The 57,671-nt window shown below is 54.0% G+C and carries 50 protein-coding genes (1 of these 50 running past the window's edge); 16 read left to right on the forward strand and 34 right to left on the reverse strand.

Annotation, left to right across the window (positions count from 1 at the left end; all coding sequences use genetic code 11):
* Nucleotides 1-317: 317 nt before the first annotated feature.
* Nucleotides 318-884: a D-glycero-beta-D-manno-heptose 1,7-bisphosphate 7-phosphatase gene (gmhB, locus tag ACI2I2_RS20870; RefSeq protein ID WP_404659726.1), complete on the reverse strand. Its 567-nt coding sequence runs from the start codon at nucleotides 882-884 to the stop codon at nucleotides 318-320.
* Nucleotides 885-1,074: 190 nt separating this feature from the next.
* On the opposite strand from gmhB, the gene metN reads away from it, so the two are divergent.
* The 6 genes from metN (at nucleotide 1,075) to proS (ending at nucleotide 6,660) form a co-directional block, all read left to right on the forward strand.
* Complete coding sequence (gene metN, locus ACI2I2_RS20875; RefSeq protein ID WP_404659727.1) at nucleotides 1,075-2,106, forward strand: methionine ABC transporter ATP-binding protein MetN; 1,032 nt, start codon at nucleotides 1,075-1,077, stop codon at nucleotides 2,104-2,106.
* Nucleotides 2,099-2,752, forward strand: a complete 654-nt coding sequence (locus ACI2I2_RS20880) for a methionine ABC transporter permease MetI (protein WP_330984882.1) — start codon at nucleotides 2,099-2,101, stop codon at nucleotides 2,750-2,752. Before metN ends, ACI2I2_RS20880 begins: the two co-directional genes overlap by 8 nt.
* A 42-nt stretch (nucleotides 2,753-2,794) precedes the next feature.
* Nucleotides 2,795-3,610, forward strand: coding sequence for a methionine ABC transporter substrate-binding lipoprotein MetQ (metQ, locus tag ACI2I2_RS20885; protein WP_404659729.1), 816 nt, complete (start codon nucleotides 2,795-2,797; stop codon nucleotides 3,608-3,610).
* Between the two features lie 110 nt (nucleotides 3,611-3,720).
* Complete coding sequence (gene rcsF / locus ACI2I2_RS20890) at nucleotides 3,721-4,125, forward strand: Rcs stress response system protein RcsF (RefSeq protein WP_404659730.1); 405 nt, start codon at nucleotides 3,721-3,723, stop codon at nucleotides 4,123-4,125.
* Nucleotides 4,122-4,829 (forward strand): tRNA (N6-threonylcarbamoyladenosine(37)-N6)-methyltransferase TrmO, encoded by a 708-nt coding sequence (tsaA, locus tag ACI2I2_RS20895; RefSeq protein ID WP_330984879.1) that lies wholly within the window; start codon nucleotides 4,122-4,124, stop codon nucleotides 4,827-4,829. The genes rcsF and tsaA overlap by 4 nt, the downstream gene beginning before the upstream one ends.
* 112 nt (nucleotides 4,830-4,941) lie before the next feature.
* Nucleotides 4,942-6,660: a proline--tRNA ligase gene (gene proS / locus ACI2I2_RS20900; protein ID WP_404659731.1), complete on the forward strand. Its 1,719-nt coding sequence runs from the start codon at nucleotides 4,942-4,944 to the stop codon at nucleotides 6,658-6,660.
* Nucleotides 6,661-6,714: 54 nt separating this feature from the next.
* On the opposite strand, the gene nlpE is transcribed toward proS, so the two are convergent.
* Genes nlpE through ACI2I2_RS20915 form a run of 3 tightly spaced genes read right to left on the reverse strand, consistent with a single transcriptional unit; the run spans nucleotide 6,715 to nucleotide 8,409 of the window.
* Nucleotides 6,715-7,413: an envelope stress response activation lipoprotein NlpE gene (gene nlpE / locus ACI2I2_RS20905; RefSeq protein WP_404659732.1), complete on the reverse strand. Its 699-nt coding sequence runs from the start codon at nucleotides 7,411-7,413 to the stop codon at nucleotides 6,715-6,717.
* 31 nt (nucleotides 7,414-7,444) lie between these two features.
* A complete protein-coding gene (arfB, locus tag ACI2I2_RS20910) occupies nucleotides 7,445-7,867 on the reverse strand; it encodes an alternative ribosome rescue aminoacyl-tRNA hydrolase ArfB (RefSeq protein WP_404659733.1) in 423 nt (140 codons plus the stop codon).
* Complete coding sequence (locus ACI2I2_RS20915) at nucleotides 7,864-8,409, reverse strand: YaeQ family protein (RefSeq protein ID WP_404659734.1); 546 nt, start codon at nucleotides 8,407-8,409, stop codon at nucleotides 7,864-7,866. The genes arfB and ACI2I2_RS20915 overlap by 4 nt, the downstream gene beginning before the upstream one ends.
* A 195-nt stretch (nucleotides 8,410-8,604) precedes the next feature.
* On the opposite strand from ACI2I2_RS20915, the gene ACI2I2_RS20920 reads away from it, so the two are divergent.
* Nucleotides 8,605-8,805 carry a YaeP family protein gene (locus ACI2I2_RS20920; RefSeq protein ID WP_329699855.1) on the forward strand — a complete coding sequence of 67 codons (201 nt, stop codon included), beginning with the start codon at nucleotides 8,605-8,607 and terminating at the stop codon, nucleotides 8,803-8,805.
* The gene (gene rof, locus ACI2I2_RS20925; protein ID WP_330984874.1) at nucleotides 8,792-9,052 is read left to right on the forward strand and encodes a Rho-binding antiterminator; all 261 of its coding nucleotides are present in this window, start codon (nucleotides 8,792-8,794) and stop codon (nucleotides 9,050-9,052) included. Before ACI2I2_RS20920 ends, rof begins: the two co-directional genes overlap by 14 nt.
* Before the next feature lie 15 nt (nucleotides 9,053-9,067).
* On the opposite strand, the gene tilS is transcribed toward rof, so the two are convergent.
* The 20 genes from tilS to rpsB form a co-directional block, all read right to left on the reverse strand.
* Entirely contained in the window at nucleotides 9,068-10,360 is a 1,293-nt protein-coding gene (tilS, locus tag ACI2I2_RS20930) for a tRNA lysidine(34) synthetase TilS (protein WP_404659735.1), read from the reverse strand.
* Between the two features lies 1 nt (nucleotide 10,361).
* A complete protein-coding gene (locus ACI2I2_RS20935; RefSeq protein WP_404659736.1) occupies nucleotides 10,362-10,751 on the reverse strand; it encodes a VOC family protein in 390 nt (129 codons plus the stop codon).
* 61 nt (nucleotides 10,752-10,812) lie between these two features.
* The gene (locus ACI2I2_RS20940) at nucleotides 10,813-12,951 is read right to left on the reverse strand and encodes a lysine decarboxylase LdcC (RefSeq protein ID WP_404659737.1); all 2,139 of its coding nucleotides are present in this window, start codon (nucleotides 12,949-12,951) and stop codon (nucleotides 10,813-10,815) included.
* A 103-nt stretch (nucleotides 12,952-13,054) separates the two neighbouring features.
* The gene (gene accA, locus ACI2I2_RS20945) at nucleotides 13,055-14,014 is read right to left on the reverse strand and encodes an acetyl-CoA carboxylase carboxyl transferase subunit alpha (RefSeq protein ID WP_330984870.1); all 960 of its coding nucleotides are present in this window, start codon (nucleotides 14,012-14,014) and stop codon (nucleotides 13,055-13,057) included.
* Between the two features lie 12 nt (nucleotides 14,015-14,026).
* Entirely contained in the window at nucleotides 14,027-17,509 is a 3,483-nt protein-coding gene (gene dnaE, locus ACI2I2_RS20950) for a DNA polymerase III subunit alpha (protein ID WP_330984869.1), read from the reverse strand.
* Nucleotides 17,510-17,531: 22 nt separating this feature from the next.
* The gene (rnhB, locus tag ACI2I2_RS20955) at nucleotides 17,532-18,131 is read right to left on the reverse strand and encodes a ribonuclease HII (RefSeq protein WP_404659738.1); all 600 of its coding nucleotides are present in this window, start codon (nucleotides 18,129-18,131) and stop codon (nucleotides 17,532-17,534) included.
* Nucleotides 18,128-19,273 (reverse strand): lipid-A-disaccharide synthase, encoded by a 1,146-nt coding sequence (gene lpxB / locus ACI2I2_RS20960; RefSeq protein WP_404659739.1) that lies wholly within the window; start codon nucleotides 19,271-19,273, stop codon nucleotides 18,128-18,130. Before lpxB ends, rnhB begins: the two co-directional genes overlap by 4 nt.
* Nucleotides 19,273-20,061, reverse strand: coding sequence for an acyl-ACP--UDP-N-acetylglucosamine O-acyltransferase (gene lpxA, locus ACI2I2_RS20965; protein WP_404659740.1), 789 nt, complete (start codon nucleotides 20,059-20,061; stop codon nucleotides 19,273-19,275). The genes lpxB and lpxA overlap by 1 nt, the downstream gene beginning before the upstream one ends.
* A gap of 3 nt (nucleotides 20,062-20,064) precedes the next feature.
* Nucleotides 20,065-20,520, reverse strand: coding sequence for a 3-hydroxyacyl-ACP dehydratase FabZ (fabZ, locus tag ACI2I2_RS20970; protein ID WP_007373234.1), 456 nt, complete (start codon nucleotides 20,518-20,520; stop codon nucleotides 20,065-20,067).
* 102 nt (nucleotides 20,521-20,622) lie between these two features.
* A complete protein-coding gene (gene lpxD, locus ACI2I2_RS20975; RefSeq protein ID WP_404659741.1) occupies nucleotides 20,623-21,648 on the reverse strand; it encodes a UDP-3-O-(3-hydroxymyristoyl)glucosamine N-acyltransferase in 1,026 nt (341 codons plus the stop codon).
* Between the two features lie 3 nt (nucleotides 21,649-21,651).
* Complete coding sequence (gene skp, locus ACI2I2_RS20980; protein WP_404659742.1) at nucleotides 21,652-22,146, reverse strand: molecular chaperone Skp; 495 nt, start codon at nucleotides 22,144-22,146, stop codon at nucleotides 21,652-21,654.
* Nucleotides 22,147-22,269: 123 nt separating this feature from the next.
* A complete protein-coding gene (gene bamA, locus ACI2I2_RS20985; RefSeq protein ID WP_404659743.1) occupies nucleotides 22,270-24,669 on the reverse strand; it encodes an outer membrane protein assembly factor BamA in 2,400 nt (799 codons plus the stop codon).
* Nucleotides 24,670-24,699: 30 nt separating this feature from the next.
* A complete protein-coding gene (gene rseP, locus ACI2I2_RS20990; RefSeq protein ID WP_404659744.1) occupies nucleotides 24,700-26,052 on the reverse strand; it encodes a sigma E protease regulator RseP in 1,353 nt (450 codons plus the stop codon).
* Between the two features lie 11 nt (nucleotides 26,053-26,063).
* Nucleotides 26,064-26,921, reverse strand: coding sequence for a phosphatidate cytidylyltransferase (cdsA, locus tag ACI2I2_RS20995; protein ID WP_404659745.1), 858 nt, complete (start codon nucleotides 26,919-26,921; stop codon nucleotides 26,064-26,066).
* 12 nt (nucleotides 26,922-26,933) lie between these two features.
* Complete coding sequence (gene ispU, locus ACI2I2_RS21000) at nucleotides 26,934-27,692, reverse strand: (2E,6E)-farnesyl-diphosphate-specific ditrans,polycis-undecaprenyl-diphosphate synthase (protein WP_404659746.1); 759 nt, start codon at nucleotides 27,690-27,692, stop codon at nucleotides 26,934-26,936.
* Nucleotides 27,693-27,877: 185 nt separating this feature from the next.
* Complete coding sequence (ispC, locus tag ACI2I2_RS21005; protein ID WP_404659747.1) at nucleotides 27,878-29,074, reverse strand: 1-deoxy-D-xylulose-5-phosphate reductoisomerase; 1,197 nt, start codon at nucleotides 29,072-29,074, stop codon at nucleotides 27,878-27,880.
* Nucleotides 29,075-29,164: 90 nt separating this feature from the next.
* Nucleotides 29,165-29,722, reverse strand: a complete 558-nt coding sequence (gene frr, locus ACI2I2_RS21010) for a ribosome recycling factor (protein ID WP_330984858.1) — start codon at nucleotides 29,720-29,722, stop codon at nucleotides 29,165-29,167.
* 285 nt (nucleotides 29,723-30,007) lie between these two features.
* On the reverse strand, nucleotides 30,008-30,733 hold the full coding sequence (gene pyrH, locus ACI2I2_RS21015; RefSeq protein WP_312626222.1) for a UMP kinase: 726 nt from the start codon (nucleotides 30,731-30,733) through the stop codon (nucleotides 30,008-30,010).
* Nucleotides 30,734-30,880: 147 nt separating this feature from the next.
* Nucleotides 30,881-31,732, reverse strand: a complete 852-nt coding sequence (tsf, locus tag ACI2I2_RS21020; protein WP_404659748.1) for a translation elongation factor Ts — start codon at nucleotides 31,730-31,732, stop codon at nucleotides 30,881-30,883.
* Nucleotides 31,733-31,850: 118 nt separating this feature from the next.
* Nucleotides 31,851-32,576 carry a 30S ribosomal protein S2 gene (gene rpsB / locus ACI2I2_RS21025; protein ID WP_330984855.1) on the reverse strand — a complete coding sequence of 242 codons (726 nt, stop codon included), beginning with the start codon at nucleotides 32,574-32,576 and terminating at the stop codon, nucleotides 31,851-31,853.
* Nucleotides 32,577-32,900: 324 nt separating this feature from the next.
* Here rpsB and map point away from each other — a divergent pair, with 324 nt between their 5' ends.
* From map to ACI2I2_RS21045, 4 genes are all read left to right on the forward strand, one after another.
* The gene (gene map / locus ACI2I2_RS21030) at nucleotides 32,901-33,695 is read left to right on the forward strand and encodes a type I methionyl aminopeptidase (protein WP_404659749.1); all 795 of its coding nucleotides are present in this window, start codon (nucleotides 32,901-32,903) and stop codon (nucleotides 33,693-33,695) included.
* A gap of 169 nt (nucleotides 33,696-33,864) precedes the next feature.
* A complete protein-coding gene (gene glnD / locus ACI2I2_RS21035) occupies nucleotides 33,865-36,528 on the forward strand; it encodes a bifunctional uridylyltransferase/uridylyl-removing protein GlnD (protein WP_404659750.1) in 2,664 nt (887 codons plus the stop codon).
* A 30-nt stretch (nucleotides 36,529-36,558) separates the two neighbouring features.
* A complete protein-coding gene (gene dapD / locus ACI2I2_RS21040) occupies nucleotides 36,559-37,383 on the forward strand; it encodes a 2,3,4,5-tetrahydropyridine-2,6-dicarboxylate N-succinyltransferase (protein WP_330984852.1) in 825 nt (274 codons plus the stop codon).
* A 111-nt stretch (nucleotides 37,384-37,494) separates the two neighbouring features.
* Nucleotides 37,495-37,884, forward strand: coding sequence for a DUF3461 family protein (locus ACI2I2_RS21045; protein ID WP_154159731.1), 390 nt, complete (start codon nucleotides 37,495-37,497; stop codon nucleotides 37,882-37,884).
* Between the two features lie 188 nt (nucleotides 37,885-38,072).
* On the opposite strand, the gene degP is transcribed toward ACI2I2_RS21045, so the two are convergent.
* The gene (degP, locus tag ACI2I2_RS21050; protein WP_404659751.1) at nucleotides 38,073-39,512 is read right to left on the reverse strand and encodes a serine endoprotease DegP; all 1,440 of its coding nucleotides are present in this window, start codon (nucleotides 39,510-39,512) and stop codon (nucleotides 38,073-38,075) included.
* A 139-nt stretch (nucleotides 39,513-39,651) separates the two neighbouring features.
* Nucleotides 39,652-41,166, reverse strand: a complete 1,515-nt coding sequence (dgt, locus tag ACI2I2_RS21055; RefSeq protein ID WP_404659752.1) for a dGTPase — start codon at nucleotides 41,164-41,166, stop codon at nucleotides 39,652-39,654.
* 74 nt (nucleotides 41,167-41,240) lie between these two features.
* Between dgt and mtnN the strand changes: the two genes are divergently transcribed.
* From mtnN to ACI2I2_RS21070, 3 genes are read left to right on the forward strand one after another with little or no spacing between them, the layout of a single operon-like run.
* Nucleotides 41,241-41,939: a 5'-methylthioadenosine/S-adenosylhomocysteine nucleosidase gene (gene mtnN / locus ACI2I2_RS21060; protein WP_330984849.1), complete on the forward strand. Its 699-nt coding sequence runs from the start codon at nucleotides 41,241-41,243 to the stop codon at nucleotides 41,937-41,939.
* Entirely contained in the window at nucleotides 41,932-42,732 is an 801-nt protein-coding gene (gene btuF / locus ACI2I2_RS21065; RefSeq protein WP_404659753.1) for a vitamin B12 ABC transporter substrate-binding protein BtuF, read from the forward strand. Before mtnN ends, btuF begins: the two co-directional genes overlap by 8 nt.
* 14 nt (nucleotides 42,733-42,746) lie before the next feature.
* Entirely contained in the window at nucleotides 42,747-43,370 is a 624-nt protein-coding gene (locus tag ACI2I2_RS21070) for a TRIC cation channel family protein (RefSeq protein ID WP_330984847.1), read from the forward strand.
* A 73-nt stretch (nucleotides 43,371-43,443) separates the two neighbouring features.
* Here ACI2I2_RS21070 and erpA read toward each other — a convergent pair whose 3' ends face one another.
* Both erpA and clcA read right to left on the reverse strand, forming a co-directional pair.
* The gene (gene erpA, locus ACI2I2_RS21075) at nucleotides 43,444-43,788 is read right to left on the reverse strand and encodes an iron-sulfur cluster insertion protein ErpA (RefSeq protein WP_330984846.1); all 345 of its coding nucleotides are present in this window, start codon (nucleotides 43,786-43,788) and stop codon (nucleotides 43,444-43,446) included.
* An 80-nt stretch (nucleotides 43,789-43,868) separates the two neighbouring features.
* A complete protein-coding gene (clcA, locus tag ACI2I2_RS21080; protein ID WP_404659754.1) occupies nucleotides 43,869-45,287 on the reverse strand; it encodes a H(+)/Cl(-) exchange transporter ClcA in 1,419 nt (472 codons plus the stop codon).
* 179 nt (nucleotides 45,288-45,466) lie between these two features.
* Here clcA and hemL point away from each other — a divergent pair, with 179 nt between their 5' ends.
* The gene (hemL, locus tag ACI2I2_RS21085) at nucleotides 45,467-46,747 is read left to right on the forward strand and encodes a glutamate-1-semialdehyde 2,1-aminomutase (protein WP_404659755.1); all 1,281 of its coding nucleotides are present in this window, start codon (nucleotides 45,467-45,469) and stop codon (nucleotides 46,745-46,747) included.
* A gap of 77 nt (nucleotides 46,748-46,824) precedes the next feature.
* Here the strand turns inward: hemL and fhuB are convergent, their stop codons facing one another.
* From fhuB to hrpB, 6 genes are all read right to left on the reverse strand, one after another.
* Nucleotides 46,825-48,807, reverse strand: a complete 1,983-nt coding sequence (gene fhuB / locus ACI2I2_RS21090; RefSeq protein WP_404659756.1) for a Fe(3+)-hydroxamate ABC transporter permease FhuB — start codon at nucleotides 48,805-48,807, stop codon at nucleotides 46,825-46,827.
* Entirely contained in the window at nucleotides 48,804-49,694 is an 891-nt protein-coding gene (fhuD, locus tag ACI2I2_RS21095) for a Fe(3+)-hydroxamate ABC transporter substrate-binding protein FhuD (RefSeq protein WP_404659757.1), read from the reverse strand. The genes fhuB and fhuD overlap by 4 nt, the downstream gene beginning before the upstream one ends.
* Nucleotides 49,694-50,491, reverse strand: a complete 798-nt coding sequence (gene fhuC / locus ACI2I2_RS21100) for a Fe3+-hydroxamate ABC transporter ATP-binding protein FhuC (protein WP_330984841.1) — start codon at nucleotides 50,489-50,491, stop codon at nucleotides 49,694-49,696. Before fhuC ends, fhuD begins: the two co-directional genes overlap by 1 nt.
* Nucleotides 50,492-50,539: 48 nt before the next feature.
* Nucleotides 50,540-52,741 carry a ferrichrome porin FhuA gene (gene fhuA / locus ACI2I2_RS21105; RefSeq protein ID WP_404659758.1) on the reverse strand — a complete coding sequence of 734 codons (2,202 nt, stop codon included), beginning with the start codon at nucleotides 52,739-52,741 and terminating at the stop codon, nucleotides 50,540-50,542.
* A gap of 280 nt (nucleotides 52,742-53,021) precedes the next feature.
* The gene (gene mrcB, locus ACI2I2_RS21110) at nucleotides 53,022-55,559 is read right to left on the reverse strand and encodes a bifunctional glycosyl transferase/transpeptidase (RefSeq protein ID WP_404659759.1); all 2,538 of its coding nucleotides are present in this window, start codon (nucleotides 55,557-55,559) and stop codon (nucleotides 53,022-53,024) included.
* Between the two features lie 334 nt (nucleotides 55,560-55,893).
* A protein-coding gene (hrpB, locus tag ACI2I2_RS21115; protein WP_404659760.1) for an ATP-dependent helicase HrpB crosses the window boundary here: on the reverse strand, nucleotides 55,894-57,671 show its 3' portion. The gene runs 652 nt beyond the window's last position; only the last 1,778 of its 2,430 coding nucleotides appear in the window; its start codon lies beyond the right edge, outside the window; it ends in the stop codon at nucleotides 55,894-55,896.

Consider the following 57,671-nt stretch of genomic DNA (forward strand, 5'->3'; position numbering starts at 1 on the left):
AGACTTGGTATTCATTTAGTGTCCGAGGACATTAAGAATCCATGTCACTTTGAGTGCCCACACAGATTGTCTGATAAATTGTTAAAGAGCAGTTGCGACGCGCTTTAGCGCTCTGTCGCGAGGTGGCGTATATTACGCTTTCCTCTTTCAGAGTCAACCCTCAATTTCAGGATTTTTTCTCTTCAACCGAACCGGCTGTTTGTGTGAAGTGATTCACATCTGCCGTGTCGATGGAGGCGCATTATAGGGAGCTGCCGAGGAATGACAAGCGGAAAAATGCATTTTTATTTCAACCGCTCATCTTTTCGCCTTAACGCTTATTTATTCTGCTTTTTGATGGCTGCTGGCAGGCCTGACAGGCTATCAATCACCCAATCTGCTGCTTTTTCGGCTTCTTCCGTTACTGGCTTGCCGGTACGTACCAGCACTTTAGTACCAACGCCCGCGGCGGCGGCTGCCTGCATATCTTCAACTTTATCGCCAACCATAAAGGAAGCAGCCATATCTATATGTAGGAAGTCACGAGCAGAGATAAGCATGCCCGGATGCGGTTTACGGCAGTCACAAACCTGGCGGAATTCTTCTACTGTGCCTTGTGGGTGGTGAGGACAGTAATAGATACCGTCGAGATCCACGCCACGATCGGCCAGCGACCAGTCCATCCATTCGGTCAATGTTTCAAACTGCGCTTCAGTAAACTTGCCGCGAGCAATGCCGGACTGGTTGGTCACCACCACCAGCGCATAGCCCATCTCTTTCAGTTCGCGCATGGCATCAATCACGCCATCAATAAATTCAAATTCGTCAATTTCGTGCACATAACCATGATCAACATTAAGGGTGCCATCACGGTCGAGAAAAATAGCGGGAACGGTTTTAGCCACCGGTTTACTCCTGAATAAGGCATGTCCGCTTAGTATCTCATGTTTCCTGCGGCAAGAAAGTGCTCATTATCGTCGGCCTCTGATTGATTTAGACGTCTGGATGCCTTAACATCCATTTCATTAACGGTCATCGCACCACTGCGACAGCAGAAAATGCCACGGCAAAACTCCATACGATAATAAATAGCTAATGATAAAACTTTCGAATATCACCAAAGTGTTCCAGCAGGGCCACAGAACGATTCAGGCACTGAATGATGTCAGCCTGCATGTTCCTGCCGGACAAATTTATGGCGTTATCGGTGCATCAGGTGCAGGTAAGAGCACCCTGATTCGTTGCGTCAATTTACTTGAGCGCCCAACCCAGGGAAGCGTTCTGGTTGACGGTCAGGACCTGACCGCCCTTTCTGAATCACAGTTAACGAAAGCCCGTCGTCAGATTGGCATGATCTTCCAGCACTTCAACCTGCTGGCTTCACGTACCGTGTTTGGCAATGTGTCTCTGCCGCTAGAGTTGGATAACACACCAAAAGATGAAATTAAGCGTCGTGTGACCGAACTGCTGGAGCTGGTTGGGCTTGCGGATAAGCACGATAGCTACCCGGCGAACCTGTCAGGCGGCCAGAAACAGCGTGTGGCCATCGCCCGTGCGCTGGCAAGCAATCCAAAAGTGCTGTTGTGTGATGAAGCCACCAGCGCGCTGGACCCGGCAACGACTCGCTCGATTCTGGAATTACTGAAAGACATTAACCGTCGTCTCGGCCTGACCATTCTGCTTATCACTCATGAAATGGATGTGGTTAAACGCATCTGTGATTGTGTTGCTGTGATCAGCAACGGCCAGTTGATTGAGCAAGACACAGTGAGTGAAGTGTTTTCTCATCCGAAGACACCGCTGGCTCAACAGTTCATTCAATCCACATTGCATCTGGATATTCCTGAAGATTATCTGGCACGTATGAAGCCTGAACAGCAGGCTGACAGCGTACCGATGCTTCGCATGGAGTTCACCGGTCAGTCCGTTGATGCGCCACTGCTCTCCGAAACGGCGCGTCGCTTCAATGTGAACAACAACATTATTAGCGCGCAGATGGATTACGCCGGCGGCGTGAAGTTCGGCATCATGCTGACTGAAATGCACGGCACACAACAAGATACGCAAGCGGCAATTAGCTGGTTGCAGGAACACCATGTGAAAGTAGAGGTACTGGGTTATGTCTGAGCCGATGATGTGGTTGCTGGCGCGCGGCGTCTGGGAAACATTGGCGATGACCTTCGTTTCCGGTTTCTTTGGTTTCGTTCTCGGCCTGCCGGTGGGCGTGCTTCTTTATGTTACTCGTCCGGGTCAGATTGCGGAAAACGTGAAGCTGTACCGCACGCTCTCCGCGCTGGTTAACATTTTCCGTTCCATTCCTTTCATTATTTTGCTGGTGTGGATGATTCCGTTCACTCGCGTGATTGTTGGTACTTCTATTGGTCTGCAGGCAGCGATTGTGCCTCTGACTGTGGGCGCAGCACCGTTTATCGCTCGTATGGTGGAAAATGCTCTGCTGGAAATCCCAACCGGTCTGATTGAAGCCTCACGCGCCATGGGGGCAACAGTGATGCAGATTGTTCGTAAAGTCCTGCTGCCTGAAGCGCTTCCTGGTCTGGTTAACGCCGCCACCATCACTCTGATTACTCTTGTCGGTTATTCTGCAATGGGCGGAGCGGTAGGTGCCGGTGGTCTGGGTCAGATTGGCTATCAGTATGGCTACATTGGCTATAACGCCACAGTGATGAATACCGTGCTGGTATTGTTGGTGGTTCTGGTTTATCTCATTCAATTCTCCGGCGATCGCATCGTCCGGGCTGTCACTCACAAGTAACGTTACACACAACATACAACTCTAAGAGTTTAAGGAAACAAAATGGCGTTCAAGTTTAAAACCTTTGCGGCAGTGGGTGCCCTGATTGGTTCTCTGGCACTGGTGGGTTGCGGTCAGGATGAAAAAGACCCGAACCACATTAAAGTCGGCGTCATCGTGGGGGCTGAACAGCAGGTTGCTGAAGTCGCTCAGAAAGTCGCAAAAGAGAAATATGGTCTGGACGTTGAGCTGGTGACCTTCAACGACTACGTACTGCCGAACGAAGCGCTGAGCAAAGGCGATATCGATGCTAACGCCTTCCAGCACAAACCTTATCTGGATCAGCAGATTAAAGATCGCGGCTACAAGCTGGTTCCGGTCGGTAACACCTTCGTTTACCCAATCGCGGGTTACTCCAAGAAAATCAAATCTCTGGACGAGCTGCAGCCGGGCTCTCAGGTTGCTGTTCCTAACGACCCGACCAACCTCGGCCGTTCCCTGCTGCTGCTGCAGAAAGTGGGCCTGATTAAACTGAAAGATGGCGTTGGCCTGCTGCCAACCGTTCTTGATGTGACCGAGAACCCGAAAAACCTGAAAATTGTTGAACTGGAAGCCCCACAGCTGCCACGTTCTCTGGACGATGCGCAGATTGCTCTGGCCGTTATCAACACCACCTACGCAAGCCAGATTGGCCTGACTCCAGCGAAAGACGGCATCTTTGTTGAAGACAAAGATTCCCCTTACGTTAACCTGATCGTGAGCCGCGAAGATAACAAAGACGCGGAAAACGTGAAGAAATTCGTTGAAGCTTATCAGTCAGACGAAGTCTATGAAGCTGCTAACAAGATCTTCAACGGTGGCGCGGTTAAAGGCTGGTAATCTTTTCACAAAGTAATATCATTCAGGACGGGCTTAATGCCCGTCTTGTTATTTGTGTGGTCAACTGATTCAATGGCTCCCCCGGTTTAATACAGTATTGAGGAATAATTATGCGTGCTTTACCGATCTGTTTTCTGGCGCTCATTCTGAGCGGTTGCTCCATGTTTAGCAGATCCCCTGTCGAACCCGTACAAAGCACCGTAACACCTGCGAAAACTGAACCGGCTAAACCGAAAGCGACGCGTCCGGCTCCCGTAAGAATTATCACTAACGCAGAAGATTTGGTCGGTAAACCGTTCCGCGATCTCGGTGAAGTCAGTGGCGAGTCCTGCCAGGCCTCAAACCAGGATTCCCCACCAAACATCCCTACGGCACGTAAACGTCTGCAAATTAATGCTGCCAAAATGAAGGCTAATGCTGTCCTGCTGCACAGCTGTGAAGTGACCAGCGGCACACCAGGTTGCTACCGCCAGGCCGTTTGCCTTGGTTCCGCCCTCAACGTTTCGGCGCAATGAGTGGTTTTTCCTTTGAGCAGATAGGCGTTATCCGCTCGCCGTATAAAGAGAAATTTGCCGTACCGCGCCAGCCAGGGCTGGTGCAACATGGCAACGGCGAGCTCCATCTGATTGCTCCCTACAACCAGGCTGATGCTGTACGTGGTCTGGAAGAGTTCAGCCACCTTTGGGTTTTATTTGTCTTTCATCAGACGATGGAAGGTGGCTGGCGCCCAACCGTGCGCCCTCCTCGCCTGGGTGGAAATGCCCGGATGGGCGTGTTTGCCACGCGATCCACGTTTCGCCCCAATCCCATTGGCATGTCGCTGGTCGAGTTGAAAGACATTCGCTGCCAGAAAGATCAGGTCATTTTGCAATTGGGGAGTCTGGATTTGGTCGACGGTACACCGGTGGTGGATATCAAACCTTATCTGCCTTTCGCTGAAGCGTTACCTGATGCCCAGGCAAGCTACGCACAACAGGCACCTGTCGCTGCGGTTGATGTCAGCTTCACCGCCGAGCTTGAAATCCTCTTTCCACAACTTGAAAAACGTTACCCGCATCTTCGGGCCTTTATTCAGGATGTGCTGGCCCAGGACCCACGTCCGGCCTATCGCAAAGGGGAAGAAACAGGGAAAACCTACGCCGTCTGGTTACATGATTTTAACGTGCGCTGGCGCGTCACAGAGAGCGGGTTCGAAGTCTTTGCCCTGGAAGCTCGCTAATTTTCTCCTCCTCTCTTTTGGCATCTCTGCCAGGCTGATAAACTAAACCACTTTTTTTGTATCAGGCAGGGCTACCTGCCTGTTCCGATCGTTCAAATGGAACCGTAATAACATGCGTACTAGTCAATACTTGCTCTCCACTCTGAAGGAGACACCTGCCGACGCCGAGGTTATCAGCCACCAGCTGATGCTGCGCGCCGGGATGATTCGCAAGCTCGCTTCCGGGTTGTACTCCTGGCTGCCGACCGGCATGCGCGTCCTGAAAAAAGTCGAAAACATCGTGCGTGAAGAGATGGACAACGCCGGTGCCATCGAGGTGTTAATGCCTGTGGTGCAGCCTTCCGAGCTGTGGCAGGAGAGCGGTCGCTGGGAACAGTACGGCCCGGAACTGCTGCGCATTGCAGACCGTGGCGATCGTCCATTTGTTCTCGGCCCAACGCATGAAGAAGTCATTACCGATCTCATTCGTAATGAGCTCAGCTCTTACAAACAGCTGCCGCTGAACTTCTATCAGATCCAGACTAAGTTCCGTGATGAAGTTCGTCCGCGCTTTGGCGTGATGCGTTCCCGCGAATTCATCATGAAAGATGCTTACTCTTTCCATACGTCTCAGGAATCCCTGCAGGAAACGTATGATGCGATGTATACCGCATACAGCAAAATCTTCAGCCGCATGGGTCTGGATTTCCGTGCAGTTCAGGCGGACACCGGTTCCATCGGCGGTAGCGCCTCTCATGAATTCCAGGTGCTGGCGTCCAGCGGTGAAGATGATGTTATCTTCTCTGATTCCTCTGACTTCGCCGCAAACATTGAGTTTGCTGAAGCACTCGCGCCGAAAGAGCCTCGCGCGGCTGCCACTCAGGAAATGACGCTGGTCGACACGCCGAATGCGAAAACCATCGCAGAGCTGATTGAGCAGTTCAATCTGCCGGTTGAGAAAACGGTCAAAACGCTGTTGGTTAAAGCAGTTGAAGATAGCGCTTACCCGCTGGTTGCCCTGCTGGTTCGTGGCGACCACGAGCTGAACGAAGTCAAAGCGGAGAAACTGCCACAGGTAGCCAGCCCGCTGACCTTCGCCACCGAAGCTGAAATTCGCGCTATCGTCAATGCGGGCCCAGGTTCTCTTGGCCCAGTGAACATGCCAATTCCAGTGGTGATTGACCGTACTGTAGCCGCAATGAGCGATTTTGCTGCTGGCGCAAACATAGACGGTAAACACTACTTTGGCATCAACTGGGATCGTGACGCAGCGACGCCAGAAGTGGCCGATATCCGTAACGTGGTGGCTGGCGACCCAAGCCCGGACGGTAAAGGTACTCTGCTTATCAAACGCGGTATCGAAGTGGGCCATATCTTCCAGCTCGGCACCAAATACTCTGAAGCCATGAAAGCGGCTGTGCAGGGTGAAGATGGTCGTAACCAGACGCTGACGATGGGTTGCTACGGTATCGGGGTCACTCGCGTTGTCGCTGCTGCCATTGAGCAGAATCATGACGAGCGTGGCATCGTCTGGCCTGACAACATTGCGCCGTTCCAGGTAGCCATCCTGCCAATGAACATGCACAAATCTTACCGTGTGCAGGAACTGGCAGAAAAACTGTATGCGGAACTGCGTGCGCAGGGCATCGAAGTGCTGATGGATGATCGTAAAGAGCGTCCAGGCGTGATGTTTGCTGATATGGAACTGATCGGTATTCCACATACCGTGGTGATTGGCGATCGTAACCTCGACAGCGACGATATCGAATACAAATACCGTCGCAACGGTGACAAGCAGTTGATCAAAACCGGGGAAATTCTCGACTTCCTGGTTAAAGCCATCAAAGGCTAAAAAAACAAAGGCCTCGCAGTGCGAGGCCTTTTTTCTGTTCAGAGAGTGGGTAAATCAGTTACCGCACTCTTTTCCTGGTATGAATTTCGCGTCTTTATCTGTCTTCAACGTTTTCACTTGCTCGCCGGTGTCTGGGTTTGGCTCCAGCGTGAAATGCCCTTCTACTGTCAACAATACTGGTTTGGTCTCACTGCCACGTGCAGCGGCATAATCACGTTCCAGTTGCGCATTGTTCGCTACGGCAACACGTTTACCCGTTGCACAATCGGTGAAGGTAGCCGCGTCCGCCATGTAGATGTACATGCCGCGCATCGCCATCGGAGTTACGGGCAGACTCGATTTAACAGGCTCCAGCGTGTAGTTCAGCGATGAGACAATCGGATTGCCTTCTCTGTCCAGCATTTCCAGCTTATCGCCTTTCGCGCGGTAGTAGGACTTCTCGCCTTTGCTGTCGGTCAGTACCAGCTTTTCTGCTGTTCTGGCCCAAGTGCCGTAAGAACCAAACGAAGAAGGCTCACGTGCCACGCCCTGATAACGTTCATTCATTACCCAGGTTCCGTCTTTAGCGAGGAACAAGGAAGTCTCGATGCCTTCGCAGTCCGCGCAAGGTAAAACCCCGCGCCAGCTTTGCTGCATCGGCTGCAAAGACTCTTCCGCTCCAGGCTTCAACGTTTGTTCATCGGAACGGTTATTACACCCCGGTAACGCAAAAAGAATGCCCATTGCCGCCAGGGCGACCAGTACTTTCTTCACCTTAATGTCCTTATGCTGTAAATACTTTTGCTCAGTCACCGGAGTGTTTTACTCTCCCCCGCATCGCTTTGACTGAGGATTTTTGCGTTTTTGCCGCCAGTCGGCGCTCTTTTGAAGCCCGGGTTGGCCGCGTCGCCCGGCGTTGCTTTTGCTCCGCCGTAAGCGTTTGAATAACAGAAACGAGACGGGCTATCGCCGCTTCACGATTCATTTCCTGACTACGGTATTCCTGCGCTTTAATAATGATCACACCCTCGGCGGTCATTAAATGGTGGCTGCCGGCAAGCATACGCTCTTTATAATACTCTGGCAGGCTTGAGGCCCGGATGTCAAAACGCAGATGAATCGCCGTAGAGGCTTTGTTCACGTGCTGGCCACCCGCGCCCTGCGCTCGAATCGCGCTGATCTCGACCTCTTCATCGGCAATCACTACTTGCCGAGAGATAACAATCATTGCACCTGTTTCCAGTTAACAGGGACGATTTCCAGATTATTCTGAGAATCGGATAGCCAGAGCGTCCCCTCTTGCAGCGTGGCCTGCAGGGTCATATTACGGGCGGCGAAGGCGGTCAACTGTGCCAGGGTTGCGTCGTCAAAATACCAGATGGTCAAATTACTGAAACCGGATAACGGGCCCTGATTTTGCTGCCACCAGATTTCTGCCGCCCGGCTGTTATAGGCGAATAAGGCGACCTGTTGTGAACGCGAACAGGCTTTCTTCACTCGGCGTTCGTCCGGTAACCCGAGTTCAATCCACAGATCCACGCCCAGATGATCGTTGAGCAGCCAGACTTCCGGCTCATCATCGGCGCTCAACCCACGGGTAAACTGCAAACGGTCATCGGCATACATGATCCATGCCAGCAGACGTAGCATTAACCGCTCTTCCGTTTCCGAAGGATGGCGGGCCAGCGTCAGGTTTGCATCGAGGAACTGGTTTCGGTCGAGATCGGCAACATTCACTGCCGCTTTATAAATTGTCGCTTTCAGCGCCATGATTTCACTCCTGAAAATTGGCGGTCATTGTACCGAAATCAGCGCTAAAAGGCTGTCGCCAATTCACTGTCAGAAGGCTCATCCTGCTGATATTGCTTAAATGAGTATGGTATAGTCACCTTGCTAAACAGAGTTTATCTTCGTAGGCTTAAACTTGCATCCCACAGTTGAGTCAGAACGCTGACAGGAGGGCATGTGGAAAAATATTGTGAGTTAATACGCAAGCGGTATGCGGAAATAGCCAGTGGAGACTTAGGATACGTTCCGGATGCACTGGGTTGTGTGCTAAAAGTATTGAATGAAGTGGCGGCGGATGACGCGATTTCAGAGTCGGTCAGGGAAAAAGCGGCCTATGCGGCGGCAAACTTACTGGTGAGCGATTATGTCAACGAATGAGTCTTATCAACCCATCAATTGTGATGACTATGACAATCTTGAACTCGCCTGCCAGCACCATCTTGTGTTAACGCTGGAGCTGAAAGACGGCGAAGTACTGAAGGCGAAAGCCAGTGACTTAGTCTCACGTAAAAATGTCGAGTATCTGGTCGTCGAGGTTTCGGGCGATCAACGCGAACTGCGACTCGACAAAATTGCGAGCTTTAGCCACCCCGAAATTGGGACTGTGGTGGTAAGCGAAGAGTAACGTTTAAGGGCAGTTTCACTGCCCTTTTCTCTGCCTCACAATCTGCAATCCTGCTTGCCCTTCAGGGCATCTTCCTTCCAGAGTGACAAAATACCCCGCCGCCGCAATCAAGGTTTCACCATAAAACAGCAGCGGCGTGGTTTCTCGCAGCCATGGCGCTACGCCCAGTTCCTGCCAGATTTTCTTCAGCTTGCGTCCACCATTTCGCCCCACGATGTGCAATGTACCACCAGCGGTATAACGCACGCTGGCACGTTCACCCGGCGCAGGTTTGCGGATATCTTGCCCGTTAATCAAACTCAGTTCCTCATCCCCTGATAAGCGCAGCGGTTGCGTGATATCGGGCCATTCCTGTGGAGCTGGCGTTGCAACGGGCACCCACCAAAGCTGTTGCTGATAACGCCGAACAGTGTAGTCACCCAACCTCACCTGAGGATTCGCGTCTTCACGAGCGAGCGCCACTTCACGCCACAAACGCTCAAGCATTTCTCGGGACGGCATGGCAGCCTGGTGTTGAGCCAGCCAGCGTCGCAGTAATGCGCCACGGCGAACCGCACTCATCGACAGCATTGGCTCTATCGCTAGCTGCCCTTCTTTACCGCACAGTGAGCTCAATTCTTCTGCCAGCAGTTCATCCAGAAGTTGCTCCTGCTCGCCGCAAAGCTGCGCGCTCCGGGAAACCGCCTGAGAGAAATGCGACCAGCGTTCATTCAGCAAGGGCAGTACACGCAGCCGCAAAAAATTGCGGTCGTAGTCATCATCCTGATTGCTTTCATCTTCAATCCAGCTCAGGTGATGCTCTCTCGCCCACTGCTCAAGTACTTCACGGCTTTCTGCCAGCAAAGGACGAATAAGCTTTGTGCCGTAAAAATCTGACTCTGCCGCCATCGCCGACAGCCCTGCTGGGCCGCTGCCACGCTTAAGCGCCAACAGCAGCGTTTCGCACTGGTCGTCAAGATGCTGAGCGGTGACCAGAACTTCACCTTGCTGCAATGTCTGGCGAATGGCTTCGTAACGCGCCTCACGGGCCTGAGCTTCAATGCCCAGTCCTTTCTGCGCCAGCGTGACACGGACGACTTCCAGCGGAACCTGCCATTGCGCACAAACTAGCTGGCAGTGTTCAACCCAACCGTCGGCATTGACGCTTAATCCGTGATGAATATGCACTGCGCGCAATGTCGCACCTGGTGTCTGCTCTCGCCAGTGGGTTAATTGATGCAAAAGCACCGTAGAATCAAGACCACCACTGAAGGCGACCAGAACGTGCGAGTGGGCACCCAATGCACTGGCGACAAAATTCAGGCTCATATTATTGCTGATACAACTCCAACGGTAACCCGTCCGGATCGTTGAAAAACGTGAAGCGGCGGTCGGTGAAAGGGTCAATCCGAATCGCTTCGCACTTCACGCCATGGCTTTCGAGATGCGCCACAGAAGCATCAAGATCATCAACGCTAAAGGCAAGATGGCGCAGACCGCAGGATTCCGGGCGTGACGGGCGTGCTGGCGGGAACGGGAAGGAGAACAGCTCAATGGTATAGTGCCCATTGAGGGCCAAATCGCCTTTCCACGAATCCCGCTCTTCGCGATAGAACTCGCTTTGCAGCGTAAAGCCCAGGATGTCGCAATAAAACGCCTTACTCACGGCGTAGTTACTGGCGATGATGGCAATATGGTGAATCTGTTTTAAACCCAGCATGTCTGCTCCTTAAAATGTGTCCGCAGCACGTTACCCGCGCCAGGCCGACTGGCGCAAGTCCTCAGGCCTCTTTTAAGACTCGTACCCGGTAGACGCCATCTTCATCGCGTTTTGCACCGTGAATGTCAGTTTCAAAGCCCGGATAATGCCGCCCAATAGAACAGAGCATCAGCAGGAAATCCAGCACTGACCGACTCTCCTCGGTGATCATTTCACCCGGCATCAGCAGCGGCACGCCCGGTGGATAAGGCAGGATCATATTGGCTGAGACTCGACCCACCAGTCGCTCAATCTCTATTGTTTCGACTTCGCCTTTGATCTGCCGCTGCCACGCCTGATGTGGCGTCATTTTCATTTCAGGCAACACATCAAACGCGCGTAACATCAGGTGCGAAAGTTGATGCTGGCGAATAAGCTTGTGGATCCCCTGCGCCAGATCCTGAATGCGCATATTACGGTAGAAGTCCGGATCTTCAGCATACAGATCGGGAAGCATGTTTTTGACACGTAAATTCAGATCGTAAGCCCGTTTGAACTCGGTTAGCCCACGCAGCAGACCCATGGCGCGCGTTTTGTCGATCCCTATGCTGAACAGGAACAGCAGGTTGTACGGCCCCGTTTTTTCGACCACCACACCACGTTCATCAAGGAATTTCGCAACCAGCGCGGCGGGGATACCCTCTTCGCTCATCGTACCCTGTTCATCCATACCCGGCGTCAGGATAGTTACTTTTACCGGGTCCAGGAACATATGGTCGGCATCGGCATCTGCAAAACCGTGCCAGTCTTCGCCCGGTGCCACCGGCCAGCACTCAGCTTCATCCACCTGCTCAGGCTGCCAGATATCGAAGAACCACCCTTCCGATTCCTCACGTAAACGCTGCACTTCTTTGCGGAAATGTAGCGCTCGTTCAACAGAACGATTGATCAGCCGCTTACCTGGATTCCCACGCAACATCGCCGCCGCCGTTTCAATCGAGGCGACAATCGGATAACTCGGCGAAGTCGAGGTATGCATCATAAAGGCTTCGTTAAACGTGTCTTCGTCGTAATCGCCTTTGATGTGAATAAGTGAAGCCTGCGACAGCGCCGCCAGCATTTTGTGAGTGGATTGCGTTTCGTAGATGACTTTGCCCGGCACGCGATCGCCGCTCATCCCACTTTTACCCTGATAAATCGGATGGAAATGGGTGTAAGGCACCCAGGCAGAATCAAAGTGGATCGACGGCACATCCAGCGTCTCTTTAATCCAGGTGGTGTTGTAGAGCAAACCGTCGTAGGTCGAGTTAGTGATAACCGCATGCACCGGCCATTGCGCACCAGGAGCAGCTTTCACTTTCTGTGTAATCGTGTCCCGCGTGAATTCCCGGCGCGGTATGCCGCCCAAAATCCCTAGCGCATTACGTGTCGGTTTGAGCCACAACGGCACTACGTCAGTCATCATCAGGAGATGGGCTAATGATTTATGGCAGTTGCGGTCGATGAGTAGCGTGCTGCCAGCCGGTGCGGCATACATCCCGACGATTTTATTCGACGTCGACGTGCCGTTAGTCACCATGTAACTCTGCTCAGCGCCAAAGGTCCGCGCGATATACTCTTCGGCTTCCAGATGGGGTCCGGTGTGATCGAGCAGTGAACCCAATTCCGTCACCGAAATAGACACATCGGCTTTTAACGTGTTTCCGCCAAAGAAGTCATAGAACAAACAGCCTACCGGGCTTTTTTGATAAGCAGTACCGGCCATGTGCCCTGGTGTACAGAAGGTGTATTTTCCCTCTTTCACGTAGTTGAACAGCGCTCGGGTAAAGGGCGGCGTGATATTATCGAGATACTCTTTGGTGTACTGACCTATACGCGTGGCGATGTCTTCTGCTGCGCCGAGCGCATATTCAAAGAACCACAGCGCCATGCGCATATCGTGAACGCTGACGTCGAGCGTCGAATGGGTATTGATAAAGGCATACAGCGGTAGATATTCATTGAGCTGGTTGATGTCGCCACACAGCTCTACGCCGTATTCATCCCAGTCGAAAATCACGCCGCAGATCCGTGGATTCTGTTCAACAAACTTAATCAGATCCGCGCTGTTTTGCGGCCAGATGGTTTTGAATCCTTGCTGAGCCAGCGCGGCTTCCAGCTCCTGAATCGGCTGATCTTTGTGATAGACCCCGTGTGGCCCCATGATAGCGATAATATTCACGCGTTCCTCCTGGAAAAAAACCTTAGCTAATCATAGCGCAGCTGAATTGCAGAGATAAAAAAAGCCACACGATTGTGTGGCTTTTTCGGAGCACTCTTTACGCTTACGCGTAACCGTAGCTCATCAGACGCTGATAACGGCGGTTGAGCAGGTCTTCTTTGCTCAGCACGTCGAGATCCGCGAGGTCTGCAAGCAGTTGCGCTTTCAGCGTTTGCGCCATCACTTCTGGCTTACGGTGCGCGCCACCCAGGGGTTCCGGGATTACGGTATCGATAAGCTTCAGCTCTTTCAGGCGTGGGGCAATGATCCCCATCGCTTCTGCAGCCAGTGGCGCTTTGTCGGCGCTTTTCCACAGAATGGAAGCACAGCCTTCCGGAGAGATAACGGAATAGGTGCTGTACTGCAGCATATTCACTTTATCACCCACGCCAATCGCCAGTGCGCCACCGGAACCACCTTCACCGATTACGGTGCAGATAACTGGCACCTTCAGGCGAGACATTTCACGCAGGTTGCGGGCAATCGCTTCAGACTGACCACGCTCTTCCGCGCCAACACCTGGGTATGCACCTGGGGTGTCGATGAAGGTGATGATCGGCATGTTGAAGCGTTCTGCCATTTCCATCAGGCGCAGCGCTTTGCGATAGCCTTCAGGGGCTGGCATGCCGAAATTACGGCGAATCTTCTCTTTGGTTTCACGGCCTTTCTGATGACCAATGATCATCACCGGACGCCCATCCAGACGCGCAATACCGCCGACGATCGCTTTGTCGTCAGCGTAGGCGCGGTCGCCTGCCAGTTCATCAAATTCGTCAAACGCCAGACGCAGATAATCCAGGGTGTATGGGCGCTGCGGATGGCGAGCCAACTGAGCAACTTGCCATGCACCGAGATCGGCGAAGATTTTGCGCGTCAGTTCTACGCTTTTTTCACGCAGACGATGCACTTCTTCATCGATGTTAATATCCAGTTTTTCATCCTGACGGCCAACAGACGTCAGAGAATCGATTTTCGCTTCCAGCTCTGCAATCGGCTGTTCGAAATCAAGGAAATTCAGACTCATAGTATTCCTGTATTAGTCAAACTCCAGTTCCACCTGCTCCGACCCAATGAGGCCACGCAAATCGTTCAACAAACGATCGCTCGGAGAAACACGCCAGGTCGCGCCAAAACGCAACCGCGCGCGTGCATCCGCCCTCTGATAGTAGAGATGTACTGGAATGGTTCCCGAACGGTGGGGTTCCAGAGACTGACGGAGACGGTTTAAAAGCTGGTCATCAATTTGCCTGTCCGTCAGCGAGATAGCAAGCCCGCGAGCATATTTTTCCCGGGCTTCGTCAATATCCATCACTTCACGGGCCATCATTTTAAGACCCCCGCTGAAGTCATCAAAGCTGACCTGTCCGCTGACGATAAGTATGCGGTCTTTTTCCAGCAATTGCTGGTATTTATCCAGTGCGTCGGTGAATAACATCACCTCCAGACGCCCGGAACGGTCATCCAGCGTACAGATGCCGATGCGATTGCCGCGCTTGGTGACCATAACCCTTGCGGCAATAACAAGCCCCGCCGCCATGGTCATTTTACCACGATCGGTCGGATGCATATCTTTAAGCCTTACGCCGCCAGCGTAACGCTCAATCTCTTTTAAATACTGCGTAATCGGGTGACCGGTGAGGTACAGACCCAATGTTTCACGCTCGCCTTCCAGTACCACTGGCTCTGGCCATGGCATGCAGTTGGCGTAAGACTGTTCTACTTGTTCGGGTTCTTCTGCCAAAACGCCAAACATGTCAGCCTGGCCAATCGCCTCGGCTTTCGCATGTTGATCGGCGGCTTTGAGCGCATCAGGAAGCGAATTCATCAATGCGGCGCGATGCGGACCAAGACGGTCAAAAGCGCCGGACATAATCAGCTTCTCGAGCACGCGTTTGTTCAGTTTCTTGATATCGGTGCGTGCACAGAGGTCAAATAGCTCGCGGAAGTAACCGCCGTTGTTACGCGCTTCCAGAATAGCTTCAATCGGGCCTTCACCCACGCCCTTGATTGCGCCGATGCCGTAAACAATCTCGCCGTCATCGTTGACGTGGAAATGATACAGCCCGGAGTTAATATCCGGCGGCAGGATTTTGAGCCCCATGCGCCAGCATTCATCCACCAGGCCAACGACCTTCTCAGTGTTATCCATATCCGCGGTCATTACCGCTGCCATAAACTCGGCCGGATAGTGGGCTTTCAGCCACAGCGTCTGGTAAGAAACTAACGCATAAGCCGCGGAGTGGGATTTGTTGAAACCGTAACCAGCGAATTTCTCAACGAGGTCGAAGATTTTCATCGACAGCTCGCCGTCGACGCCGTTCTGGATCGCGCCCTCTTCGAAGGTGCCGCGCTGCTTGGCCATCTCTTCCGGTTTTTTCTTACCCATTGCACGACGCAACATATCCGCGCCGCCAAGGGTATAACCAGAAAGCACCTGAGCAATCTGCATGACCTGTTCCTGATACAGGATAATGCCGTAGGTCGGCTCCAGCACAGGTTTCAGGCTTTCGTGCTGCCATTGCACATCCGGATAGGAGATCTCTTCGCGACCATGCTTACGGTCAATAAAGTTATCTACCATCCCCGATTGCAGAGGGCCCGGGCGGAACAGGGCCACGAGGGCGATCATATCTTCGAAGCAGTCAGGCTGCAGACGCTTAATCAGATCTTTCATGCCGCGGGATTCAAGCTGGAAGACCGCGGTGGTTTCCGAGCGCTGCAGCATGTCGAAGCTTTTCTTGTCGTCGAGCGGGATGGCAGCGATATCAATCGGCTCCAGCCCCTGTTTTGCCCGACGAGGGTTAATCATTTTCAACGCCCAGTCGATAATGGTGAGCGTTCGCAGACCGAGGAAGTCAAACTTCACCAGCCCGGCGTATTCCACATCGTTCTTATCAAACTGAGTGACCGGATGGTTACCGGACTCATCGCAGTACAACGGTGCGAAATCGGTGATTTTGGTTGGGGCGATAACCACGCCACCGGCGTGCTTACCGGCGTTACGGGTGACGCCTTCAAGCTTACGCGCCATATCAATAAGCGCTTTAACTTCCTCGTCAGCCTCGTAAATTTCCGGCAACTGCGGTTCAGCTTCAAACGCTTTGGCCAGCGTCATGCCCGGATCGGGCGGCACCAGCTTGGAAATACGATCCACAAAACCGTAGGGATGGCCCAGCACGCGGCCTACGTCGCGGATAACCGCTTTCGCCGCCATGGTCCCGAAGGTGATGATCTGCGATACCGCTTCTCGCCCGTACATATCCGCGACGTGCTCAATAACCTGATCGCGTTTCTCCATGCAGAAGTCGACGTCGAAGTCGGGCATCGAGACACGTTCCGGGTTAAGGAAACGTTCGAACAGCAGGTCGAATTCCAGCGGATCGAGATCGGTGATTTTCAGCGCATAAGCTACCAATGAGCCCGCACCCGAACCACGGCCAGGGCCTACCGGCACACCGTTATCTTTCGACCACTGGATAAATTCCATCACGATGAGGAAGTAACCCGGGAACCCCATCTGGTTGATAACCTGCAGTTCGATGTCCAGACGCTCGTCATATTCAGGGCGTTTTTCAGCGCGTACGGCAGGGTCAGGGAACAGGAACTCAAGACGCTCTTCCAGGCCTTCTTTCGACTTCACAACCAGGAAATCTTCGGTGGTCATGTCACCCGTCGGGAACTGCGGCAGGAAGTATTCACCCAGGCGCACGGTGACGTTACAGCGCTTGGCTATCTCAACCGTGTTCGCCAGCGCTTCCGGGATATCGGAAAACAGCTCGCACATCTCTTCTTCAGTACGCATGTACTGCTGTGACGAGTAGTTGCGCGGGCGTTTTGGATCGTCAAGGGTGAAGCCGTCATGAATCGCAACGCGAATTTCATGGGCGTCAAAATCACCGGCATCGATAAAGCGCACGTCATTGGTCGCCACCACGGGCAGACTGCGCGCTTCGGCCAGTTTCACCGCCGCATGCAGATAAGACTCTTCATCCACACGCCCGGTACGGATCAGTTCAAGGAAATAACGATCCGGGAAATGTTCTTCATAAAATGCGACACACTGCTCAACCAGTGCCTGATTGCCGCGCAGCAAAGCCCTGCCCACATCGCCCATCTTCGCGCCAGACAGAAGGATCAGCCCCTCTTTCAGCTCAACCAGCCAGTCTCGGTCAATGTAAGGCCCTTGCGCTCCATAACCACGCTGATAGGCGCGAGAAATCAGCAACGTAAGATTCTGGTAGCCTTCATTGTTGGCGGCAAGCACCGTCAACTGAGTTAGCTCATCGGGCAGCAACTCACTCTGAACGTGGAAATCCGCGCCAATAATCGGCTTAAGACCCGCGCCATGCCCCGCACCGTAAAACTTCACCAGACCGCAGAGGTTGGTGAAATCGGTGATCGCCAGTGCAGGCATGCCGAGCGCGGCCGCCTTTTTCACCAGCGGCCCGGTCTTCGCCAGCCCATCAATCATGGAGTAGTCGCTATGCACCCGCAGGTGTACGAAACGTGGTTCAGCCATCTTCAGATCCCGCTTTACTTAATCAGGCAACACTGCCCAGAGCGCGTTTAACAGGCCCGAAACTGCGCCGGTGATGTTCGGTGGCGCCATGCAGAGCCAGCTTTTCCAGATGGAAAGCCGTTGGATATCCCTTATGTTGAGCAAAGCCATACTCAGGGAAAGTTTGGTCCAGTGCCGCCATTTCCGCATCGCGAGACACTTTCGCCAGAATGGAGGCAGCGCTGATTTCGGCTACACGGCTGTCGCCTTTCACGACAGCCATGGAAGGCATTGGCAGAGCCGGGCAACGATTACCGTCGATCAGGACATATTCAGGCTGAATATGCAGGCCGGCTACCGCACGTTGCATCGCCAGCATGGTGGCGTGCAGAATATTCAGTTCGTCGATTTCATGCGGTTCAGCGCGGCCCAGACTCCAGCTCAGCGCCTTTTCCTTGATCTCGTCGAACAGCGCCAGTCGGCGTTTTTCACTCAGTTTTTTGGAGTCATTCAGACCCACAATGGGGCGCGCAGGATCGAGGATCACCGCAGCAGTCACCACCGCGCCGACCAAAGGGCCGCGTCCAACTTCGTCAACACCCGCAACCAGATGGGTATGCGGATAGATAAATACGTCTGTCATTGTGCCAACTCCAGCACCGCGTCGGCTGCCTGCTCATCGGCATTACAGCGAATCAGCTGGTGCAGTTCGCGGAAGGTGTCATGCATAGCGTGGCTGGTTTTGCCATCGGCCAGCAGCGGCAACAACGCTTCGGCAAGCTGCTGCGGTTGACACTCATCCTGCAAAAGTTCTTTAACCAGTTCCCGGCCCGCCAGCAAATTCGGCAGCGAAACATAGTCGGTTTTCACCAGACGCTTCGCCAGCCAGAAAGTGAACGGCTTCATGCGATATCCCACAACCATCGGGCACTTCGCCAGCATACATTCGAGTGCAGCCGTGCCTGAGGCTAACAGCGCCGCATCACTGGCGATCATCGCTTCACGGCCCATGCCATCCAGCATATGGACACGTAAGTCCGGCGCGACTTCCGCTTTAATACGCTCAAACTGTTCACGACGTTTGGCGTTCACCAGAGGAACCACCACTTCCAGATCGGGGTAGTGGTTTCGCAACAATTGCGCCGTTTTCAGGAAATCTGCACTGAGCATTTCCACTTCTGCGCCACGACTTCCTGGCAGTAATGCGAGGCAGTGAACGTCATGGGCAATGCCCAGCGTGTCTCGTGCGGCGTTTTTATCGGGGTCCAGCGGCATGGCGTCTGCCATGGTGTGCCCAATGAAGCGGCAAGGAACATTGAATCGGTCATAAAACGCTTTTTCGAAAGGCAGAAACGCGAGCACCAGATCGGTGGCTCTGCCAATTTTGAAAACACGTTTTTGGCGCCAGGCCCAGACGGACGGGCTGACGTAATGAATGGTTTTGATCCCCTGTTTTTTCAGATTCCCTTCAAGGGTAATGTTGAAATCAGGCGCATCAATGCCGACGAAAACGTCCGGCTTGAGTTCGGTAAAACGGCGAGTTAGGTCTGCGCGGATATGCAGAAGACGGCGCAAACGACCGAGCACTTCGACAATGCCCATCACCGCCAGCTCTTCCATTTCGTACCAGGCTTCACAGCCTTCAGCTTGCATACGCGGCCCGGCAACCCCGACGAAACGAGCGTTGGGAATGCGGGCTTTCAGGGCGCGAATGAGGCCTGCACCAAGAATATCGCCGGAGGTTTCTCCGGCGACCAGGGCAATCGTTAGCGGACGTTCAGCCATTAACGAATCAGACCACGCGTAGAGCGTTCGAAGAAGTCATAGAACGCTTTCACTTCAGGATGTTGCTCTGCAAGTGCAGCAATTTCCGGTTTAGCTTCTTCCAGCGTTTTACCGCTGCGGTACAACAGTTTATACGCATTGCGAATCGCAATAATCGCTTCTCTGGTGAATCCGCGGCGCTTCAACCCTTCGATGTTAACACCGTAAGGCGTGGCGTGGTTACCCTGAGCGATGACGTAAGGAGGAACATCTTGTGCAACGCCGGAACAGCCGCCTACCATCACGTGTGCACCAATGATGCAGAACTGATGGACAGCGGTCATGCCACCGACAATCACAAAGTCGTCCAGAGAGACGTGACCCGCCAGCGTTGCGTTATTGGCGAGGATGCAGCGGTTACCGACTGTGCAATCATGCGCCACGTGGGCGTTGATCATCAGCAGGTTATCGCTGCCTACCTTCGTCAATCCACCGCCCTGTACTGTGCCGCGATGAATGGTGACGCTTTCGCGGATGCGGTTGCGATCGCCAATCTCCACACGAGTCGGTTCGCCAGCGTATTTGAGATCCTGGTTAACTTCCCCGATGGAAGCAAACTGATAAATTTCATTGTCACGGCCGATGGTCGTATGACCATTCACCACCACATGAGACTTCAGTACGGTCCCTTCGCCAATCGTGACGTTAGGTCCCACAATACAAAACGGGCCAATGTGAGCATTAGCACCGATAACGGCACCGTCTTCCACAATGGCAGTAGGATGGATAAAGGCAGTTTTATCAATCACGTATCAGGCCTCCCGGCTACGCGCACACATCATCGTCGCTTCGCAAACCACTTTACCGTCAACCAGCGCCACGCCTTTGAAGCGGGTCAGGCCACGGCGAGTTTTCTCAAAGGTCACTTCCATGATCATCTGATCGCCAGGCACGACAGGACGCTTAAAGCGCGCTTCGTCGATACCCGCGAAGTAATACAGTTCGCCCGGTTCCAGTTTACCCACGCTCTTAAATGCCAGAATGCCGGTGGCCTGAGCCATGGCTTCCAGAATCAGCACGCCTGGAAAAATCGGCTTGCCCGGAAAATGTCCCTGAAAGAACGGCTCGTTTACGGAGACATTTTTAACTGCGCGCAGAAAACGACCTTCTTCAAAGTCCAGCACGCGATCGACCAGTAAGAACGGGTAACGGTGTGGCAGAAGTTCCAGAATCTCTTCAATGTGCAGAGTATGAGTGTCAGTAGTCAAAATACTCTTCCTGTCTAAATATACTGAAATGCAATAATAACACGGCCTGCCAGATTATAAGAAATCAGACAGGCCGGGAAGTTTGGCGCTTAAGGTGTGACGTTAGTCTTGTTGACTGTTTTTGCGTTCAAGCGCTTTAAGACGCTTGCTCATGTCATCAATGTTCATCACCAGCGCAGCAGTTTTACGCCATGCCTTGTTCGGCTGCAGCGGAATGCCTGAGGAATAAACGCCAGGTTCCGTGATAGGACGCATGACCATGCCCATGCCGGTCACTGTCACTTTATCGCAGATTTCCATGTGGCCATTGATAACGCTGGCGCCACCGATCATGCAATAACGGCCGATCTTCAGGCTGCCCGCCATGATCACCCCTCCGGCAACAGCAGTATTGTCACCGATGATCACGTTGTGCGCAATCTGGCACTGATTATCAATGATCACACCATTGCCGATCTGGGTGTCGTCTAGCGCCCCGCGATCGATGGTTGTACAGGCGCCGATCTCAACGCGATCGCCAATAATCACGCGACCAAGCTGTGGGATCTTCACCCAGTTCCCGCGATCGTTGGCATAGCCAAAACCGTCAGAACCAATAACCGTGCTCGACTGGATCAGGCAATTTTCGCCGATCTCAATCTCATGGTACACAGAGACATTCGCCCACAGGCGTGTGCCCGCACCAATTTTCGTGTCTTTACCCACGAAGCACCCGGCGCCAATACGCACGTTATCACCCAGCACGACGCCGGATTCGATAACGGCATTAGCACCAATTGAGACGTTTTGCCCCAGTTTTGCGGTGGCATCGACCACTGCGCTGGGGGCGATATCCTGCGCCGGTTGCGGCGTGGTATCCAGAATTTGGGCCATGCGTGCATAAGTCAGGTAGGGATTCTTCACTACCAGTGCAGCGCTTTTGGCAAACGGTAAGTCCTCTGCTGTCATCACCACAGCAGAAGCCTGGCATGCGGCCAGGTGTTCACGGTACTTAGGATTGACCATGAACGTGATATGGCCTGTTTTAGCAGATTGCATGGACGCAACAGCGGTGATGACGATATCGCCATCACCGTGTAATTCTGCATCCAACTGCTGAGCTAAATCAGCCAGTCGAATTGAAGGCATTACTTATTTAACCTGTTTCAGCACATCAGCGGTGATGTCTTTGATATCACTGCTGTTGTAAGCAACGGTATTTGCGTCAACAACCAGGTCAATGCTCTGATCGTCAGCCACTTTCTTCACTGCTGCCTGGATACGGGTAACCAGTTTGCCGCGCTCTTCGTTAGAACGACGTGCACGATCCTGCTCAAACTGCTGAGCTTTCTGAGAGAAAGCCTGGCGCTGAGTCATGATGTCTTTTTCTGCTTTGCTACGATCGCTCGCTTTCATGGTAGAACCATCGCGCTGCAGACGCTGCATTTTGCTCTGCAGATCGGATTCCTGGCTCTGCAGTTCGCTTGCACGGCCTTTAAACTCACCTTCCAGCTTCGCAGAAACACCGGTTTTCTGTGCAACCTGCTGGAACAGGCTACCCATGTTCACGATCGCAATTTTATCTGCAGCCTGTGCAGAGGTAACCATTGCCAGACCCAGACCTGCAGCTAATAACCACTTTTTCACAATAAAACTCCTTACCATCCCATGAGTGCCCGAAGGCACCGTTCTTTGCGAAGTCATGCAACCACGCGAGTGATTGTCAGATGTCATCGCTACACTGCACTAGCATTCCTTTGCACAGACCAATTACCAGGTTTTACCAATGTTAAACTGGAACTGCTCCGCTTTGTCTCCATCGTACTTTTTAAACGGCTGGGCGTAGGAGAAGACCAACGGCCCCAATGGTGACATCCATTGTAATGCGATACCTGCAGACATACGAATGTTACTCGGATCGCCATAATCCGGTACGCCTGTGGCTTTCATTGCTGGCGTGTTTTCCCAGTTGGTATCCCAAACGGTACCCGCATCCCAGAAGACGGAAGTACGTACTGAGTTAGCATATTTGTCGCTGATAAACGGCGTTGGCACGATAAGCTCAGCGCTCACCACCGCCATGGCGTTACCGCCCACGGCATCATCAGACTTACAGTAACCCGTGCTGGTGGTTCCACAGTTGTCCTGGTTCGGGCCAAGGTAAACCGCCTTCGGACCGATGTTGTTGGACTGGAAGCCACGCACGGTGCTTGAACCACCGGCATAGAAGTTTTCATAGAACGGCAGTTCTTTGCCGCCTAAACCATCACCGTAGCCCCAACGAGTACGACCCAACAGCACCCACTTATGATCGTTATCGATCGGGAAGTAAGACGCAGTATCCAGAGTCACTTTGTAGAACTCGTTATCGGAACCCGGAATCGTCACCTTACCGTTCAGGTTGACGCGCGAACCGTCCGTCGGGAAGAAACCGCGGTCCAGTTTGTTGTACGTCCAACCGTAGTTGAAGGTGAAGTCATCTGCCGAGAAGCCGTCTTTACTGTCGCCCTGACCCAGAGAGTCAAGATAACGGTCCATCGCGACCTGCGGCTGCATGTTGGACAGGTCGTTGTGAACGTATCCTAAACCAGCACGCAAGGTGTTGTATTCGTTGATTGGGAAGCCCAGCGTCCCGTCGACACCGTAACTCTTGTTGGTGTACGAGGAGAGGTCTGCATCATCCGCTTTAAAGTCATTGTAGAAGATACGCCCACCGAGACTCACACCATCCACCGTAAAGTACGGGTTGGTCACAGAAAACTCGGAGTAGGTTTGATAATCGTTCTTCGTCCCGTTGATGCCCACAGAGTAACCGGTACCGAGCCAGTTATCCTGCTGCACGCCAACCTGGAAGCTGATGCCACTTTCAGTACCGTAACCGATACCGAAGTTGAAGCTACCGGTATTACGCTCTTTCACCTTGTAGACCACATCAACCTGATCCGGGCTGCCCGGTACACGCTGGGTGTCGACATCGACGGTTTCAAAGTAGCCAAGACGGTTCAGACGATCTTTACCGGAATCGACCAGATCGCTCCCCAGCCACGCGCCTTCCATCTGACGCATTTCGCGACGCAGAACGGCATCTTTGGAGGTGTCGTTGCCTTCGAAGCGAATTTTACGTACGTAGTAACGGTTACCCGCATCGACGCTAACGTGCAGCTTAACGGTCTTATCAGCATCATTGATTTCAGGCTGAGACTGTACGCGCGGATAGGCGTAACCATAACGGCCAAGAAGTTTCTTGATGTTATCTTCCATCTTGGTCACTTTGGCACCGTTGTAGAGCTCACCTGGCTCAACTTTGGTCAGGCTCTCAATCTCTGCAGAGTGCCCTGCCAGGTTCCCGCTCACTTCAACGCCCTGCAGCTTGTACTGATCGCCTTCAGTGATGTTGATGGTGATATAGATGCCTTTCTTGTCCGGCGTCAGGCTGACCTGCGTGGAGTCGATATTGAAACGGGCATAACCGCGATCCAGGTAGTAACTACGCAGGGTTTCAAGGTCACCCGCCAGTTTCTGTTTCTGGTATTTACGATCGCCCACCACGTTCCACCACGGTACTTCATCACGCAGCTGGAAGGTGGAGATCAGCTCATCGGTGCTGAAAGCATGGTTACCGACGATGTTGATCTGTTGAATTTTTGCGGAAACGCCTTCCTGGAAGACCAGTTTCAGGTCAACGCGGTTACGCGGCAGCGGAGTCACGACAGCTTTGACGCTGGCGCTGTACTTACCGACGCTGTAGTAGAAGTCTTCCAGACCTTTCTCGATATCACCGAGAGTGGTGCGGTCGAGGGATTCACCCACGCGAACGCCAGAGGCTTCGAGGTTCTGCTTGAGCATGTCATCTTTCACCGATTTGTTACCGGAGAAAGTGATGCTGGCAATCGTTGGACGCTCTTTGACCTGCACCAACAACGTATCGCCATCACGCAGAACACGCACATCCTCGAAGTTGCCGGTGGCAAACAGGGCGCGAATGGTATTACTGATGTCTTCATCAGTGACCGTATCGCCTGGGCGCACTGGCATGCTGAGGAGGGCCGCACCAACAGCGACTCGCTGCAAGCCTTCGAAATGAATGTCCTTCACTACGAATCCGTCAGCACCGTATACGGTCGCGCTGCCGAAAAGCAGCGACGCTATGAGCAACTTTTTCATCGCCATCGTTATTATGCGTTCTTCCTAACACTCTCTCTACAACCGAGAGAAATCATTGAAAAGTGCAAGCCCCATTAACAGCACCAGCAATATTGAGCCAATGCGATAACTAAAGTCTTGAACTCGCTCGGATACCGGCCCGCCCTTCAGCTTTTCAATCGCCAGGAAGAGCAGATGACCCCCGTCTAGCACGGGAAGCGGGAACAGGTTGATGATGCCCAGATTCACACTGATGAGCGCAAGGAACATCAGATAGTAAATCAACCCAAACTCCGCTGACATCCCAGCCCCCTGAGCAATCGAAATTGGCCCACTGAGGTTGTTCAGTTTTACGTCACCGGTTATCAATTTCCCCAGCATCTGAACCGTTAACTTCATCAACTGCCACGTTTTATCTGTGGCCTGAATGATGGCAGCAAACGGCCCGTACTGGCGCACTGTCTTGTACTCATCGGGCAGCGGGATAATTTTTGGTACTACACCCGCAAACCCTTCAGCTTTCCCTTTACCGGGTTTTGTATCTGGTATCAGCGTTAAAGACAAGGGGCTACCTTGTCTGTCAATCTCGAGCCGCAATGGCTTACCGGGATTGTCTCGCACCAGTGTGACAAATGTCATCCACTGTGTCAGCGGCTGACCATCGACTTTAACGATCCTGTCGCCCTGTTGCAAACCTGCTTTATGTGCAGCAGAGTCTGCCTGCACTTCTGCCATCACCGGTTCAATCTGAGCACCCCGTGGACGCATCCCCAGTGAAGCGACAGGATCTTCTTTGTCTGGCTCAAATGCCCAATGGCGCAGATTCAGAATTTTATCCTGACGCTGCTGGCTTCCGAAAGGGGCGACAGTGAGAGTGGTTTGATCATCACCAATTTTGGTGACCAGCGCCAAACGCACAGCATCCCAATCAGGCGTTTCGATACCGTCTACGGCTTTAAGTTCCGTGCCTGGTGCAATTTGTGCTGCCGCCGCAATCGAATTGGGCGTTATTTCACCAATTACGGGCCGAACGCCCGGGACGCCGATGATAAACACCAGCCAATAGGCAAAAATCGCAAAAAGGAAGTTCGCAACCGGACCGGCAGCAATGATCGCCGCGCGCTGGCCCACGGTTTTGTTATTGAAAGCGTAGTGACGCATCTCCGGCGCAACCGGGTCGACGCGTTCATCCAGCATTTTGACGTAACCGCCGAGAGGAATAAGGGCGATGACATATTCGGTGCCGCGTTTATCCACGCGGCTCCAGAGCGTCTTTCCAAATCCAATTGAAAAACGCTCAACGCGGACGCCGCAGCGGCGAGCAACCCAGAAATGACCAAATTCATGCACGGTGATTAACACACCCAGTGCAACAATGAATGCCGCCAGATTCCAGAGAATGCTCAGCATAAACCCTTCCGTCAGAGAGTCCTGAAGACTAAAAGTAACAGGCAGGCAAAGACCGGTACCGCCGCCGTCAGGCTATCGATGCGATCCAAAATGCCGCCGTGGCCAGGAATTAAATTCCCGCTATCCTTGATGCCGGCTTCACGCTTAAACATGCTTTCGGTTAAATCACCCAGCACAGACGCCAACGCAGCGACCAGCGAGCAAACCAGCAATGTTAACGGTGCGACATCCAGGTTAGCCCACAGGCCATAAACCCCAGAAATCACAGCTGCTGTCAGTAACCCGCCGAAAAAGCCTTGCCAGGTTTTGCCCGGAGAAACCTTCGGTGCCAGTTTATGCTTACCGAACAGTTTACCGAACATATAAGCGCCGGAGTCTGCTCCCCACACCAAAATCATGATGTAGAGCAGCCAGATTGCGCCACTGTAGTGATTATCGTCATAGTGCCACGCGCGCAGTGCCAGCATGCCCCAGAAAAAAGGAATGATGGTCAGCAGGCCAAACACCAGACGCAGTGTTTTTGAGTTGCGCCACAAAGAGGCGGACCCAGGATAAAACAGAACCAGCAGCAAGGCGGCAATCCACCAGGCCAAAGAAGCCCAAAGTGAGCCTTCAACCAGCGGCTGATGCACATTGTGGTGATATTCAGGAAGCCAAAAGAGCATCGCGGCGAGAATCAAACCGCAAAGCACCGCCAGCCATACCCGCTGTGAGCGGGATTTAAAACCGCTTAGTTGACCCCATTCCCAGGCGGCCAGCATGCACACCACCAGGGTGACAATGGCAAAGCCTACCGGCGGCAATAAAAACAGTGCCGCAATCACAACGGGAATTAAAACAAAAGCAGAAATCAGGCGATACTTCAGCAAGAGCTACCCCCATCAGGCTTTGTCGCCACCAGGCTCGGTGCCGCCGAAACGACGCTCTCGATTGGCAAAGGCATGCAGCGCACCTTCAAAGTCTTGTTCATCGAAATCGGGCCAAAGAACATCCGTAAAGTAAAGTTCGGCATAGGCTATTTGCCACAGCAGAAAGTTACTGATGCGATGCTCTCCCCCTGTCCTAATAACCAAATCTACGGGAGCCAGCTCGTGCATGCAGATTTGCTGACTCAGCAGCTCTTCTGTGATGTCTTCAGGACGAAGTTGCCCTTCCTGAACCTGTGCAGCCAGATGCTGAACTCCCTGAATGATATCCCAGCGCCCGCCGTAATTCGCGGCGATATTCAGCGTCAGCCCGGTATTATTTTGGGTCAGCGCTTCCGCCTTGCGAATACGTTCTTGTAAGCGGGCATTAAACCGGCCGGTATCACCAATAATACGTAAGCGCACGTTGTGTCTGTGCAGACTTTTCACTTCGCTGTCGAGCGCCCAGACAAACAGTTCCATCAGCGCACTGACTTCCTGCTCTGGCCGATTCCAGTTTTCACTGCTGAAGGCGTAAAGCGTTAACGCTTCAATCCCGTTATTTGCCGCAAAAGAGACGGCACGACGCACCGATTTCGCCCCGGCTTTATGACCGAAGGCTCGGATCTTGCCTTGTCTCTTCGCCCAGCGACCGTTGCCGTCCATGATAATGGCTACATGATGACAGCCGTGGGCGGGCAGATTTTCGCTGATTGATTGATTAGCAGACAACATAACGCGTTATTAGTCCATGCAAAGGAATTAGCAGTACCGGAATACAGACGCTTAGCGCAAAAAAGCCGTGCTAAACCACGGCTCAACCGATAACGCTTTGTCGTTACAGCGTATACGGTGGCGCAGACTATAACACTGAAGCCCAGCGCTAACAAATGTAGCCGCACCCGATGGGCGGATAATCATCAGCTTGCGAGACGCGTCACCTGCTGGCTTGCCACATTTCTGGCCTGCAAATCGACCTCCAGGACGTCGTCCACGCTCTGCGGCTCACGTAGCGTTAAGCCATCAAGCACTGCCCGGTTAACGACGGCGATATCCGTGAAACGGATACGGGATGCCAGAAATGCTTCAACGCTAACTTCATTCGCTGCGTTTAACGCCGTGGTCGCCGCCTGGCCATGATCAGAGGCATCCATCGCCAGCTTCAGGCAGGGATAACGCTCATAATCTGGCTGCGCAAAGGAAAGATCGCTCAACGCCCAAAAGTCGAGAGGCTTCACGCCTGATTCGACGCGATTTGGCCACGCCATGGTATGCGCAATGGGCGTACGCATATCGGGTTCACCCAGTTGCGCCAGCACGCTACCGTCCAGATAACGCACCATTGAGTGGATAACCGACTGCGGATGAATGATCACTTCCATTTGCTGCACCGAGGCATTAAACAGCCAGCGCGCTTCAATGTATTCCAGACCTTTGTTCATCATGGTGGCGGAGTCGACAGAGATTTTACGTCCCATCGACCAGTTCGGATGACGACAGGCCTGATCCGGCGTCATATCACGCAGTTCAGACAGTGGCGTTTCTCTAAACGGGCCACCAGACCCGGTAAGCAGAATCGACGAAACGCCATTCTGCCCAAGGTCAGCGTAACCCAGCTGATGTTGGATTGTTTCCGGTAAACTCTGAAAAATCGCATTATGTTCGCTGTCGACCGGTAACAGCCGCGCCCCGCTCTCTTTCACCGCATCCATAAAGAGACGTCCGCAGGTGACGAGAGACTCTTTATTGGCCAGCAAAATTGTTTTTCCAGCGCGGATAGCCGCCAGCGTTGGCATCAGCCCAGCTGCGCCAACAATCGCCGCCATCACCTGATCGACATCATCAAGCGCGGCGACGTCACAGGCTGCCTGCTGTCCACTCAGCACTTCCGTCTGGCTTCCGTGCTGGCGTAACGCCACAACCAGGGCCGCCGCGCTTTGCGCATCGTCCATCACCGCATACTGCGGAGTGAACTCCAGGCACTGCTCGACCATGCGTTCCACATTTTTACCCGCCACCAGCGCAGTGACAGAAAAAAGATCGCGATTATGGCGCACCACGTCCAGCGTGCTGCAGCCGATAGAGCCCGTCGAGCCCAGAACGGTTAAATGCTTCATGAAAAATCCGAAAGAGAATGTCTGGAAAGCAAAACGCCGCCAGCAAAACCGAAGGTTTCCTGAACGGCGTTCATCAGATAACGTCAGAAATCAGAACTGCATCAGTTCCGCTTCTTTGTCTGCCAGCGCCGCGTCCACTTTCTTGATGGCCGCATCGGTCAGCTTCTGTACGTCGTCCTGAGAACGACGATCGTCATCTTCACTGATTTCTTTCTCTTTCAGCAGCGCTTTCACTTTATCGTTGGCGTCACGACGAACGTTACGCACAGCAACACGCGCCTGCTCCGCTTCACCACGCACGATCTTGGTCAGATCTTTACGACGTTCTTCGGTCAGCGCTGGCAGTGGAACACGGATATCCGCGCCCGCTGAACTTGGGTTCAGACCCAGATCAGAGGCCATGATCGCTTTCTCAACAGCCGGGCTCATAGAGCGATCGAACACGTTGATTTTCAGGGTGCGAGAATCTTCGACAGTCACGCTTGCCAGCTGACGCAGCGGAGTTGGCGTGCCGTAGTACTCGACAATGATGCCGTCCAGCAGGCTTGGAGAAGCGCGACCAGTACGGATTTTGCTGATCTGGGTTTTGAATGACTCAACGCACTTGTCCATGCGTACTTCAGCATCTTTTCTGATATCGTTAATCACGTTACGAATCCTTGAAATCTTGTCTCAGGCTGACCATACAGCACGCCCGCCAGGTTGCGAGTGTGCTAAGTATAGCCCGTATAATTCTTGCCGCCGAAAGGGCAGCGAGGTAAGCATCGCAATAATAAAGCGGAATCTTACCCTTATTTATACACAAAATCATTCACGTTGGATCAAGGCGGCAACTGAGCGAATCCCCAGGAGCTTACTTGAGTAAGTGACTGGGGTTCGGGAAGGCAGCCAACGCAGAGGCAGCGTGAAGGATGAAGTGTAAATTCACGGAAATTATTCCGTAATCAGGGTGCCTTCTTTCTCACCCATCACCACACGGCGCAGCGCACCCGCTTTGTTCATATTGAACACGCGAATCGGCAGTTTGTGGTCACGAGCCAGTGTAAACGCAGCCAAATCCATCACTTTCAGCTCTTTATCGAGCACTTCTGCATAGGTCAGTTGATCGTACATGGTGGCAGAAGGATCTTTCGCTGGATCGGCAGTAAACACGCCATCCACCTTGGTCGCTTTCAGCACCACGTCGGCTTCAATTTCAATACCGCGCAGGCAAGCTGCAGAATCGGTCGTGAAGAAAGGATTGCCGGTACCTGCAGAAAGGATAACCACGCGGTTATTACGCAGCAGGCTGATAGCTTCTGCCCAGCTGTAGTTATCGCACACGCCATTCAGGGGAATAGCGGACATCAGGCGGGCGTTCACATAGGCGCGGTGGAGCGCATCGCGCATCGCCAGGCCGTTCATGACGGTTGCCAGCATGCCCATGTGGTCGCCCACAACGCGGTTCATACCCGCTTTTGCCAGACCCGCACCACGGAAAAGGTTACCACCACCAATCACCACGCCAACCTGGATACCCAGTTCGACCAGTTCTTTAATTTCCTGCGCCATACGATCGAGAATGCTGGCATCGATACCGAAGCCTTCAGTTCCCTGCAGGGCTTCGCCACTCAGTTTCAGCAGAATACGTTTGTAGACGGGTTTTGCATTGGTAGCCATATTTCTTTCCTGGGACTGTCAACGTTTGAGATGGGTTATTTCCAGCGATTATGCCATCGCTAACCAGTGCAAGCCTATCGGAGCTTGACTGATTTTCACAAGATGGGAGCAAAAAGAAGCCGCCCTCAGGCGGCTCCTTTTTCATCATTAAGACTGCTTGGACATGGCAGCAACTTCTGCTGCGAAGTCAGTCTCAACTTTCTCGATGCCTTCGCCCACTTCGAAGCGGATGAAGTTAGTTACGGTCGCGTTGTTCTCTTTCAGGAACTGACCCACAGTTTTGCTTGGTTCCATCACGAAAGGCTGGCCGGTCAGAGAAACTTCGCCGGTGAATTTCTTCATACGGCCTTCAACCATTTTCTCTGCGATTTCTTTTGGCTTACCAGACTGCATCGCGATGTCCAGCTGAACCTGGTATTCTTTCTCTACCACTTCAGCAGACACGTCTTCTGGGTTAACGAATTCTGGCTTGCTCGCTGCAATGTGCATGGCAACCTGCTTAACCAGTTCTTCGTTCGCGCCAGTTGCCGCAACCAGAACGCCGATACGCGCACCGTGCAGGTAGCTACCCAGAACGTCGCCTTCCAGGGAAGCAACACGACGGATGTTGATGTTCTCACCGATTTTAGCAACCAGGGCAACACGCTCTTCTTCGAACTGTGCTTTCAGAACTTCAACATCAGTGATTTTGCCTGCGACTGCTGCATCCAGAACTTTGTTAGCAAAGGCCTGGAAACCGCCGTCTTTAGCAACGAAGTCAGTCTGGCAGTTAACTTCCAGAATGATACCGTAGTTGCCTTCGATCTTAGTGATGATCACGCCGTCAGCAGCAACGTTGCCTGCTTTCTTAGCGGCTTTGATCGCACCAGATTTACGCATGTTTTCGATTGCCAGCTCGATGTCGCCGTTAGCTTCAGTCAGGGCTTTTTTGCAATCCATCATGCCTGCGCCAGTACGTTCACGCAGCTCTTTTACCAGGGAAGCGGTAATTTCGGCCATTCTAAAATCCTCGGAAATGTGAACCGCCCGGCAGAGGGCCAAACGGTTATAAAAGTGAAAAAGGGGCCGCTAAGAGGGCCCCTATCCATACTCGGTACTAATAAGGGCTTAAACCTTATTATTCAGCTTCTACGAAGCTTTCTTCCGCCTGAGAAGCCAGATCCTGAGAACGGCCTTCACGAACGGTCTGAGCAACGGCATTCAGGTACAGGGTCACAGCACGGATTGCATCGTCGTTACCAGGGATAACGAAGTCAACACCATCTGGATCAGAGTTGGTATCAACGATAGAGAATACTGGGATACCCAGGTTGTTCGCTTCTTTGATAGCAATGTGCTCGTGGTCAGCATCGATAACGAACAGTGCGTCCGGCAGGCCGCCCATGTCTTTGATACCGCCCAGGCTGTTTTCCAGTTTCTCAAGCTCACGAGTACGCATCAGCGCTTCTTTCTTGGTCAGCTTGTCGAAGGTGCCGTCCTGAGACTGAGTTTCCAGGTCTTTCAGACGTTTGATGGACTGACGAACGGTTTTCCAGTTAGTCAGCATACCGCCCAACCAGCGATGGTTCACGAAGAACTGGTCGCAGTTCAGAGCAGCGTCTTTTACCGCTTCGCTTGCAGCGCGCTTGGTACCAACGAAAAGGATTTTACCTTTGCGAGAAGAGATCTTGTTCAGTTCAGCCAGAGCTTCGTTGAACATTGGTACAGTTTTCTCAAGGTTGATGATGTGAACTTTGTTACGCGCGCCGAAGATGAATGGCTTCATTTTCGGGTTCCAGTAACGGGTCTGGTGACCAAAGTGAACACCGGCCTTGAGCATATCGCGCATGGAAACAGTTGCCATGTTTAAAACCTCTATATAAAAGTTGGGGTTATGCCTCCACGTATCCCATACAACCGACCCCGAAGGGCACCCCGGCATATGTGCCGATACGTGTGTGTTATTTACACAAAGTGAGATTTGTCGCTGCCAGTTCCGACTTGCAACACAAAACGGAAATGGAAGTTCGGCGCGCTTTATACCATAAAACGCAGAGAGAAACCAACAGTTGTTGGCGCTGAGTGCTGTTAATGATTCTCAATTTGGCAGTCGATAGCAGCGGCTGTTACCATTGTCAGCACTTAACACCAGTATTGCCGAAAAAATCGGCCCCGATGGACAGAATTCATGGCGATCTCTATTAAAACCCCTGAAGAAATTGAAAAAATGCGCGTCGCTGGCCGTCTGGCCGCCGAAGTGCTTGAAATGATTGAAGAGCACGTCAAGCCTGGCGTCAGCACTGGCGAGCTTGACCGTATCTGTAACGAGTATATCGTCAACAAGCAGCAAGCCGTTTCGGCTTGCCTGGGCTATCACGGTTTCCCAAAATCCGTCTGTATCTCTATTAACGAAGTGGTCTGCCACGGGATCCCGGATGACGAAAAACTGCTGAAAGAAGGCGATATCGTCAACATCGACGTGACCGTGATTAAAGATGAATACCACGGCGACACCTCGAAGATGTTTATCGTTGGCAAACCGACAATTTTGGGCGAGCGTCTGTGCCGCGTGACTCAGGAAAGCCTGTATCTGGCGTTGCGTATGGTCAAACCTGGCATTCGTCTGCGTACCCTTGGTGCGGCGATTCAGAAATTCGCAGAAGCTGAAGGTTTTTCTGTGGTACGTGAATATTGTGGTCACGGCATTGGCCGTGTGTTCCATGAAGAGCCGCAGGTTCTGCACTATGATGCCGATGACGGCGGCGTGGTGCTGCAAGCCGGGATGACGTTCACCATCGAGCCGATGGTCAACTCTGGTGACTACCGCATCCGTACCATGAAAGACGGCTGGACGGTGAAAACCAAAGACAGAAGCTTGTCTGCGCAGTATGAGCATACTATTGTGGTGACAGATAACGGCTGCGAAATTCTGACGCTAAGAAAGGATGACACCATCCCGGCGATAATCTCGCACAACGAATGACTTCATGCCCGGTGGCGCTATGCTGACCGGGCCTACGGTTCCATCCTGTAGGCCCGTGCAAACGCAGTGCCGCCGGGCGATTATCGCAGGATGCATTCAGTCATCACCTATAGCCGGCGCAAGCCGGCTTTTTGTTGATGGGTAATCGTTTTTTCTTATGGGTGGCGCGATGAGCAATTCCTTACCTGACACAGCCTTACCTGTTCTGCCAAATCAGCCGGCTTATCCGGTGAGTTGGGAAGCCTCAGAGCTGAACTGCGCCAGCATCAAAGCGCATCTCGACAAGTTTCAGCAGTGGCTGGGCGAAGCCTTTGACAGCGGTGTTTCAGCAGAAGACCTGATGACCGCCCGTACGGAATTTATCGATCAGATGCTTCAACGTCTGTGGCTGCACTACGGTTTTGGCGACGTCGAAGACGCAGCGCTGGTTGCGGTTGGCGGCTACGGTCGCGGCGAATTGCATCCTCTGTCTGACATCGACCTGTTGATCCTGAGTCGCAAAAAACTGCCCGACGAACTGGCACAGAAAATCGGCGAGTTACTCACGCTGCTGTGGGACGTCAAACTCGAAGTTGGTCATAGCGTGCGCACGCTGGAAGAGTGTCTTCTCGAAGGCCTTTCAGATTTAACCGTCGCCACGAACCTGATCGAATCGCGCCTGCTGATTGGCGACGTTGCCCTGTTCCTCGAATTGCAGAAACATATCTTCAGTGAGGGTTTCTGGCCCTCAGAAAAATTCTTCGCCGCCAAGGTAGAAGAGCAAAACGAACGCCACCAGCGCTATCACGGCACCAGCTATAACCTCGAACCGGATATTAAAAGCAGCCCTGGAGGATTGCGCGACATCCACACCCTGCAATGGGTCGCTCGTCGTCATTTCGGTGCCACCTCGCTGGATGAAATGGTGGGCTTTGGCTTCTTGACCGAAGCAGAACGCAACGAGCTGAACGAATGTCTGCACCTGCTGTGGCGCATCCGCTTTGCGCTGCATCTGGAAATTAACCGCTACGACAACCGCCTGCTGTTCGACCGTCAGCTCAATGTGGCCCAGCGCCTGAACTACAGCGGCGAAGGCAATGAGCCGGTTGAGCAGATGATGAAGGATTTTTACCGCGTCACGCGTCGGGTGGGCGAGCTAAACCAGATGCTGTTGCAGCTGTTTGATGAAGCTATTCTGGCGCTGACAGAAGATGAAAAACCGCGACCCATTGACGACGATTTCCAGCTTCGTGGCACGCTCATCGACCTGCGAGACGACTCGCTGTTTATGCGCGAACCGCAGGCGATTCTGCGCATGTTCCACATCATGGTGCGTAACAGCAGTATTACGGGCATTTACTCCACCACGCTGCGCCATTTGCGCCATGCACGTCGCCATCTCAGCCAACCGCTTTGCTACATTCCTGAAGCGAGAGAACTGTTTCTGAGCATGTTACGCCATCAGGGCGCAGTCAGTCGCGGCTTGCTCCCCATGCATCGCCACAGCGTGCTGTGGGCCTATATGCCGCAGTGGTCGCATATCGTCGGCCAGATGCAATTCGACTTGTTCCACGCTTATACCGTGGATGAGCACACCATTCGGGTGCTGCTGAAGCTTGAAAGTTTCGCCAAAGAAGAGACGCGCTCGCGCCATCCTTTGTGTGTCGAACTGTGGCCACGGCTGAATCATCCTGAACTGATTCTGATTGCCGCCCTGTTCCACGATATCGCCAAAGGCCGTGGTGGCGACCACTCCATTCTTGGCGCGCAGGACATCCTGAAATTCGCCGAACTGCACGGTCTGAATTCCCGTGAAACGCAGCTGGTTGCCTGGCTGGTGCGCCACCATCTGTTGATGTCCGTAACGGCACAGCGGCGCGATATCCAGGACCCGGAAGTCATCAAACAGTTCGCCGAAGAAGTGCAAACGGAAAACCGCCTGCGCTATTTGGTGTGTCTGACCGTCGCCGATATCTGCGCGACCAACGAAACGTTGTGGAACAGCTGGAAGCAAAGCCTGTTGCGTGAGCTTTATTTCGCCACTGAAAAACAGCTGCGCCGTGGCATGCAAAGCACACCAGATATGCGCGAGCGTGTCCGTCACCATCAGCTTCAGGCGCTGGCGCTGCTGCGGATGGACAATATCGACGAAGAAGCGCTGCATCAGATTTGGGCGCGCTGCCGGGCAAACTACTTCGTACGCCACACGCCAAATCAGCTGGCGTGGCATGCCCGTCATCTTCTGAAGCACGACCTGAAGAAGCCGATGATCCTGCTCAGCCCGCAGGCTACACGTGGCGGCACGGAAATTTTCATCTGGAGCCCGGACCGTCCTTACCTGTTCGCGGCCGTCTGTGCGGAGCTCGACAGGCGCAACCTCAGCGTTCATGACGCGCAAATCTTCACCACGCGAGACGGCATGGCGATGGACACCTTTATTGTGCTGGAGCCAGACGGCAGCCCGCTGTCCAACGACAGACACGAAGCCATTCGTCAGGGGCTTGAGCAGGCAATTTCTCAGCGTTCATGGCAGCCCCCTGCCCCACGTCGTCAGCCAGCAAAACTTCGTCACTTTACTGTCGATACCGAAGTGAATTTCCTGCCGACGCACACGGACAGAAAATCCTTCCTCGAACTGATTGCGCTCGATCAGCCAGGACTTTTAGCTCGGGTAGGCCAGGTGTTCGCTGACCTCGGTATTTCGCTCCACGGGGCGAGAATTACGACAATTGGTGAACGAGTAGAAGATTTATTTATAATCGCGACAGCCGACCGGCGTGCGCTTAATAATGAGCTGCAGCTGGAAGTGCAACAGCGGTTGACAGCGGCCCTCAATCCAAACGATAAAGGGTAGTGTGTTTTTTTTAATGGAAAGAGTTTAACAATGCAGCAGTTACAGAACGTTATTGAGACCGCTTTTGAGCGCCGCGCCGACATCACTCCGGCGAATGTGGATACCGTGACCCGTGAAGCGGTAAATCAGGTTATTGCCCTGCTGGATTCCGGCGCTCTGCGCGTTGCAGAGAAGATTGACGGCCAGTGGGTGACTCATCAGTGGCTGAAGAAAGCGGTACTGCTCTCTTTCCGTATCAACGATAACCAGGTTATCGACGGCGCGGAAAGCCGCTACTTCGATAAAGTGCCGATGAAATTCGCCGACTACGACGAAGCTCGCTTCCAGAAAGAAGGCTTCCGTGTCGTCCCTCCAGCCGCGGTTCGTCAGGGTGCGTATATCGCCCGTAACACCGTTCTGATGCCCTCTTATGTGAACATTGGTGCCTACGTAGACGAAGGCTCAATGGTGGATACCTGGGCGACCGTAGGGTCCTGCGCGCAGATTGGTAAAAACGTTCACCTCTCCGGTGGCGTGGGCATCGGCGGCGTACTTGAGCCACTGCAGGCTAACCCAACCATCATCGAAGATAACTGCTTCATTGGCGCGCGTTCCGAAGTGGTGGAAGGCGTTATCGTTGAAGAAGGTTCCGTTATCTCCATGGGCGTATACATCGGCCAGAGCACCAAAATCTACGATCGTGAAACCGGCGAAGTGTTCTACGGTCGCGTCCCTGCGGGTTCCGTGGTTGTTTCCGGCAACCTGCCGTCCAAAGACGGTAAATACAGCCTGTACTGTGCGGTTATCGTTAAGAAAGTGGACGCCAAAACCCGCGGTAAAGTGGGCATCAACGAACTGCTCCGCACCATCGATTAATCAGCTATAACGAAAAGCGGGGGCCACCCCGCTTTTTTTATCTCTGCCGCTGGCGAAAATAGATTTTTTCGTTAATTATTCAAAGGTTATGTTTAATCCAAGGATACCGCTATGTACGACAATCTGAAAAGTTTGGGCATTACCAATCCTGATGAAATCGATCGTTACAGCCTCCGGCAGGAAGCCAACAACGATATCCTGAAAATCTATTTTCATAAGGATAAGGGCGAGTTTTTCGCGAAGAGCGTGAAGTTTAAATACCCGCGCCAGCGTAAAACCGTGGTGGCCGACGGTGTGGGCCAGGGCTACAAAGAAGTGCAGGAAATCAGCCCTAATCTGCGCTACGTGATCGACGAACTGGATCAACTGTGCAAACGCGACCGTACCGAGGTGGATCTGAAGCGCAAGATCCTCGACGATCTGCGTCATCTGGAAAGCGTGGTCGCCAACAAGATCAGCGAGATTGAATCCGATCTGGAAAAACTGACCCGCAATAAATAACGCGCAGTCAGTTCAGCTATGTCGAGGCCGGGTCATACCCGGCTTTTTTACGTCCCAAGGCGGCTATACTCCACCTGGCCTACGTCGCACATCGAATTTGTAGGCCTGGCAAGCGGAGCGCCGCCGGGCAATAAAGCATAAAAAAGCCCCTCTCTACAGGAGAAGGGCTTGTTATCAAAAACTAATGATTACTGCATCAGCAGATAGATAGTGCTGTCGCCACGCTGAATGTTCAGCGCCAGAACAGACGGTTTGCTGTCGAGGATTTTGCGTAAATCCGCAATGTTCTTCACGGGCTGCTGGTTAGCACCGATGATCACATCGCCTTTCTTCAGGCCGATTTGAGCCGCAGGTGAGCCGCCTTTCACGCCATTCACCACGACCCCTTTATCGGCGCCTTTGTTGCTCATTTCAGCGCCATCAATACCGTTGAAGATGGTATTGGAATCGACCTGAGTCTGGCTGCTTTGCTGCAGTTCCAGCGTCACGTTCACCGGTTTGCCATCACGTACCAGACCCAGCTCTACTTTGCTGCCAACTGGCATGGTGCCAACCTGAGCACGCAGTGCGGAGAAGCTGCTGATTGGCTTACCGTTCAGAGACGTAATCACATCCCCTGCTTTGATACCGGCTTTAGCCGCAGAAGAGTTTGGCATCACCTGGCTTACGAAGGCGCCACGCTGCGCGTCGACTTTCATCGCTTTCGCCAGATCAGAGCTCAGCTCGGTGCCCATGATACCCAGCTCACCGCGTTTCACCTGGCCGTATTTCACCATCTGCTCGGTCAGGCTTTTCACCATGTTGCTCGGGATAGCGAAGCCGATACCGATGTTACCGCCGTCTGGTGCGAGGATCGCGGTGTTAATCCCGATCAGCTCACCGTTGAGGTTCACCAGCGCACCACCCGAGTTACCACGGTTGATGGCGGCATCCGTCTGGATGAAGTTTTCATAGTTTTCCACGTTCAGGCCGCTACGGCCGAGCGCAGAAACGATACCGGAAGTCACGGTTTCACCCAGACCAAACGGGTTACCGATAGCGACCGTATAGTCACCCACGCGCAGTGCGTCAGAGTCCGCAATCTTAATCGCAGTCAGGTTTTTCGGGTCCTGAATCTGAATCAGCGCAATATCAGAACGTGGATCTTTGCCCACCACTTTCGCGTCAAACTTACGTCCGTCGCTCAGGGAAACTTTAATGGTGCTGGCGTTGTCGACCACGTGGTTGTTGGTTACCACATAGCCTTTGGCTGCATCAATGATCACGCCGGAACCCAGCGCCATGAATTTTTCCTGCTGGCTGCCGCCGCCGTTACCGCCAGGAGCACCCTGCCCGCCCTGACAGAACGGTGAGTTCTGGAACGGGGAACCGTCCTGGCAGAATGGCGAGTTGTCGCCAAAGAACTGCTGGAAGTTACGGCCCATTCTTGGGGTATTCACGGTGGTGCTCCCTTCCACGTTGATGCTCACAACGGAAGGCATCACTTTTTCCAGCATCGGCGCCAGGCTTGGCATCTGCTGGGCAGTGTTTGCTGAGGAGGCCGTTTCAGCAGCGCTTGCTGATAATGGGGAAAGGGCCAGACTTAAACTCAGAGCCAGGGCACTCATTGCTAACGTGGTTTTTTTCATGTCTCGTCATCTCAATATGTCAGATAGTGCAAAAATTGCTGTGTACGTGACTGTCAGAGTCGATTTATAGCGCGAAGTTCCGGATTCAAGTTTCTGGAAAAAGTAAAAAATTATTGTCCGTCTTTACAAAACTTTCGCCTTATTCCACCGCCATCAGCCGACGGTATTCGTCCCAGGCATAGAGATCGGTCATCCCACTGATATAGTCCTGAATCAGGCGACACCGATAATAATACTCCATCAACGGATACTCTGCGGCGTCGCGCGGAATTTTATTGATGGCTTCAACATAGGCCAGCCGGTGACGCGTTGAAAGCTTATGGAACAGACGACTTTCAATCGGCAAATGGCGCAGACGTTCTTTATCTACCAGTTCGTTAAAATCACTTAATGATAATTTAAGCAGAGGTTGGTAAATCTCCAGCAAGCCACTGATAACGCGATAACCTTGTAATTCAAGCTGCTCCACGTCCGGATGGCTGAATACCTCTTTCATCGCCACGCTCTTATATAACTCAAGCAGCTGGCTGTAATCGCTGTCATCTTCCAGCAACGCATGGTTAAAATCTCCCGTATATATCTGTGGGAGATTATCAATAAAGCGCTGCGCCGCGTAAGGCACCAGTTTATTCAAGGTATTCACGCGTAAATACATAAAGAACTGGTCTTCCGTACTGCGGCTCATTGAATTGGATCGAGATTTATCCCAGGCATTTTCGACCACTTGAGAAAACAATGAACCCTTTTGGTGCGTGCCCCATGCGTCGTAAAGGTGCTGATAAAGTTGCTCCACGCTGAAGATCCGTTTTTCGACCGCATCTTCGAGGTCAGCCACGCAATAAGAGATGTCATCGGCCGCTTCCATAATCCACGTCAATGGATAACGGCTATAAGGTGCCAGATCCAGTTCTTTACGTAACTTCGCAATATAGGCTTCTTCGGCGAAATAATAACCAGGCTTCTTCATTAAATAGCTGTGGCTTTCTGGCGGCGAACCGCGCCACCAGGCCGGACGGGTGTATTTCAAAATACAGCCCACCTGTGCCCAGGTCAGGTTCATGCGCATCAGCGTGTGGACCAGGCGAATACCCTGCGCATTTCCTTCAAACTGGCAGAGATCCTGACGCACACGGCGACGCAATTCATTGAGTGTATCTTCGCCATCACGCAGCTTCAGCGCGCCAACCAGGCAACGGTCTTCGCTTAGCGGTTGGCTGGCGGCATCCGCAGGCCACAACATCTTACGGAACCAGTCATTGATTGCTGCCTCACCGAAATGGCCAAACGGCGGATTGCCGATATCGTGCATCAGGCACGCCATCTCAACGATGCTTTCAAACGGCCCGGTCAGGTCTTCAAGCCCGTAAGCATCAAGCAGCTTTTGTTGCTTAAGGCGGCTCAGCACCTCTTTGGCGATGTAACGCCCGACCTGCTGAACTTCCATGGAATGGGTCAGACGCGTGCGCACCGCCGCATTGCGTTCCAGTGGGAAGACCTGAGTTTTCTGCTGTAACCGCCGAATGGCCGGAGAATTGATGATTCGCCCACGATCGCTTTCGAAAATACGCAGAATTTCATGTTCGGTCGTCGCGTTCTGCGGCGAACGGTAACGACGACGCCAGTTTATTTTGGTGCGAAAATCAATAGTTGCCATAGCCTCTCCCGGTCCGGAAATGCGTGCTCCGTGATAAACTATGCCTTTAAACCCATCACATCGCGAGTAAATCTATGAAAATCGGCATTATTGGTGCAATGGAAGAAGAAGTGACGCTGCTGCGTGACAAAATCCAGAACCGTCAGACCCTTACCGTTGGCGGGAGTGAAATCTATACCGGCCAGTTGAACGGCGCTGACGTTGCGCTGCTGAAATCAGGGATCGGTAAAGTCGCCGCGGCGATGGGTGCCGCACTGCTTCTCGAACGTTGCAAACCGGATGTCATCATCAACACAGGTTCCGCTGGTGGCCTGGCGCCAACATTGAAAGTGGGCGATATCGTGGTTTCTGATGAAGCACGCTATCACGATGCAGACGTCACCGCATTTGGCTACGAGTATGGCCAGCTTCCGGGTTGCCCGGCCGGTTTCGCCGCCGATGCAAAACTGGTAGAAGCAGCAGAAAGTTGCATTAAAGAGCTGAATCTGAATGCCGTACGCGGCCTGATTGTCAGCGGTGACGCGTTCATCAATGGCTCCGTCGGTCTGGCAAAAATCCGCCACAACTTCCCTCAGGCCGTTGCTGTTGAGATGGAAGCCACCGCCATTGCGCACGTTTGCCATAACTTCAAGGTGCCTTTCGTGGTCGTTCGCGCTATCTCTGATGTGGCTGATCAGCAGTCTCACCTGAGCTTTGACGAGTTCCTGGCGGTGGCGGCGAAACAGTCCAGCCTGATGGTTGAAACGCTGGTGCAGAAACTGAACCATGCGTAACCCCCTGTTGCAGGGCATTCTTGCCCTGCTACTGACGTTCCCGGCGTGGCTGATAGCCGCGCCGCGAGTCATCACGCTTTCCCCCGCCAATACGGAACTGGCATTTGCCGCGGGCATTACGCCTGTCGGGGTCAGCAGCTTTTCCGATTACCCACCGCAAGCCAAAGATATTGAGCAGGTTGCCAGCTGGCAGGGCATGAATCTGGAACGCATTGTGGCGCTGAAGCCCGATGTTGTGCTGGCCTGGCGTGGCGGAAATGCAGAACGACAAGTCAATCAACTCAGCTCGCTCGGCATCAACGTGATGTGGGTGGACACCAGCAGCATTGAGCAACTTGCCGATGCGCTGGAAAAATTAGCGACCTGGAGCCCTGTTCCCGAACAGGCAAAACAGGCGGGGGCAACCCTGCGTAAAGAGTTCGCCGCGCTCAAACAACGCTATGCGCAAACGACAAAAAAAACGGTCTTCCTGCAATTCGGCACTAACCCGCTGTTCACCAGTAATAAAGACTCAATACAGAATGAAGTGATTGAGGCCTGCGGTGGGGAAAACATCTTTGCCAACAGCCGTGTCCCCTGGCCTCAGGTGAGCCGGGAACAGGTCATTGCCCGCCAGCCACAAGCGATTATCACCGCAGGCACCGATAAAGAAGTGTCCTCAATAAGAGTGTACTGGGGTGATCAGCTCAACATTCCGGTAATTCCGCTCAACAGCGACTGGTTTGAACGCGCCTCCCCGCGTATTATCCTCGCCGCCAAACAACTCTGCACAACGCTTGCGCAGGTCAATTAACGGGAAACGCATCAATGCTTGTCTATTGGCTGGATATTGTGGGTACAGCCGTCTTTGCTATCTCCGGCGTCTTGCTGGCCGGAAAACTTCGGATGGACCCTTTTGGCGTCCTCGTCCTGGGTGTGGTCACCGCTGTCGGGGGCGGAACCATTCGTGATATGGCGCTAGCCCACGGACCGGTATTCTGGGTAAAAGATCCCACCGATTTGGTGGTGGCGATGATCACCAGCATGTTGACTATCCTGTTGGTGCGCCAGCCACGGCGTTTACCGAAATGGATCTTGCCAGTGCTGGATGCGGTTGGCCTGGCTGTGTTTGTGGGTATCGGGGTCAACAAAGCGTTTATTGCCGGGACAGGCCCGATGGTGGCTATCTGCATGGGCGTGATCACCGGCGTTGGCGGCGGGATTATTCGGGATGTGCTGGCACGCGAAATTCCCATGATCCTGCGTACCGAAATTTACGCCACTGCATGCATCATTGGCGGCATCGTTCACGCCACCGCCCACTATACCTTCAACGTCTCGCTGGAAAACTCCGCGATGTTCGGCATGCTAGTGACGCTGGTGATAAGGCTGGCGGCAATACGCTGGCACCTTAAGTTGCCTACGTTTGCGCTGGATGAAAGCGGAAGGTAAAAGCAAAACGGCAACCGAGGTTGCCGTTTGTAGGTCCGGTAAGGCGAAGCCGCCACCGGGCATTCATGCCAAATTAAACGCTAAACGATGACCCACACCCGCAGGTGCTTTTCGCATTCGGGTTGGTCACGATAAAGCGTGAACCTTCCAGCCCTTCGGTGTAATCCACTGAACCACCCACCAGATACTGCAGGCTCATCGGGTCAACCACCAGGCCAACGCCCTGTTTCTCAATGGTCATGTCGCCTTCGTTGATCTGATCGTCAAAGGTAAAGCCGTACTGGAATCCGCTGCAGCCACCGCCGGTGATATAGACGCGCAACTTCAGGTTCGGATTGTCTTCATCCGCGATCAGGTTTTTTACTTTGCTGGCGGCCGCGTCAGTAAACTGCAGAGGCAGCGCTACGTCATCACTCATTTTATGCTCCAGTTATTGCGAAGTCTGGTCAAAGTCTCACCAGATCTTTTAAGCCATTATCCAATACCCGACTAAATCGTTCAAGTATTCTCCCCGATCGGCGGCTTCTCTTTTTCGGCCTTCTCCGCTTCCTGCTTCGCCAGCGTGCGGGAAAGGATCGTCGAGTAAAGCGGTTTGCCACCCAGGAACTGAGCCAACAGTGTTGCGCCAAGGCAGGTGATAATCATTGGCAAAATGAGCTGATAGTTGTCCGTCATTTCCAGTACCAGCACGATGCCGGTCAGTGGCGCTCGCACTGAGGCGGCAAACAGCGCGCCCATCCCCGCAATCGCAAACGTCCCGGCTTCCAGATGATAAGCCGGGAACCAGGCCGAAGCCGCCATGCCATAGGCTGTGCCTAACAGTGTTCCCAGCGCCAGCATAGGGGCGAAAATGCCACCCGGCGCACCGGAAGAGAAACACAGCAGTGTGGTAATGACTCGGGCGATGAAGATAAACATCAACAGACCGACGGTATAATTTCCGGCAGCTGCAATCGGGATAAGGTTAAAACCGCCGCCTGCTGCTTCGGGTTCAATCAAGCCAAGCACGCCGCAGATACCGCCGAGCAGGCCGCCAATCAACACCCACTTTTTGATATCGCCGCCATGAATGCGCTGGAACATATCCTGGGTGCGGATCACCAGGCCGTTAAACAGCGGTCCGACACAGCCAAACACCATGCCCAAAATCAGATACAGCCAAAGCGTGTTAACCGGCGCATCGGCAAGTTTGCCCACTTCGATAACCGCGGTTTCGCCATTAAAGACACGAAACACCACGCTCGACATGATGACGCCGATAAACACGGCTTTGATGGAAATCAGGTTGTAGCGGAACTGTGGACGCATCTCTTCGAGGATAAAGAGGATGCCTGCCAGTGGTGCGTTAAAAGCGGCAGCCAAACCCGCCGCGGCACCGGTCGCTAACAGAGTGTGGCGGGCTTCAGCCGTACGCAGACGGAAGATGTCCAGCACCATGCGCCCGACATTGCCGCCGAGCTGAACCGTTGGCCCTTCACGCCCAAGCACCATGCCTGCGCCCAGCGTTCCCATGCCGCCGATAAATTTCACCGGGATCACGCGCCACCAGCGCACAGGACGTAATTCTTCCAGCGCCCCTTCAATTTCAGGAATGCCCGAGCCACCGGCTTCCGGCGCAAAGCGGCGCACCAGATAATAGCCCACCATCGCCAGCAGGCCGGAGAAGATAAACGCCAGCGGCCAGACCAGGAACCAGTGATCGGCGACCTGCACCAGCGAGCCAATGCGCACGTTCTGCACCCAGTTCACAGCCTTCTCAAAAGCCACGCCAATCAGGCCAGCAAGGGTGCCGACCACGGCGGCCATCAGGAGAATGGCTAACGGGGTTTTGTCTCTGTGGACCAGACGACGGACTGCATCTCCGCGACGCAGACGAACGATTTGCTGTGCTTCAAAAGAGGGAGATTCTGCTTTCATGCCTTAATCAATTATTGGTAATACAAATGGCAGAGCGCATTGTAACCACCCACGGGCAGCACGTCGCCTAAAAATTCCCTCATTATTGGATTGTTTCAATTGGGCAAAACTTTCATAACGTTCAGGGAATACCTTAGAATAGTCGGCTAACAAGCTTTCTACGAACCAGGAACCTGGCAATGAGTAAATCTGAGAATCTCTACAGCGCTGCGCGCGAACTGATCCCCGGCGGCGTCAATTCGCCAGTCCGTGCTTTTACCGGCGTTGGCGGCACTCCGCTGTTTGTTGAACGTGCAGACGGCGCGTACTTGTATGATGTCGACGGCAAAGCTTATATCGACTATGTCGGTTCCTGGGGCCCGATGGTGTTGGGGCACAACCATCCGTCCATCCGCAATGCGGTGATTGAAGCAGCATCCCGCGGCTTAAGTTTCGGTGCGCCGACTGAAATGGAAGTCAAAATGGCGGAACTGGTGACTGAACTGGTGCCCACCATGGATATGGTGCGCATGGTGAACTCCGGCACCGAAGCCACCATGAGCGCCATTCGTTTGGCTCGCGGCTTCACCGGACGCGACAAAATCATCAAATTCGAAGGGTGCTACCACGGCCACGCCGACTGCCTGCTGGTGAAAGCCGGTTCTGGTGCCCTGACCCTCGGTCAGCCAAACTCTCCGGGCGTTCCGGCTGATTTCGCCAAACATACCCTGACCTGCACCTATAACGATCTGGCTTCTGTTCGCGAAGCGTTCGAGCAATATCCGCAAGAGATTGCCTGCATCATCGTTGAACCGGTCGCGGGCAACATGAACTGCATTCTGCCAGAGCCAGACTTCCTGCCAGGCCTGCGTGCGCTGTGCGACGAATTCGGCGCGCTGTTCATCATTGATGAAGTGATGACCGGTTTCCGCGTCGCGCTGGCTGGTGCTCAGGATCACTACAACGTAGTGCCTGACCTGACCTGCCTTGGCAAAATCATCGGCGGCGGTATGCCAGTCGGTGCCTTTGGCGGCCGTCGCGAAGTGATGGATGCGCTGGCACCAACAGGCCCGGTTTATCAGGCAGGCACACTGTCCGGCAACCCGATTGCCATGGCGGCAGGTTTTGCCTGTCTGACAGAAGTGGCACAGCCAGGCATTCACGAAACCCTGACCAGCCTGACCAATCAACTGGCAGACGGCCTGCTGAACGCAGCACGCGAAACCGGCATTCCACTGGTGGTGAATAACGTCGGCGGCATGTTCGGTATTTTCTTCACCGAGGCCAAAACCGTGAACTGCTATCAGGATGTGGTGAAGTGCGACGTGGAACGCTTCAAGCGCTTCTTCCATCTGATGCTGGAAGAAGGGGTTTATCTGGCCCCCTCCGCCTTCGAAGCCGGCTTCATGTCCGTGGCGCACAGCAAAGACGATATCAATAAGACTATCGATGCGGCGCGTAAGGTGTTTGCTAAGTTGTAAGCTTGTGCCGGGCGGCGCTGACGCTTGCCCGGCCTAGGATGTTGTAGGCCCGGCAAACGAAGTGCCGCCGGGCATGTTTACCTGCTCTGTTTACGCAGCAGATAAATAAAGTAAGGCGCGCCGATAAAGGTCGAGAGCAACCCGGCAGGAATTTGATACGGGAACAGCACCATCCGCCCACACCAGTCCGCGAACACCAGCAGTATTCCCCCGGCCAGAGCCGACAAAATCATGTGTGGCAGGGTTCTTCTGAAGCCCATCATTCGCGCAATATGCGGAGCCATCAGGCCGATAAAGCTCAGCGGCCCAATGGTCATTGTTGCCGTCGCAGTTAACGCTGCCGCCAGTAACAGCAAAGCAACGCGTGTTGGCGTCAGAGCCATTCCCACTGCGCGTGCCGTATTGCCACCCAGCGGCAAAATGGTCAGCCAGCGACGGCAGAACGGCGTCAGTGCCAGCAGAACGATCATCACCAATCCGGTGCGTACCACCTGATCCCAGGAAGCATTGTAGGTAGAGCCTGAAATCCAGGTCAGGATTTGCGCCATGCGTGGGTCGCCGCTGGCCTGCAGCATCATCAGCAGCATGGTAAAGGCGGTGCTCAGTGCCATCCCCGCCAGCAACATGCGATGCGGCGAGAATCCGCCTCGCCCGGCAGCAATCAGGATGATCAACAGCGTTGCCGCAGCGCCTAAACTTCCTGCTGGCAGCAGCCAGCCAAACGCGTTGCCCGGCACAAAGAACAGCATCAGCACCACGCCAAACGCCGCACCGGAAGAAATCCCCAGCACTTCCGGGCTTGCCATCGGGTTACCCGTCAGACGCTGAATAATACAGCCCGCCACCGCCAGCATCATGCCTGCAATCAGGGCGGCCAGAATACGCGGCGCTCGCCACTCCATCAGGGAATGCAGTAACTCGCCGCTGGCCCAGTGCCAGCCGTGCGAATCGCGCCCGAAAGAGAGCGCAATCGCCATCCCCAGCAGCAACACAGCAATACCCGCCAGCGACCATCCCACTACGCGCTGACGCTCGACATACACCTTGTCACCCGCGTCCATTGCCGGAGCACTAATACTGCGCAGACGAGGCAGCAGCCACAGCAGCAGCGGTGCGCCAATCAACGCCGTGACGGAGCCGGTAGAGACTTCCATCCACACTTGTGTCAGCCAGAGAATAAGCTGGTCTGAAAGCCAGAGGATCAGCGCCCCAATCAGCGGGGCCAGCATCAGGCGTGAAAGCAGCCGACGCGCGCCGAGCATTTTCGCCAGCAACGGTGCGAACAATCCAATAAACCCAATAATGCCCACGGCGTTAACCAGCAGCGCACTGATAATAATGGCGAGCGTGAGAGCCGCCAGACGCGCCAGAGACAACGCTAAACCGAGGTTACGGGCGACTCCGTCGTCCAGCCCCATCAGCGTCAGAGGGCGCAATAACAACAGCGTGAGCATCACGCCGCCGAGCAGTTGTGGCCAAAGCTGCTGCACCACGCTCCAGTCCGTCTGCGTCAGCGTCCCGGTGCTCCACAGGAACATGCTTTGCAGTTGATCGTGATGGAAGATAACCAGCAGTTGGTTCACCGCGCCGCAGTACATGCTGACCACCAGCCCGGCTAAAATCAGCGTCACTGGCGAGAGACGTTTCCCCCAGGAGACACCAAACACCAGCGCCCCTACCACACAAGCGCCTGCCAGCGCGGCAAACTGCGTTGTCATCGCCCCAGGAATCGCCCACAGCGTGGTGATGGTGATGCCGAGCTGAGCACCTGTCGCGACGCCTAGCGTGGTCGGTTCCGCCAGAGGGTTACGCAGCACCTGCTGGAACAACACGCCCACCAGCCCAAGCCCCGCGCCAACCAACAGCGAAATCACCAGACGCGGCAGCAAGCTGTAGTGGAACAGCATCTGTTGGATACTGTCGATATTGGGTTGCCAGAGCGCCTCGCCCCACTGCGCACGCGGCAAAGCGACGTTAAAATTGTGCCAGCTCAGGCACGCAGCGGCGATAAACAGTAGTAAAAGCAGTGCGGCAGGGAAGCGAGAGATTCGCGATGTCATGCGCGGCCTCCCAGAGCACTATCCAGAATGCGTACAAAGTTCATGGTCGACAGCGTCGCGCCATAGAACCAGACGGCAGGCACGCGCTGGAATCGCTGCGCACGCACAAACGGCATCGCCTGCCACAGCGGCGTCGCCATCAGCTTTTGCATTTCAGCGTCATTGCCATGATCGAAGCAGATAACATCAGCGTCTTTAAACACCCCCAGACGATCAATACCGACCACCTGGCTGCCCCAGAAATTCGTTTCCCCCTGCCAGGCATTCACAATGCCGTAGTCATCAAGGATTTGCTGGAACAGGCAGTTCGGGCCGAACGCCAGCACATGGCGGGCATCAAGCAGGGTAATCATCAGCAATGGACGGCTGCCACGCTGGGCGAAGTGAGGTTTGTGCTGGGCAATAAACGAATCGAAGTGATTGAGATGTTCGCGAGCCTGATTTTCCAGCCCCAGCAGATTCCCCATTTCCACTAACGAGTTACGCGCCATCTCCAGCGGTTGCTTGCCATCACTGAAGTTGAATCCGCGTCCTGGGGCGATTCGCGCCAGCTTCTCAGGCGCTGGGCCGTAACCGGCTGACCAGACCATATACGACGGTTTCATTTCGGTCAGCAGTTCAAGATTGGGTTCTGTGCGCAAACCAACGTCAATGACAGAGGCAGGAAGACCGGGCTCATTCACCCACAGGTTGTAATTAGGGATATCTGCGACACCATAAGGCGTGACCCCGAGCGCCAGCAGCAGCTCAACGGGCAGCCACTCCAGCGCCACAATACGGTGGGGATCAACGGTGGCCGCCTGGGCACCTCGCATCTGCCAGAGCAGCGGCGACAGCGCCATGGCCGTCAGAAGGCGTCGACGGCTAATCAGAGTGGAATCATTCATCAATACACAAAGCTTACCGGGGCAGCGCCCGCCGGATGCGGCAGGATCCCCATCGGAATTCCGTAAATTTGTTCCAGCGTTTCGCCACGCATCAGGGTTTCAGGCGTGCCCTGGGCAATCATTTCCCCACCGCGCAGCGCCACCAGATAGTCGCAGTAACGAGCCGCCATGTTGATGTCATGCAGAACGGCCACCACCGTCAGGCCACGCTGCTGGCTGAGGCGATGCACCAGCGCCAGCACATCCACCTGATGGGCAATATCCAGCGCGGAAGTCGGTTCGTCGAGCAGCAGACAACGGCTGTCCTGAGCCACCAGCATCGCAATCCACGCTCGCTGACGTTCGCCCCCGGAAAGGCTATCCACCAGACGATGCGCTAACGGCTTCAGCCCTACCAACGAAATGGCCTCTTCGACTTTCTCGCGATCGGCAACGCCAAAACGCCCCAGCGCCCCGTGCCACGGGTAACGACCAATCGCCACCAGCTCACGTACTGTCATCCCTTCCGCCTGCGGCAACTGCTGCGGCAGATACGCGACTTTACGTGCGAAGGCTTTGCTGTTCCAGCTTTCAAGCGGCTGCCCGTCCAGCAGAATGTCGCCTTCGGACGGTGGCTGATGGCGGCCCAGCATTTTCAGCAAAGTGGATTTCCCGGAACCGTTATGACCAATCAGGCCAGTCACTTTACCCGGAGGAAAGGTGAGCGAAAGCGGGTGCAGCAGCGTACGGCCAGGCACACGAAAGGTGACATCGTTCAGCGCGAACGTGGTATCGGTTTGAGTTGTGGTGTCCTGCATAACGGCCAACGTATAAAAAGGCGCGGTAAGCCGCGCCTGAATGAAAAGTTAGAAACGGAACGTTGCGGTCGCAACCACCTGACGCTCTGCGCCCCAGTAGCACGCGTAATCGCGGTAGCAGCTGGAAACGTATTCACGGTCAAACAGGTTGGTGACGTTCACACCGACAGACGAACCCGGTAAGCCGAAGCGTGCCAGATCGTATTTCACGGTCGCATCCGCCAGAGTATACCCTGCAACGTTGAACGCCTCATTGTTGTCTGGACCGGTGGTGTAGAAGCTGGAGGTAGAGCCGATATAACGAGCCCCTGCTCCAACGGTCAACCCGCTGAGAGCCGTTTCGTGGAAGGTGTAATCCGCCCACAGGGAAGCCATATTACGTGGCACTTCCGCAGGGCGCTTGCCGCCATAAACGGTGTCATGTGTGTATTCCGCATCGGTGAAGGTGTACGCCGCCGTCATGTTGACGTTAGCACTCAACGCGGCTTTCGCTTCCAGCTCAAAACCACGGGAACGGATTTCACCGCTCTGGACGCTAAACAGCGTATTTTCCGGGTCCGGCGTCAGGTTCTTGTCTTTGGTCAGCTGATAAACTGAGGCCGTCACAGAGACAGGCATATCCTTCGGCAGGTATTTCACGCCGGCTTCGTACTGCTTACCACGAGAAGGATCGAACGGATTGCCTTCTTTGGTCGCGCCAGCCGTCGGTTCGAAAGATTCGCTGTAGCTGATGTACGGCGCAATGCCGTTGTCGAACACATAGTTCAGACCGCCACGCCAGGTAAAGGCCTGATCGTTAACTTCGGAGGTCGAGCTGCTGGAACGGGTAAAGGTCGAGGTTTTCGCAAAGTCGTAGCGACCGCCGAGGGTGAGCACCCACTTATCCCATTCTGCCTGATCCTGAACGTACAGGCCAGTCTGTTCCTGACGGTTAATGACCGCGTACGGGAAGTTCACGTTAACGCCAGCATTGCCGTACTGCGGGTTCTGCATATCGAGCGGGTTGGCGCTGCCATATTCCGCATCAATATCGTTACGCATACGCAGGTAATCGACACCGGTCAGCAAGGTATGATCCACTGCGCCAGTGGCAAATTTAGACTGCAACTGGTTATCGACAGTGAATGTATTCAACTGCTCGTCAGAGCGCACGTACGCGCGGCTGATTTGGCCGGGATCGATATAGCCGTTTCCGTAGACAGAACGGTACAGCGTGTTCACTTCGGCGTAGCGCAGGTTCTGGCGTACGGTGAAGGTGTCATTGAATTCGTGCGCAAAGCTGTAACCCACCATTTTCTGACGACGAGTCATGGTGTTGTTATCTTCGCCTTCGTTGAAATCGGTTGGCAGCTTGTGCGCTTTACCGTTGGCATCGTAGTAAGGCACCACTGTGCCCTGACGCGGCAGCCAGCCGTAATAGCCAGCATCCGGATCGCTCTGGAAATTACTCAGGAAGGTGAAGTCAGTTTTGTCATCCGGACGCCAGCTGAAAGAGGGTGCAATAGCGTAGCGAGAAGATTTCACACCTTCTTGCTGGGCATTTTGACTGCGTCCCAGACCTGTCAGGCGGTATGACCACACGCCTGCATCATCAATCGCATCGCTGAAATCGAAACCTGTCTGCCACAGGTTGTCGGTGCCCATTTTGAACTGGATTTCACGCAGCGGTTCGGTGGTCGGACGCTTGGTGACCATGCTGACGATACCGCCCGGGTTACTTTTTCCGTACAACACGGAAACCGGGCCACGCATCAGTTCAACACGCTCAAGGAAATACGGGTCCATCGACATTTCAGAGTAGTTGTCGCCCTGAAGTTTGAGTCCGTCGAGGTACTGGTTGGTGTTCACCGTTGAAGAAGTGGTGAAGCCACGAATGGAGACCACGTCATAAGTGGATGAGCTGCCACGGGTCGCGTATACGCCCGGCGTATAGCCCAGCGCCTCTTTCACCGTCGTCGGCTGCTTCATATCCATTTCTGCACGGGTCACCACAGAAATAGACTGCGGGGTCTTTTCAATTGGCGTGTCGGTCTTGGTCGCCGTGGCAGTGTGTTTCGCCGCGATGGTGGCTGCAGGGCCCCATGCGCTTTCCTGCGGTGCAGCAGGTGCGGCAGTAACAGTGATGGTTTCTTCTTTTGGTTGTTCTGCAGCCTGTACTGAAACAGACATGCCGCTAACCGCTGTGGCTACTACCACTGCGAGCTTACGCAGTGAGGTACTTCCTGGCTGAGCAGTGTTGAGACGCGCCATTGTGATTCTCTGATGATATTGAGTGAATGATAACGTAAACGAGAATTATTATTATGCCGCAGAATAATAGGCGAAACGCGGAAGGCATAGCAAGCGGAATACATCCCTACCTGATTTGAGGGTTTAAAAAATAACCTGATGGTTAATGTGGAGTTATGGGGGCGTTAGAAAAAGATGAGCCGGAGGGGGTGTAGGCCCGGTAAGCAAAGCGCCACCGGGCTTCTCGCCGGGCGGCACTACGTTTGCCCGGCCTACAACTTCTTAGGGTGAGGAATGTTGATCAGTTACCGCCGAACATATCCTTAATCCAGCCTGCAACGCCGTCGCTTTTCTCTTGCTGCGGCTGTTGCTGCTGTTGTTGCGGCTGCTGCTGAGGCTGTTGCGGCTGGCTTCCACCGTCGAATGGATTGGTGTTTTGCTGCTGCATAGCCTGGCTCTGCTGACACAGTGCATCCGGGTCCGTCGTCCAGACTGGAAGCTGGCGCATGCCACCACCGCCACAGATGAAGTTGCCGTTGTCATCCACGCCCATATTGACGATATCTTCCGGCGGCGTCAGATCCAGAGGGATTGGCGACTCGTTCGCAAGATAGCGCTGATAAATAGACATCGCCCCGCTGGCCCCATACAGCTTGGTCGGCTGGTTGTTATCCCGTCCAACCCAAGTGATCACCACTTCACGTCCGTCAATCCCGGCAAACCAGGTGTCGACGTTGTTGTTGGTGGTACCGGTTTTACCAGCCAGATGCAGGTTAGGATATTTCGCCCCAAGCTGACGGCCCGTTCCGCGTTGAACAACTTGCTGCATCGTCCACAGCGTCATGTACGCAGCCTGAGCTGGCACCGCACGTTCCGCCTGAGGATAGCTCTGATACAGCACGGTTCCGTCTTCTGCGATCACCGAACGCAGCGAGGAAAGCGTGGCACGGTTACCGCCGCTGGCGATGGTCTGGAAGGCCTGTGCGACTTCAATTGGCGTCAGGTTCAGCGCCCCGAGCAGCATCGCAGGAACCGCGTGCAACTGGTCTTTCGGCGCACCCAGTTTTTCCCAGGTATCCGTCACCGCAGGCAGACCCAGTGCCATCCCGAGATTCACCGTTGGCACGTTCATGGAACGGGTCAGCGCATCCACCAGCATGACCTGGCCACTGAAACGTTTATCGTCGTTCTGCGGAGACCAGGTCTGGCCGTTAGACAGGCGAATCGTCACTGGCGCATCGGCAATCCAGGTGTTCAGACGATAGGTATTCGCCTGACTCAGCGCGGTCAGATAGGTCGCGGGTTTTGCCAGAGAACCAATGGAACGACGCGCCTGCATCGCACGGTTATACCCGGCGAACTGCGGCTCTGCGCCACCGACCATCGCACGAACTTCGCCCGTGTTACGGTCGACAATCACCATCGCGGTTTCCAGGTCGCTGAGTTTACGTTGTTTCTTCAGCGCTGGAATGCCGTCGGTGGCGGCTTTCTCGGCGGCATCCTGGGCCACAGAATCGAAAGTGGTGAAGATTTTCACGCCGGAAAGATCTTTCACTTTATCGCCAAGTTTCGCCTGCAGTTCCTGACGAACCATCTGCATAAACGCTGGCTGTGGTGAAATCACACCTCCGCGCGGCTGCACGCCCAACGGACGAGCACTCAGCATGTCGTACAGTTCCTGATCGATAACCTTCTGCTGTTGCAGCAAGCGCAGGACCAGGTTACGGCGTTCGAGCGCCAGTTTCGGGTTGCGCCATGGGTTGTAAATGGACGCCCCTTTCACCATCCCGACCAGCAACGCCTGCTGATCAAGGCTCAGTTCTTCCACCGGACGGCCGAAGTAATACAGGCTTGCCAGCGGGAAACCGCGAATTTCATTGTCGCCACTCTGACCGAGGTAGACCTCGTTCATGTACAACTCAAGAATGCGATCTTTGCTGTAACGCGCGTCCATGATCAGCGCCATGTACGCTTCGTTCGCCTTACGCCAGTAAGAACGTTCGCTGGAGAGGAACAGGTTTTTCACCAGCTGCTGCGTGAGGGTACTTGCCCCCTGCACCGTCCGGCCCGCCACCAGGTTCGCTAATACCGCACGTCCCATCGAGTAGAAGCTGATGCCGTCATGCTCGTAGAAATGACGGTCTTCTGTCGCAATCAGCGTGTCGATCAGCAAGTCCGGGAACCCGCTACGCGGCACGAACAGACGCTGCTCACCGTTCGGTGAGGACATCATGGTGATTAAACGCGGATCGAGACGGAAGAAACCGAACTGGCGGTTGTTATCCATGTTGGTGATCGAATCCAGATGATCGCCATCAAAGGTCAGACGCGCGCGCACCTGCCCTTCTTTGCTGTCCGGGAAATCAAACGGACGGCGGATCATCTCGATGCTGTTCGCCTGCACGGTAAATTCGCCCGGACGCGTCATTGCGGTAACCTGGCGATACTGACTTGCCGTCAGCAAACGAACCATCTCGTTTTTGCTGACCGGCATATCCGGCTCAAGGTTGACCATGCGACCATAGACCGCCGCAGGCAACTGCCAGACTTTCCCGTCGATACGGTTACGGATTTTCTGGTCTAAGTAGACGCCATAAATGGCGAGCAGCACCGCAAAGACGATACCGATCTTGACCAGCAGCCATAGCCAGCGACGTTTGCCCTTCGGTTTTTTACCTTTGCCTTTTCCATTACGCGGCATGGGTTCTTCATCCTCGTCATCATATTCGTACTCATCGTCGTACTCTTCATCCCTGAGACGACGACGGCTAACCTTTTGCTTTGCCGGACGTGCAGGCTTGCCTTTACGTCCAATCGGCTCGCGGTCATTCCCCGCCATACTTTTTCTCCGCTAAATTCAGGCGTAAGCGCCTGATTCTCTTTTCTTTCACGCTACGGTTAAAGAAGAAATCTCTCAAAATAAACTGCAAGGCTTGCTTATCGAGCAAGCCTTTAGTGTTTGCTCCCTCTCCCTGTGGGAGAGGGTCGGGGAGAGGGCATCAGGCCGCATCACACTTATCCCCTCACCCTAGCCCTCTCCCCAAAGGGGCGAGGGAACCGTCCGGTGCGGGTTGTGACGTTCTCCCTGCGGGAGAGGGCATCAGGCCGCTCCATACTTTTCCCCTCTCCCTAACCCTCTCCCCAAGGGAGAGGGAACTGTGCGGTGCCGAATGTTACGAATACTTTTTCGTCCGCCGGGTTGGCGCGGTGTTCGCCGGGTCATCCGGCCAGACATGCTTCGGATAGCGCCCTTTCATCTCTTTTTGCACTTCTCGATAGGCTCCGGCCCAAAATGCGCTCAGGTCACGCGTGATTTGCAGTGGACGCTGGGCTGGCGAAAGTAACTCAAGCACCAGCGCCACGCGGCCTTGCGCTATGGTAGGCGTTGCCGCTTCGCCGAACATTTCCTGCATCCGCACGGACAACACCGGCGGGTTTTCGGCATCATAGCGCAGGGCGATCCGGCTTCCGGTCGGCACAGTGTAATGTGCAGGCAGCTCACTATCCAGTCGTTGACGTAGTGACCAGGGTAATAAGTCCTGTAAGGCTTGAGTGACATTCAACGCTTTTAAGGCTTTCAGGGAATGAACGCCCTGCATATGCGGCAGTAGCCAGCTTTCCAGTGTCGCCAGCAAGGCTTCGTCGTCGACGACAGGCCAGCATTCTTCCGGCAACCAACGGGCAGCGCATTGAATGCGTAAGCGCAATTGCTCCGCGTCGGGCGTCCAGTTAAGCACGCCAAGGCCTTTATCCCGAATGCCATTCAGCATCGCCTGGTGCAACTCTTCCTCAGAAGGTTTTGCCAGCGGCTGCACTTTCACCGTGAGTTGCCCAATCTGGCTGCGTCGCCAGGCCTTTAGCGTGCCCTGATTTTCGTCCCATTCGATGGTGTCTGATTGGCTCAACAGTGACGGACAGGCCGCCGCAAGAGCCTCAATATCTACCACAACGGCCTGCAATATCCTCGCATCCGGTGACTGGCTGCCCTGCAACAGCAATGGCGCAATCAGCCATTCATGACTTCCCAACGCATCGTCGGCATCTAACATCGCCCCCATTCCGTTCGCCAGTTGATAGCGCCCTTCCTGACCACGACGGCGGGCAATTCGGTCGGCAAAACCCTGGGCGAGTAAGGCAGGAATGCTTGCAGCATCAGGCGATCCAGCAGGATTATTCAGCCGCTGCGCGAGTGTTTTGGCACGCTGCATCCAGTTTGGCTGATTACGCGAAAACGCGATGCCTAAGTCTGCATTGCCTCCGCGTGGCGGCTCTTCAAGAATTGCCGCGAGCTTTGTGGCCGTCGCGACCTCTTCCGGCGTTTTGGCTGCCACCAGCATCGCCGCCAGACGAGGATCGTTGCCCAGCGCCGCCATCTTTTGTCCACGCGCGGTCAGCTGCTTCCCATCAAAAGCGCCCAACTGCATTAGCAATTTTCGCGCAGCGGCAAGATTGGCAACGGGCGGCTGATCCAGCCAGCTCAACTGAGCAGGGTCCTGACAGCCCCACTGCAACAGCTCCAGCGTCAGTCCACAGAGATCGCTTTGTAACATCTCCGGTTCGCCTTGAGCAGCCGCACGTTCTGCCTGCTCTTTGCCTGTCAGATGCAAGCAAATCCCTGGCTCAAGACGCCCTGCGCGACCTGCACGCTGAGTCATTGATGCCTGACTCACGCGCTGGGTTATCAAACGCGTCAGCCCGGTTCTCGCATCAAACCGTGCAACGCGTTCCTGAGCACAATCCACGACCAGCCGAATACCTTCAATGGTCAGGCTCGTTTCGGCGATGTTGGTCGCCAGTACCACTTTTCGCTGCCCTTTTTCCGCGGGCAGAATCGCTTTACGCTGTTCACTCAATGAGAGCGCCCCGTAGAGCGGACAAAGCACAACATCTGACGAGACGCGCCCTGCAAGCTGTTCCTGCACGCGCTGAATTTCCCCTACTCCGGGTAAAA

The sequence above is a fragment of the Scandinavium sp. NPDC088450 genome, assembly GCF_044900545.1.
In the GTDB taxonomy this organism is placed as follows: domain Bacteria; phylum Pseudomonadota; class Gammaproteobacteria; order Enterobacterales; family Enterobacteriaceae; genus Scandinavium.

Coding starts and splice junctions, on each gene's coding strand:
- erpA (WP_330984846.1), bottom strand. CDS start 43,788: ATGAGTGATGACGTAGCGCTGCCTCTGCAGTTTACTGACGCGGCCGCC.
- tsf (WP_404659748.1), bottom strand. CDS start 31,732: ATGGCCGAAATTACCGCTTCCCTGGTAAAAGAGCTGCGTGAACGTACT.
- hemL (WP_404659755.1), top strand. CDS start 45,467: ATGAGTAAATCTGAGAATCTCTACAGCGCTGCGCGCGAACTGATCCCC.
- lpxB (WP_404659739.1), bottom strand. CDS start 19,273: ATGGCTGAACGTCCGCTAACGATTGCCCTGGTCGCCGGAGAAACCTCC.
- rcsF (WP_404659730.1), top strand. CDS start 3,721: ATGCGTGCTTTACCGATCTGTTTTCTGGCGCTCATTCTGAGCGGTTGC.
- glnD (WP_404659750.1), top strand. CDS start 33,865: ATGAGCAATTCCTTACCTGACACAGCCTTACCTGTTCTGCCAAATCAG.
- rseP (WP_404659744.1), bottom strand. CDS start 26,052: ATGCTGAGCATTCTCTGGAATCTGGCGGCATTCATTGTTGCACTGGGT.
- ACI2I2_RS21045 (WP_154159731.1), top strand. CDS start 37,495: ATGTACGACAATCTGAAAAGTTTGGGCATTACCAATCCTGATGAAATC.
- mtnN (WP_330984849.1), top strand. CDS start 41,241: ATGAAAATCGGCATTATTGGTGCAATGGAAGAAGAAGTGACGCTGCTG.
- pyrH (WP_312626222.1), bottom strand. CDS start 30,733: ATGGCTACCAATGCAAAACCCGTCTACAAACGTATTCTGCTGAAACTG.
- ACI2I2_RS20935 (WP_404659736.1), bottom strand. CDS start 10,751: ATGCTGGGTTTAAAACAGATTCACCATATTGCCATCATCGCCAGTAAC.
- ACI2I2_RS21070 (WP_330984847.1), top strand. CDS start 42,747: ATGCTTGTCTATTGGCTGGATATTGTGGGTACAGCCGTCTTTGCTATC.
- ispU (WP_404659746.1), bottom strand. CDS start 27,692: ATGTTGTCTGCTAATCAATCAATCAGCGAAAATCTGCCCGCCCACGGC.
- dapD (WP_330984852.1), top strand. CDS start 36,559: ATGCAGCAGTTACAGAACGTTATTGAGACCGCTTTTGAGCGCCGCGCC.
- dnaE (WP_330984869.1), bottom strand. CDS start 17,509: ATGGCTGAACCACGTTTCGTACACCTGCGGGTGCATAGCGACTACTCC.
- fhuB (WP_404659756.1), bottom strand. CDS start 48,807: ATGACATCGCGAATCTCTCGCTTCCCTGCCGCACTGCTTTTACTACTG.
- degP (WP_404659751.1), bottom strand. CDS start 39,512: ATGAAAAAAACCACGTTAGCAATGAGTGCCCTGGCTCTGAGTTTAAGT.
- ispC (WP_404659747.1), bottom strand. CDS start 29,074: ATGAAGCATTTAACCGTTCTGGGCTCGACGGGCTCTATCGGCTGCAGC.
- map (WP_404659749.1), top strand. CDS start 32,901: ATGGCGATCTCTATTAAAACCCCTGAAGAAATTGAAAAAATGCGCGTC.
- rof (WP_330984874.1), top strand. CDS start 8,792: ATGTCAACGAATGAGTCTTATCAACCCATCAATTGTGATGACTATGAC.
- lpxD (WP_404659741.1), bottom strand. CDS start 21,648: ATGCCTTCAATTCGACTGGCTGATTTAGCTCAGCAGTTGGATGCAGAA.
- tilS (WP_404659735.1), bottom strand. CDS start 10,360: ATGAGCCTGAATTTTGTCGCCAGTGCATTGGGTGCCCACTCGCACGTT.
- fhuD (WP_404659757.1), bottom strand. CDS start 49,694: ATGAATGATTCCACTCTGATTAGCCGTCGACGCCTTCTGACGGCCATG.
- dgt (WP_404659752.1), bottom strand. CDS start 41,166: ATGGCAACTATTGATTTTCGCACCAAAATAAACTGGCGTCGTCGTTAC.
- tsaA (WP_330984879.1), top strand. CDS start 4,122: ATGAGTGGTTTTTCCTTTGAGCAGATAGGCGTTATCCGCTCGCCGTAT.
- ACI2I2_RS20915 (WP_404659734.1), bottom strand. CDS start 8,409: ATGGCGCTGAAAGCGACAATTTATAAAGCGGCAGTGAATGTTGCCGAT.
- ACI2I2_RS20880 (WP_330984882.1), top strand. CDS start 2,099: ATGTCTGAGCCGATGATGTGGTTGCTGGCGCGCGGCGTCTGGGAAACA.
- mrcB (WP_404659759.1), bottom strand. CDS start 55,559: ATGGCGGGGAATGACCGCGAGCCGATTGGACGTAAAGGCAAGCCTGCA.
- btuF (WP_404659753.1), top strand. CDS start 41,932: ATGCGTAACCCCCTGTTGCAGGGCATTCTTGCCCTGCTACTGACGTTC.
- rpsB (WP_330984855.1), bottom strand. CDS start 32,576: ATGGCAACTGTTTCCATGCGCGATATGCTCAAGGCCGGTGTTCACTTT.
- fhuA (WP_404659758.1), bottom strand. CDS start 52,741: ATGGCGCGTCTCAACACTGCTCAGCCAGGAAGTACCTCACTGCGTAAG.
- bamA (WP_404659743.1), bottom strand. CDS start 24,669: ATGGCGATGAAAAAGTTGCTCATAGCGTCGCTGCTTTTCGGCAGCGCG.
- arfB (WP_404659733.1), bottom strand. CDS start 7,867: ATGATTGTTATCTCTCGGCAAGTAGTGATTGCCGATGAAGAGGTCGAG.
- accA (WP_330984870.1), bottom strand. CDS start 14,014: ATGAGTCTGAATTTCCTTGATTTCGAACAGCCGATTGCAGAGCTGGAA.
- proS (WP_404659731.1), top strand. CDS start 4,942: ATGCGTACTAGTCAATACTTGCTCTCCACTCTGAAGGAGACACCTGCC.
- rnhB (WP_404659738.1), bottom strand. CDS start 18,131: ATGACAGACGTATTTATCTATCCGCATACCCATCTGGTTGCGGGTGTT.
- fhuC (WP_330984841.1), bottom strand. CDS start 50,491: ATGCAGGACACCACAACTCAAACCGATACCACGTTCGCGCTGAACGAT.
- clcA (WP_404659754.1), bottom strand. CDS start 45,287: ATGAAAGCAGAATCTCCCTCTTTTGAAGCACAGCAAATCGTTCGTCTG.
- metN (WP_404659727.1), top strand. CDS start 1,075: ATGATAAAACTTTCGAATATCACCAAAGTGTTCCAGCAGGGCCACAGA.
- metQ (WP_404659729.1), top strand. CDS start 2,795: ATGGCGTTCAAGTTTAAAACCTTTGCGGCAGTGGGTGCCCTGATTGGT.